This is a genomic window from Pelosinus sp. sgz500959 (genome assembly GCF_042610375.1).
Lineage (GTDB): Bacteria > Bacillota > Negativicutes > DSM-13327 > DSM-13327 > CTSoil-075.
Window position 1 is genome coordinate 1 of record NZ_JBGJZL010000001.1, and the last position, 57,671, is coordinate 57,671.

52 protein-coding genes and 1 pseudogene (1 of these 53 running past the window's edge) are annotated in these 57,671 nt (G+C 39.7%); 3 read left to right on the top strand and 50 right to left on the bottom strand.

Annotation, left to right across the window (positions count from 1 at the left end; translation table 11 throughout):
- From eno to ACAN52_RS00225, 45 genes and pseudogenes are all read right to left on the bottom strand, one after another.
- Positions 1 to 242: pseudogene (gene eno, locus ACAN52_RS00005) on the bottom strand (phosphopyruvate hydratase); the annotation flags it as partial.
- A 21-nt stretch (positions 243 to 263) separates the two neighbouring features.
- On the bottom strand, positions 264 to 1,802 hold the full coding sequence (gpmI, locus tag ACAN52_RS00010; RefSeq protein ID WP_378950317.1) for a 2,3-bisphosphoglycerate-independent phosphoglycerate mutase: 1,539 nt from the start codon (positions 1,800 to 1,802) through the stop codon (positions 264 to 266).
- 11 nt (positions 1,803 to 1,813) lie between these two features.
- Complete coding sequence (gene tpiA, locus ACAN52_RS00015) at positions 1,814 to 2,563, bottom strand: triose-phosphate isomerase (RefSeq protein WP_378950320.1); 750 nt, start codon at positions 2,561 to 2,563, stop codon at positions 1,814 to 1,816.
- Between the two features lie 33 nt (positions 2,564 to 2,596).
- On the bottom strand, positions 2,597 to 3,784 hold the full coding sequence (locus ACAN52_RS00020; RefSeq protein ID WP_378950323.1) for a phosphoglycerate kinase: 1,188 nt from the start codon (positions 3,782 to 3,784) through the stop codon (positions 2,597 to 2,599).
- Between the two features lie 62 nt (positions 3,785 to 3,846).
- Positions 3,847 to 4,860, bottom strand: a complete 1,014-nt coding sequence (gene gap / locus ACAN52_RS00025; protein WP_378950326.1) for a type I glyceraldehyde-3-phosphate dehydrogenase — start codon at positions 4,858 to 4,860, stop codon at positions 3,847 to 3,849.
- Between the two features lie 54 nt (positions 4,861 to 4,914).
- Complete coding sequence (locus ACAN52_RS00030) at positions 4,915 to 5,940, bottom strand: sugar-binding transcriptional regulator (protein ID WP_378950329.1); 1,026 nt, start codon at positions 5,938 to 5,940, stop codon at positions 4,915 to 4,917.
- Positions 5,941 to 6,110: 170 nt separating this feature from the next.
- Positions 6,111 to 7,865 carry a pyruvate kinase gene (pyk, locus tag ACAN52_RS00035; RefSeq protein WP_378950332.1) on the bottom strand — a complete coding sequence of 585 codons (1,755 nt, stop codon included), beginning with the start codon at positions 7,863 to 7,865 and terminating at the stop codon, positions 6,111 to 6,113.
- 36 nt (positions 7,866 to 7,901) lie between these two features.
- Positions 7,902 to 9,821, bottom strand: a complete 1,920-nt coding sequence (phnD, locus tag ACAN52_RS00040) for a phosphate/phosphite/phosphonate ABC transporter substrate-binding protein (RefSeq protein ID WP_378950335.1) — start codon at positions 9,819 to 9,821, stop codon at positions 7,902 to 7,904.
- Between the two features lie 142 nt (positions 9,822 to 9,963).
- The gene (locus ACAN52_RS00045) at positions 9,964 to 11,166 is read right to left on the bottom strand and encodes an anaerobic glycerol-3-phosphate dehydrogenase subunit C (RefSeq protein ID WP_378950338.1); all 1,203 of its coding nucleotides are present in this window, start codon (positions 11,164 to 11,166) and stop codon (positions 9,964 to 9,966) included.
- A 15-nt stretch (positions 11,167 to 11,181) separates the two neighbouring features.
- A complete protein-coding gene (glpB, locus tag ACAN52_RS00050) occupies positions 11,182 to 12,429 on the bottom strand; it encodes an anaerobic glycerol-3-phosphate dehydrogenase subunit GlpB (RefSeq protein ID WP_378950341.1) in 1,248 nt (415 codons plus the stop codon).
- On the bottom strand, positions 12,416 to 14,032 hold the full coding sequence (gene glpA / locus ACAN52_RS00055; RefSeq protein WP_378950344.1) for an anaerobic glycerol-3-phosphate dehydrogenase subunit GlpA: 1,617 nt from the start codon (positions 14,030 to 14,032) through the stop codon (positions 12,416 to 12,418). Before glpA ends, glpB begins: the two co-directional genes overlap by 14 nt.
- Before the next feature lie 163 nt (positions 14,033 to 14,195).
- Positions 14,196 to 15,689 carry a glycerol kinase GlpK gene (gene glpK, locus ACAN52_RS00060; RefSeq protein WP_378950347.1) on the bottom strand — a complete coding sequence of 498 codons (1,494 nt, stop codon included), beginning with the start codon at positions 15,687 to 15,689 and terminating at the stop codon, positions 14,196 to 14,198.
- A gap of 204 nt (positions 15,690 to 15,893) precedes the next feature.
- Positions 15,894 to 16,634: an MIP/aquaporin family protein gene (locus tag ACAN52_RS00065; protein ID WP_378950349.1), complete on the bottom strand. Its 741-nt coding sequence runs from the start codon at positions 16,632 to 16,634 to the stop codon at positions 15,894 to 15,896.
- 515 nt (positions 16,635 to 17,149) lie between these two features.
- Positions 17,150 to 17,737 (bottom strand): glycerol-3-phosphate responsive antiterminator, encoded by a 588-nt coding sequence (locus ACAN52_RS00070; RefSeq protein WP_378950351.1) that lies wholly within the window; start codon positions 17,735 to 17,737, stop codon positions 17,150 to 17,152.
- 38 nt (positions 17,738 to 17,775) lie between these two features.
- Positions 17,776 to 18,432, bottom strand: coding sequence for an MgtC/SapB family protein (locus ACAN52_RS00075; RefSeq protein ID WP_378950354.1), 657 nt, complete (start codon positions 18,430 to 18,432; stop codon positions 17,776 to 17,778).
- A 166-nt stretch (positions 18,433 to 18,598) separates the two neighbouring features.
- On the bottom strand, positions 18,599 to 19,999 hold the full coding sequence (gene rpoN / locus ACAN52_RS00080; protein WP_378950357.1) for an RNA polymerase factor sigma-54: 1,401 nt from the start codon (positions 19,997 to 19,999) through the stop codon (positions 18,599 to 18,601).
- 64 nt (positions 20,000 to 20,063) lie between these two features.
- Positions 20,064 to 21,074, bottom strand: coding sequence for a hydrogenase expression/formation protein HypE (gene hypE / locus ACAN52_RS00085; protein ID WP_378950360.1), 1,011 nt, complete (start codon positions 21,072 to 21,074; stop codon positions 20,064 to 20,066).
- Positions 21,071 to 22,171, bottom strand: a complete 1,101-nt coding sequence (hypD, locus tag ACAN52_RS00090) for a hydrogenase formation protein HypD (protein ID WP_378951770.1) — start codon at positions 22,169 to 22,171, stop codon at positions 21,071 to 21,073. The genes hypE and hypD overlap by 4 nt, the downstream gene beginning before the upstream one ends.
- Positions 22,152 to 22,382, bottom strand: coding sequence for a HypC/HybG/HupF family hydrogenase formation chaperone (locus tag ACAN52_RS00095; protein WP_378950363.1), 231 nt, complete (start codon positions 22,380 to 22,382; stop codon positions 22,152 to 22,154). The genes hypD and ACAN52_RS00095 overlap by 20 nt, the downstream gene beginning before the upstream one ends.
- An 11-nt stretch (positions 22,383 to 22,393) precedes the next feature.
- A complete protein-coding gene (hypF, locus tag ACAN52_RS00100; protein WP_378950366.1) occupies positions 22,394 to 24,652 on the bottom strand; it encodes a carbamoyltransferase HypF in 2,259 nt (752 codons plus the stop codon).
- 11 nt (positions 24,653 to 24,663) lie between these two features.
- The gene (scfB, locus tag ACAN52_RS00105) at positions 24,664 to 26,019 is read right to left on the bottom strand and encodes a thioether cross-link-forming SCIFF peptide maturase (RefSeq protein WP_378950368.1); all 1,356 of its coding nucleotides are present in this window, start codon (positions 26,017 to 26,019) and stop codon (positions 24,664 to 24,666) included.
- A 117-nt stretch (positions 26,020 to 26,136) separates the two neighbouring features.
- Positions 26,137 to 26,277, bottom strand: coding sequence for a six-cysteine ranthipeptide SCIFF (scfA, locus tag ACAN52_RS00110; protein WP_378950371.1), 141 nt, complete (start codon positions 26,275 to 26,277; stop codon positions 26,137 to 26,139).
- A 122-nt stretch (positions 26,278 to 26,399) separates the two neighbouring features.
- The gene (locus ACAN52_RS00115; protein ID WP_378950374.1) at positions 26,400 to 28,112 is read right to left on the bottom strand and encodes a methyl-accepting chemotaxis protein; all 1,713 of its coding nucleotides are present in this window, start codon (positions 28,110 to 28,112) and stop codon (positions 26,400 to 26,402) included.
- Positions 28,113 to 28,345: 233 nt separating this feature from the next.
- Complete coding sequence (locus ACAN52_RS00120; RefSeq protein WP_378950377.1) at positions 28,346 to 29,422, bottom strand: copper amine oxidase; 1,077 nt, start codon at positions 29,420 to 29,422, stop codon at positions 28,346 to 28,348.
- Between the two features lie 132 nt (positions 29,423 to 29,554).
- Complete coding sequence (locus tag ACAN52_RS00125; RefSeq protein WP_378950380.1) at positions 29,555 to 30,304, bottom strand: polysaccharide deacetylase family protein; 750 nt, start codon at positions 30,302 to 30,304, stop codon at positions 29,555 to 29,557.
- Positions 30,297 to 31,235: a DNA-binding protein WhiA gene (whiA, locus tag ACAN52_RS00130; RefSeq protein WP_378950383.1), complete on the bottom strand. Its 939-nt coding sequence runs from the start codon at positions 31,233 to 31,235 to the stop codon at positions 30,297 to 30,299. The genes ACAN52_RS00125 and whiA overlap by 8 nt, the downstream gene beginning before the upstream one ends.
- A 61-nt stretch (positions 31,236 to 31,296) precedes the next feature.
- Positions 31,297 to 32,652 (bottom strand): uridine diphosphate-N-acetylglucosamine-binding protein YvcK, encoded by a 1,356-nt coding sequence (yvcK, locus tag ACAN52_RS00135; protein ID WP_378950385.1) that lies wholly within the window; start codon positions 32,650 to 32,652, stop codon positions 31,297 to 31,299.
- A 75-nt stretch (positions 32,653 to 32,727) separates the two neighbouring features.
- On the bottom strand, positions 32,728 to 33,615 hold the full coding sequence (rapZ, locus tag ACAN52_RS00140) for an RNase adapter RapZ (protein WP_378951773.1): 888 nt from the start codon (positions 33,613 to 33,615) through the stop codon (positions 32,728 to 32,730).
- 19 nt (positions 33,616 to 33,634) lie between these two features.
- Positions 33,635 to 34,366: a phosphatase gene (locus ACAN52_RS00145; protein ID WP_378950388.1), complete on the bottom strand. Its 732-nt coding sequence runs from the start codon at positions 34,364 to 34,366 to the stop codon at positions 33,635 to 33,637.
- Between the two features lie 157 nt (positions 34,367 to 34,523).
- Positions 34,524 to 35,864 (bottom strand): nicotinate phosphoribosyltransferase, encoded by a 1,341-nt coding sequence (locus ACAN52_RS00150; protein ID WP_378950391.1) that lies wholly within the window; start codon positions 35,862 to 35,864, stop codon positions 34,524 to 34,526.
- Between the two features lie 15 nt (positions 35,865 to 35,879).
- Entirely contained in the window at positions 35,880 to 36,800 is a 921-nt protein-coding gene (locus tag ACAN52_RS00155; protein WP_378950394.1) for an NUDIX domain-containing protein, read from the bottom strand.
- 1 nt (position 36,801) lies between these two features.
- Complete coding sequence (gene nadD, locus ACAN52_RS00160) at positions 36,802 to 37,410, bottom strand: nicotinate (nicotinamide) nucleotide adenylyltransferase (RefSeq protein ID WP_378950397.1); 609 nt, start codon at positions 37,408 to 37,410, stop codon at positions 36,802 to 36,804.
- A gap of 314 nt (positions 37,411 to 37,724) precedes the next feature.
- Positions 37,725 to 39,113, bottom strand: coding sequence for an adenosylmethionine--8-amino-7-oxononanoate transaminase (gene bioA, locus ACAN52_RS00165; protein WP_378951775.1), 1,389 nt, complete (start codon positions 39,111 to 39,113; stop codon positions 37,725 to 37,727).
- Entirely contained in the window at positions 39,106 to 39,849 is a 744-nt protein-coding gene (gene bioD / locus ACAN52_RS00170) for a dethiobiotin synthase (protein WP_378950399.1), read from the bottom strand. Before bioD ends, bioA begins: the two co-directional genes overlap by 8 nt.
- An 11-nt stretch (positions 39,850 to 39,860) precedes the next feature.
- Positions 39,861 to 41,027, bottom strand: a complete 1,167-nt coding sequence (gene bioF, locus ACAN52_RS00175; RefSeq protein ID WP_378950402.1) for an 8-amino-7-oxononanoate synthase — start codon at positions 41,025 to 41,027, stop codon at positions 39,861 to 39,863.
- A gap of 16 nt (positions 41,028 to 41,043) precedes the next feature.
- Positions 41,044 to 41,805: a 6-carboxyhexanoate--CoA ligase gene (locus ACAN52_RS00180; protein WP_378950405.1), complete on the bottom strand. Its 762-nt coding sequence runs from the start codon at positions 41,803 to 41,805 to the stop codon at positions 41,044 to 41,046.
- Complete coding sequence (locus tag ACAN52_RS00185) at positions 41,789 to 42,283, bottom strand: hypothetical protein (protein WP_378950408.1); 495 nt, start codon at positions 42,281 to 42,283, stop codon at positions 41,789 to 41,791. Before ACAN52_RS00185 ends, ACAN52_RS00180 begins: the two co-directional genes overlap by 17 nt.
- A 3-nt stretch (positions 42,284 to 42,286) precedes the next feature.
- Positions 42,287 to 43,285, bottom strand: a complete 999-nt coding sequence (bioB, locus tag ACAN52_RS00190; protein WP_378950411.1) for a biotin synthase BioB — start codon at positions 43,283 to 43,285, stop codon at positions 42,287 to 42,289.
- 173 nt (positions 43,286 to 43,458) lie between these two features.
- Positions 43,459 to 44,307 (bottom strand): methyl-accepting chemotaxis protein, encoded by an 849-nt coding sequence (locus ACAN52_RS00195; protein WP_378950413.1) that lies wholly within the window; start codon positions 44,305 to 44,307, stop codon positions 43,459 to 43,461.
- Between the two features lie 144 nt (positions 44,308 to 44,451).
- Positions 44,452 to 45,465, bottom strand: a complete 1,014-nt coding sequence (gene namA / locus ACAN52_RS00200) for an NADPH dehydrogenase NamA (protein ID WP_378950416.1) — start codon at positions 45,463 to 45,465, stop codon at positions 44,452 to 44,454.
- A gap of 16 nt (positions 45,466 to 45,481) precedes the next feature.
- Positions 45,482 to 46,282 carry a Cof-type HAD-IIB family hydrolase gene (locus ACAN52_RS00205; RefSeq protein WP_378950419.1) on the bottom strand — a complete coding sequence of 267 codons (801 nt, stop codon included), beginning with the start codon at positions 46,280 to 46,282 and terminating at the stop codon, positions 45,482 to 45,484.
- A 25-nt stretch (positions 46,283 to 46,307) separates the two neighbouring features.
- Positions 46,308 to 46,652, bottom strand: a complete 345-nt coding sequence (locus tag ACAN52_RS00210; RefSeq protein WP_378950422.1) for a phage holin family protein — start codon at positions 46,650 to 46,652, stop codon at positions 46,308 to 46,310.
- A 90-nt stretch (positions 46,653 to 46,742) separates the two neighbouring features.
- Positions 46,743 to 47,219, bottom strand: a complete 477-nt coding sequence (locus ACAN52_RS00215; protein ID WP_378951778.1) for a methylated-DNA--[protein]-cysteine S-methyltransferase — start codon at positions 47,217 to 47,219, stop codon at positions 46,743 to 46,745.
- A gap of 124 nt (positions 47,220 to 47,343) precedes the next feature.
- Positions 47,344 to 48,282 carry a malate dehydrogenase gene (gene mdh / locus ACAN52_RS00220; protein WP_378950425.1) on the bottom strand — a complete coding sequence of 313 codons (939 nt, stop codon included), beginning with the start codon at positions 48,280 to 48,282 and terminating at the stop codon, positions 47,344 to 47,346.
- 410 nt (positions 48,283 to 48,692) lie between these two features.
- Positions 48,693 to 49,001: a zinc-ribbon domain containing protein gene (locus ACAN52_RS00225; RefSeq protein ID WP_378950428.1), complete on the bottom strand. Its 309-nt coding sequence runs from the start codon at positions 48,999 to 49,001 to the stop codon at positions 48,693 to 48,695.
- A 322-nt stretch (positions 49,002 to 49,323) separates the two neighbouring features.
- On the opposite strand from ACAN52_RS00225, the gene ACAN52_RS00230 reads away from it, so the two are divergent.
- Positions 49,324 to 49,863 carry a DUF3231 family protein gene (locus tag ACAN52_RS00230; RefSeq protein ID WP_378950431.1) on the top strand — a complete coding sequence of 180 codons (540 nt, stop codon included), beginning with the start codon at positions 49,324 to 49,326 and terminating at the stop codon, positions 49,861 to 49,863.
- 43 nt (positions 49,864 to 49,906) lie between these two features.
- Here the strand turns inward: ACAN52_RS00230 and rd are convergent, their stop codons facing one another.
- Complete coding sequence (gene rd / locus ACAN52_RS00235; RefSeq protein WP_378950434.1) at positions 49,907 to 50,065, bottom strand: rubredoxin; 159 nt, start codon at positions 50,063 to 50,065, stop codon at positions 49,907 to 49,909.
- Positions 50,066 to 50,422: 357 nt separating this feature from the next.
- On the opposite strand from rd, the gene ACAN52_RS00240 reads away from it, so the two are divergent.
- Positions 50,423 to 51,409 carry a sodium:calcium antiporter gene (locus ACAN52_RS00240; RefSeq protein ID WP_378950437.1) on the top strand — a complete coding sequence of 329 codons (987 nt, stop codon included), beginning with the start codon at positions 50,423 to 50,425 and terminating at the stop codon, positions 51,407 to 51,409.
- A gap of 39 nt (positions 51,410 to 51,448) precedes the next feature.
- On the opposite strand, the gene ACAN52_RS00245 is transcribed toward ACAN52_RS00240, so the two are convergent.
- The 3 genes from ACAN52_RS00245 to uvrC all read right to left on the bottom strand — a co-directional run bounded on the left by ACAN52_RS00245 (position 51,449) and on the right by uvrC (position 54,744).
- Entirely contained in the window at positions 51,449 to 52,213 is a 765-nt protein-coding gene (locus tag ACAN52_RS00245) for a TPM domain-containing protein (RefSeq protein WP_378950440.1), read from the bottom strand.
- A 110-nt stretch (positions 52,214 to 52,323) separates the two neighbouring features.
- On the bottom strand, positions 52,324 to 52,863 hold the full coding sequence (locus ACAN52_RS00250) for a LemA family protein (protein WP_378951780.1): 540 nt from the start codon (positions 52,861 to 52,863) through the stop codon (positions 52,324 to 52,326).
- Between the two features lie 81 nt (positions 52,864 to 52,944).
- Entirely contained in the window at positions 52,945 to 54,744 is a 1,800-nt protein-coding gene (gene uvrC, locus ACAN52_RS00255; RefSeq protein ID WP_378950443.1) for an excinuclease ABC subunit UvrC, read from the bottom strand.
- Between the two features lie 259 nt (positions 54,745 to 55,003).
- Between uvrC and ACAN52_RS00260 the strand changes: the two genes are divergently transcribed.
- Positions 55,004 to 56,389: an acetyl/propionyl/methylcrotonyl-CoA carboxylase subunit alpha gene (locus ACAN52_RS00260; RefSeq protein WP_378950446.1), complete on the top strand. Its 1,386-nt coding sequence runs from the start codon at positions 55,004 to 55,006 to the stop codon at positions 56,387 to 56,389.
- Positions 56,390 to 56,397: 8 nt separating this feature from the next.
- On the opposite strand, the gene uvrA is transcribed toward ACAN52_RS00260, so the two are convergent.
- Positions 56,398 to 57,671, bottom strand: partial view of an excinuclease ABC subunit UvrA gene (gene uvrA / locus ACAN52_RS00265; protein WP_378950449.1) — the 3' portion only. Its footprint extends 1,576 nt past the window's final position; 1,274 of the gene's 2,850 nt are visible here — the last part of the coding sequence; its start codon lies off the right edge, out of view — the gene reads right to left on this strand; the stop codon is at positions 56,398 to 56,400.

Sequence of the window (57,671 nt, forward strand, 5' to 3'; positions counted from 1 at the left end):
ATGCCTACAACTTCAGCAGCGATTACGTTGTTTACGTTTTCTACAGCTTTCAGTACGCCTTTTCCTAAATAACGGCTTTTGTCACCATCACGAAGTTCTACAGCTTCATGTTGACCTGTGGAAGCACCTGATGGAACAGCAGCGCGACCCATTGTACCATCTTCTAATATTACATCCACCTCAACTGTAGGGTTACCACGGGAATCCATAACTTCTCTTGCTAATACTTCTGTAATAATCATTGTAAAAAAACCTCCATATTTTTATTTAATTAAACTTTTACCAGTCACTTCGACTGGAATTTCAACGCCTGCTAAAGTTAGAATCGTTGGAACAATATCTGCTAAAATACCTTTTTCTAATGTACTATTTTTATGTTGTTCAGATACCAAAATAAAAGGTACATCATTGGTCGTATGAGCAGTAAAAGGTACTCCTGTAGCATGATCAAGCATCACATCAGCATTACCATGATCAGCCGTAATTAAGGTGATACCACCACGTTCACGCATGGCAGCCACAACTCGGCCTACACAAGTATCTACTGTTGCAACAGCTTTCATGGCTGCATCAAGTTTACCCGTATGCCCAACCATATCACTGTTCGCAAAATTGAGTACAATCAAATCAAATTTTCCTGTTTTAATGGCATCGACCAATTTGTCAGTGACTTCAATTGCACTCATTTCTGGCTGCAAATCATAAGTAGCCACTTTCGGGGAAGGAACAAGAATCCGTTCTTCACCTTGATATGGTTTTTCTTCGCCACCATTAAAGAAGAAAGTTACATGAGCATATTTTTCCGTTTCCGCAATTCTAAGCTGAGATAATCCAGCACCCTCAAAAATTTCACCTAAGGTGTTTTTTAAGGTTTGAGGTGTGTAGGCAACTGCTACTGGCAAATTCTCTTCATACTGAGTTAATGTTGCAAAATGCAAGGGAAAATAACCATTACAGCGCTCAAACCCAGTAAAATCTTGATCGACAAACACATGAGTCAATTCTCGTGCTCGGTCAGGTCTAAAGTTAAAGAAAATAACACCATCATTAGCTTTAACGCCACAATCGCCGCATCCACCAATGACCGTCGGTAAAACAAATTCATCTGTTTTACCAAGGGCGTAAGACTGTTCAATTGCTTCAATTGCCGAAGATGCATTTTCGCCTTGACGACATACCATAGCATTATATGCTTTTTCGACTCGTTCCCAACGTTTATCACGGTCCATAGCATAGTAGCGTCCAGCAATCGTTGAAATGCTACCAACACCAATTTCAGCTATTTTTGCTTCTAACTCTGCAATATAACCTGCCGCGCTGGAAGGTGGTACATCACGACCATCTAAGAAGGCATGAACATAAACTTTCGTCAAACCATGACGTTTTGCTAACTCTAAAAGGGCATATACGTGATCGTTATGACTATGCACACCACCATCTGATAATAGACCCATTAAGTGCAAAGCTCCATCATTTGCTTTGGCTTGTTCTACCACATTAACTAATACTGGATTGGTGAAAAAATCCCCTTCGCGAATTGCTTTTGTAATACGCGTCAGTTCTTGATATACAACACGTCCAGCACCTATATTTAAATGTCCTACTTCTGAATTCCCCATCTGACCATCTGGCAAACCTACAGCTTCACCAGAGCAAGCAAGTGTTGTCGTTGGATACAATTCGGACAGTAACTTCATATGAGGAGTCTCAGATCGCGCAATTGCATTGTATGAATCTTGTTCATCACCAATGCCCCAACCGTCGAGAATAACTAGTGCAATCGGTGCTTGTAACTTACCCACAAAGTCACCTCCTAAAAATTAACGATTTTACTAAAACCAATAGCATCAAGACTTGCGCCACCAACAAGTGCGCCATCAATATCGCTTTTACCCATTAGTTCAGCAATATTATCAGCTTTTACACTACCGCCGTATTGTATACGAGTTTTATCGGCAGTTTCTTGATTAAACATAGCAGCAATTGTATTACGGATAAAAGTGCAGACATCATTAGCTTGATCAGAAGTCGCAGTACGACCTGTACCAATTGCCCAAATTGGTTCATAAGCGATCACGACAGTAGCCACTTGCTCATTAGTCAAACCAGCAAGACCAGCTTTGACTTGTTCGCCAACAAGAGTTTCTGTAGTACCTGCTTCACGTTCTTCCAAGGACTCACCAACACACATAATTGGCACTAAATTAGCTTCTAACGCTGCTTTAACTTTTTTATTAACAGTCTCATCTGTTTCTGCAAAATACTGACGACGTTCGGAGTGACCGATAATCACGTACTCGCAACATACATCTTTCAGCATTTCAGCAGTAATTTCGCCAGTGAAAGCACCTTTCTTTTCCCAGTGCATATTTTGCGCACCAAGATGAATGTTAGTACCACCTAAAGCATTAGCTACTGCAGTTAGAGTTGTAAATGTAGGACAAACTACGATGTCTACATCTTTGTTATCTACAGTTAATTTAGCAAGTTCTTCAACCAAAGCAACACCTTGGCTAGCTATATTATGTAATTTCCAGTTACCAGCAATAATTGGTCTACGCATGTTTTATCGTCCTCCACCATTTTATATTTTGACTTACTTATCAGCAAGAGCAGCAATACCTGGAAGAACTTTACCTTCCAAGAATTCTAAGGAAGCGCCACCACCAGTAGAAATATGTGTAATCTGATTAGCAAGACCCACTTTTTCAAGAGCTGCAATGGAATCTCCGCCACCAACAATGCTAATTGCGCTAGAAGCAGCAACAGCCTTGGCAACAGTTTCTGTTCCATGAGCAAAAGCATCAATTTCAAATACACCCATTGGTCCATTCCATACAACGGTTTTAGCATCTTCTAAAGCTTTTGCATAAGTTGCTGCCGTATTAGGTCCGATATCAAGAGCCATCCATTCACTATCAATGGCATCAACAGCTACTGCTTTATTTTGAGCATCAGCAGCAAATTTATCAGCAATCACAACATCCGTTGGTAAGAGTAAATTAACGCCACGATCACGTGCTGTTACAATTAGGCTCTTAGCCAATTCTACTTTGTCTGCTTCCAATAGAGATTTACCAATATTGTAACCTTGAGCTGCTAAGAATGTATTAGCCATACCGCCACCAATAATGAGGGTATCCACTTTTTTAAGCAGGTTTTCAATAACACCGATTTTATCGGAAACTTTAGCACCACCAATAATCGCTACAAAAGGAGGAGTCGGATTAGCCACAGTCTGACCAACAAAAATGATTTCCTTTTCCATCAATAAGCCCGCTACTGCTGGTAAAAATTTAGTAATTCCTTCTACAGAAGCATGAGCACGGTGGGATACACCAAAAGCATCATTGACTGCAACATCAGCTAAGCTTGCTAATTGTTTGGAGAATTCAGGATCATTTTTTTCTTCAGCTTTATGAAAACGAAGATTTTCTAGTAATAAAATTTGACCTGGTTTCAAATTTTTTGCCATTTCTTCTACTTCAGGACCTACGCAGTCTGGAGCAACCAAGACTTCGCGACCAATTAAAGTAGAAAGCCTTACACCGATAGGCGCAACGGAGAATTCAGGCACGACTGCACCTTTAGGGCGTCCGAAGTGACAAGCAATGATGACAGCAGCATTTTGTGACAATAAATGTTCTAAAGTTGGCAACGTAGCGCGAATACGAGTATCCTCAGTAATATTGCCGGCTTTATCCATGGGAACATTATAGTCAACGCGAATAAAAACTTTCTTTCCAGCTACATCAATGTCTTTAATCGATTTTTTATTCAACATGTTTCTTTCTCCTTAAAAATATTGCCCGGCCCAAAAAGGCCGGGCCGTAAAATCTTTAAAAATTATGCAAGTTCAGCAAAATACTTAATTGTACGAACCATTTGGCTTGTGTAGCTATTTTCATTGTCATACCAAGAAACAGTTTGAACTTGTGTCAAGCCGTTACCGATAGGAGCTACCATTGTTTGTGTAGCATCGAATAATGAACCATATTTGATACCGATGATATCACTGGATACCAATTCTTCTTCAGTGTAACCGAAAGATTCATCAGCTGCCGCTTTCATAGCTGCATTAACTTGTTCTTTTGTAACTGTACCTTCAACAACTGAGATTAAAATAGTAGTGGAACCTGTTGGTGTAGGAACACGTTGTGCTGAACCAATGAGTTTACCATTTAATTCAGGAATAACAAGTCCGATTGCTTTAGCAGCACCAGTAGAGTTAGGAACGATATTGACAGCTGCAGCGCGGGATCTACGAAGATCACCATTTCTTTGAGGGCCGTCAAGAGTCATTTGGTCACCAGTATAAGCATGAATTGTGGACATAATACCACTTTGAATAGGAGCTAAATTATGAAGTGCTTGCGCCATAGGAGCTAAGCAGTTTGTAGTGCAAGAAGCTGCGGAGATAACTGTATCGCTCGCTTTTAATATTTCATGGTTTACATTATAAACAACTGTAGGAAGGTCCGTTCCTGCTGGAGCAGAGATAACAACTTTTTTAGCGCCTGCTTTGATATGTGCGGAAGCTTTTTCTTTGGAAGTATAGAAACCTGTGCATTCAAGAACAACGTCTACATCAAGTTCACCCCAAGGTAATTCTTCTGCTTTAGCAGATTTGTAGATTTTGATTTCTTTACCACTAACAGTGATAGAATCTTCACCTGCACTTACAGTATCGCCTAAAGCATATCTGCCTTGAGCTGAATCATACTTCAATAAGTGTGCAAGCATTTTAGGACTTGTTAAATCATTGATTGCAACAACATCATATCCTTCTGCCCCGAACATTTGCCGAAATGCAAGACGTCCAATACGTCCAAAACCATTGATCGCTACTTTTACTGCCATTTTTTAAAATACCTCCTACGATATAGTAATTTTCTTTTGGCACTTTGCCAGAATTTATATGATACTCTGAATAGCTTTGGCAGCGGCTTCATCTGTAACAAGTACATCTTGCCCACCAGCACTAATCACAGCTATAATAGCTTCAGCCTTTTTTCGACCGCCAGCTACAGCAATAACCAGACCAATATCCGCCAAATTATCCAGTTGTAACCCTACACTACTTGTAATATAAATATTTTTGCCTGTTAGTGTGCAATAGTGCCCTAATGCTTCACCAACTGCCCCACTGTTAATCAGCTTTGAGACAAATTCATCATCAAAACCTCGCCGAACAGCCATTTCTCTAGCCTGCCCAATACCATGTATGAGGATATTAGACTTCTTGATCATGTCGGCTATCGTAAGAACATTATTGTTACTTGCTAACATACTGGCTACCATTTCTTCACTTACGCCTTCAGGTAAATGTAACATTCGATACTTACCACCAAGTCGATTCGCCATAGTGGCAGCAATGCTATTAGCCTGAGATTCTACCTGCCCACCAAGACCACCACGAACGGGCACAACGGTAACGCTTGGTCGGCTAAAATTAACAGCTTCAGCTACATTAGCCATAACTGTCCCACCACTTACAGCGACGATCATATGATCATCTGTCAAGTGCTGCGCAAGTAAATTAGCCGTTGCCCGCCCTAGTTCACGGCGCACCATGTTATTAACCTCACTATCGCCTGGGACAATAATCACTTGCTTAATGCCTAACTTTTCCGATAGCTCAGTTTCTAGCATAGTTAAACCATGTAAGGCTTTTATGTATTCAGCTAATTCTCGCTGCATCACTTTTCCCTCAGGCGTTAAGGTCATACCCATGGGAGAAAAATCAAGCAAACCAGTATTCTTCAAAAATTCTACCTGAGCGCGTACAGCTCTTTCACCTTTTTCTAACATGGATGAAAGGGCCCTGCGTCCAACAGGCTCAGAATATTGAATATGTCGCAAGATCTCATATCGTTCTTCAATTAATGAAATCAATTCAGGAGAAATTTTACGATGAAGTTGAGCAATTTTTTTCCACATGGCTTTTCCTCTGGGACTTTAAGCGTCCCCCTGGTACAAATATTGTCCCATCTTTGTTAAAAAAATATCAAACACTACTTTATACTATTTAAACTTCGGCATAAAGTAGATAAATCCTGCTACTATGTGGGAAAAATTTGCACAATATTAAAATTATTTATTGAAAGTACTTAACGGGCATTAATTTCCCCATTATATACTAAACCACGAGTTGCATCCACAGTGACAGTCCCACCATTTTTCAAAACAGCTGTTGCACCATCTACACCAACGATGACAGGAATGCCATAACTAATACCAACAACTGCTGCATGAGAAGTAAGTCCACCTTCTTCAGCAATGATCGCTGATGCTTTTGCAGCATATTTAGCTGTTTGTTCATCAACACATGCAATAACCAATACGTCACCAGGTTTGAAATTTTCTTCTACATCTTTTATGGAACGCGCTACACAAACTTTACCAGTAACGGCTTTCTGTCCAATACCAACACCACGTACAAGTACATCACCTACAACATGCACTCGAATCATATTGGTAGTCCCTGTACCAGTTGCATGAACACCAGCAGTCAGAACAACTAGGTCACCTTCTTTTACAATACCTGAAGCAATAGCACTTGTAATTGCGTTTTCAACCATTTCATCACTGTTTTTCGAAGGAGCACGTAATACAGGTTGTACACCCCACATAAGAAGCATTTTGCGAAGAACTCTTTCATGAGGAGTCACAGCTACAATGTGAGCGTGCGGACGATATTTGGATACCATTCGAGCAGCATAACCAGATTGAGTATCGGTAATAATGGATGCAGCATTCAGTTCATGGGCAACTTGTACTGTCGCATGACTGATTGCTTCAGTTGTTGTACGTTGACTTGCAGCACCTTTACCGTGTAGCATTTCGCTGTACTTAAGAGCTTGTTCAGTACGCATGGAAATTTTAGCCATGATTTCTACTGCTTCGACTGGATAATCACCATTCGCAGTTTCACCACTTAGCATAACAGCGTCAGTACCATCAAAAATTGCATTAGCAATGTCGCCAGCTTCAGCACGAGTTGGACGTGGATTAGTAATCATGGATTCTAACATTTGAGTAGCAGTAATAACAGGTTTACCCATTTTATTACATTTTTCAATTATCATTTTTTGTACAAGAGGTACTTCTTCAGTTGGAATTTCTACACCAAGATCACCACGAGCAACCATGATACCATCAGAAACTTTGATGATTTCATCGATATTTTTTACGCCTTCAGCATTCTCAATTTTAGAAATAATATGAATATCAGATCCTGCTTCTTCTAATAATTTTCTAATTGATAATACATCAGCAGCTCTTTGAATAAATGAAGCAGCCACAAAATCCATCTGATTTTCTGCACCGAATAAAACGTCTTTTATATCTTGTTCAGATAAAGGCGGCAAGTTTACAGATACGCCTGGTGCAGCAACACGCTTACGATTGCCAATAACACCTGTGTTTTGCACTGTTGTATGAATATCATCACCATCAATAAAATCAACATTCAAACATACTAAACCATCAGCAAGTAATATTTGATTTCCTGGTGCTACTTCTTGAGGTAAAAATTCATGATTAACAGAACAAATTTCTTTTGTTCCTTCTACATCTCTTGAAGTAATAATAAATTTTTGACCTTGTTCAATGGTTACTTTACCTTCAACGAAGTTACCAAGACGCATTTCTGGTCCTTTGGTATCAAGTAAAATAGCAACTGGTTTATTGACTTTTTTAGCAGCAGCGCGAACTTTTTCGATACGAACGCTATGCTCAGCATGATTACCATGGGAGAAATTAAACCGAGCTACATTCATACCAGCTTCAATCATTTTTTCCATAACGCCCGGTTTTTCTGTTGTAGGTCCCATCGTACAAACTATTTTAGTCTTTTTTATCATATTATTCTCTACACACTCACTTTCCTATATTTTTTCTTATTTTGCAACTTTAGCTGCTTGTCTAATTATATCATAAACTTGATCATTTGCTGAGATAAAACCATTTAAACCTGTTTTTTTCATCAAAATATTACAATCAGACCTCTTATCCGTCATATCTACAAAGGACTTTATAAGATTATTTAATAAAGTTTCATCAAACCCGGGCCTTGCAGCAATGGCATCCTTAGGTATCGGCTCTGTTTGCGCTAAAATTTCTAAATCTTGAATATTTAAACCTCGTCCGCGAGCTGCTTCGACAGCTTCAGAATAGGTTGCACCTCCATCAACTGTACCATCCAGCACAGCATCGATCACTCGATCATGACTGCCTAAGAATATATTTTCTGAGAAAAAAGTTTCAGGTTGTTTACCTTGTTCCAATAATATCGCTTTAGGATATACATATCCTGAAGCTGACTGCTTGTCAACAAAGGCAAAACGTTTCCCTTGCAAGTGATCAATGGATTTGTATGCTTTATCTTTTCGAGAAATTATATAACCATGATAAGATGAATTATGATTCACCACCGTAGTTACCATAGGGATAATATCGCCTTTGCTTTTTGCTGAAACATAGGCAAAAGGAGAGAACCAACCGATATCGATTGTACCGTTCAGAAGCGATCTCCCTAGGGAATCATAGTCAGAAACAATGATAATTTTAGCTTGACGACCAACTTGTTGGGCAATTTTTTCTAAAATAGGTGCATAGTTTTCTTTTATATTCTGAGGGGCTGTAAATGGATTAAAGCCAAAGACAATTTCATTACCAGTTTTAAATAAGACTGCAACTTCTTGTATTTTATCAACAGTTGCTGTCATTTCTTTTGTAAATCGATAAACATCTTCAATGTTTCTTTCTTGCTGAGCAATACTTTGTAAGGAATCTTGCGTACCTGATGCAATTTCAACCGTAGCAACTCCAATGCTCTCGACAGCCTGAGCCATTTGATCTGTCGTCAATTGTTGATCTTCCGACAAATTACATAATCTTGCTACAGTAACCTCAATTTCTCTAACGTTACCAACAATTTCACCCATGCTGTCAGCAGAAATACGCGCTAGCTGTTCAATACCATCAATTTTTCCTTTGCCCTCTTGCATACTCACTGTTACATTTTTAATTTTATCGATAATTTCTTTAACAGTTTCTTCAACTTCGCGAGTAACTGCAGCACTTTCACCAGCTAATTTACGTACTTCTTCGGCCACCACAGCGAACCCGCGCCCTTGTTCCCCTGCACGTGCGGCCTCAATCGCTGCATTTAGAGCCAGTAAATTAGTTTGGCTGGCAATTGCTTGAATTTTTCCAACAAAATCACCAATTTTTTTTGAAGCTAAATTGAGTTCTTCTAAATTATTGACTGAAGCTTGTACAACAGAAGCAACTTCTAGCATGCTGTTACTTGCTTCTGTTATTTGTTGTTGATTTTCCGTCGCCAGTTTAGAGGAGTGCTGACATTGCTCCAAGGCTTGCTTCGAAGCATCAGCTACAACTGCTGCATTGGAAGCAATTTCTTCAACCCCAGCCGAAGCTTCCTCTGCACTGCTAGCAGTCGTCTCACTCTCACTCGCAATCTCTTTTGACTGTAATGTTAATTTTTTTAGGGCAGTATTATTGTGACCAACAATCCATGCCAATTGCTGGGAGATAAATGACAACTGCCCTGCAATATCATACATATCGATATTCGATACGAATTTATGTTGATTTAATTTGGAATTGACAGGACTTTTCTCTATTTCTCTAGCCGAACTCCCAATTCTGTTTAAACTAACCGCTGAAAGGATAGCAACACCAACAAGTAAGATAAGAGTTACTACACTCCCCATAGTTTGATTCAATAAGGATGATATTATACTAATGACGATTATAGTTGACAGGTGAATGGTTATGATTTTTTTCAATATCACTGATGTTCCTCCTTATTCATGCTCACAAATTCACTTGGACTGCCAAATTCAGCTTTCCCCGTGCTTTTTTATCAGCAATGATTATAGGGTGGAAATCAATCACCTGACAAAATATAACGCACTAGAATCCGATCATCGTTTCTTACTTAGCTTTTTCATACGATTTACGAACTAATGTCATTGGATGCAAGGTTTTTACTTTAGCACCATGCCCAATTTGTAAACGACAAGTCCCGCATTCGCAAACTGCTGTATCTAGGCCACTTGCTTTAATTTTTTCAAATAAAGGTGTACCAATTTTCATGGCAATATCATACTTATCATCTTTAAAACCATAGTTTCCTGAAATACCACAGCATCCTGCATCGGCATTTTCAACTTCAAGTCCTGGGATCATTTCTAGTAAGTCAAGACCAGGTAATCCCATACCTTGTGCACGTAAATGACAAGGGGAATGATAAATATACTTTTCTTTCAAAGTACCAAAATTAGTATTCAATCGGCCTTTTTCATCAAGTTCAAGCAAAAATTCAGCAGCATCATATAAATGCTTGGCATATTCATGAGCGCCTTCAATATGGAATAATTCTTGATATTCCTGTTTGAGCATTAATCCACAGCTTGTGCAACAAGTAATAACTGGATATCCCTTATCCGTCCATTTCTTGAGAATGTTGATATTAATGCGTGCATTTGCTTCAGCTTCATCTAAGAAGCCATTAACAACAAGGGGAGAACCGCAACATACTAAATCTTCTTCAACAATCACTTCGAATTTATTGGCTTGCATAACAGCGACAAAATCCATTCCTACTTGTGGATCATTATAGTTAATGAAACAGCCAGGATAAAATACGACTTTATCAGTATAGCTTTTTTGTTTTAGTGCTTTAAATTGTTTGATAAATGATGTGGATGCATAAGGTGGCAGTGGCGCTTTATCAGATATGCCAATGCTCTTCATAATACCACGACTCATGGACATACCTAAATTAGCGAAAAACGCTCCGCCAGGAATAGCAGATGCCATCTTCGCAGCTTGTTCACCATGGGATAAAATCCAATCTCTCTTACTTTGTTTACGCACTTTATAATGTTTTGCTCGTGCTAACATATTCAAAGTAGAAATAGGCACCCCTGATGGACATGACATATCACAATTTTTACAATTTGAACAATATTCAAGAGATGGTTCTACATCGTCATGAGACAATCTCATTCTTTCTAATGCTGGACCAACCATTTTAGGACCACGAAATTTAGGGGTCGCAGCGGTCACTGGGCAATGGGCAACACATACGGTACACGCTGTACAACTGTCTGGATTATTATGATGTTTCTTCATTATATTATTCTCCCTTTACACTGACATAGCTGCTTGATAACCTGACGCTAAAGCTACACCATTACCTGATTTCTCAAAGCAGAAATCATAGCCGCGCAGATTACGTCCGGCAACAAAGACATTGGTTAATACCACTTTGCCAACCTCATCAAGAGGACGCATTTTTTCATCAACACTAATCCCAATTAGGGCAAAAGGTTGAGGTTCATTAGAGAACAAAGACATATTTGCCCAAAGCTCATGATCGGATGGAGCTGCAATTGGCAAATTGAAAATAGGTTCAATGACATTTTCAGGTTCTGCAACTAGACCGCCACCATAAAAACCACCATTTGCTAAAATAAAAGATTTTGCATAATAAGTGCGTTCGCGATCAATACCAGCAGTAATGACTGCGGTGCACTGACCATCTTTAACGATAGACCGAGCAACTGTCGCCTGTTCCACAATACGCACGCCATTCTTTTTGAGATAACGGAGCATCATCGTCCGAAGGCGCAGACCAGTGATAGATGGTGGTACAGAAGCACATTCAACAAACGTACATTTGAGAGATTTTTGTAAATTATCTAGGATACGATAATCAGGGCTCGTACCAAGAACAGGAGGAATCACAACAACACTTCCTGGTTTAATAACTGCACGCATTTTCTGAGTACATTCAGCAAGACCTTGCTCAGTATCAAGTAAGCGAGCTACATCAAGAGCAGTCACATCACGTCCATCAGCAAGTCCTGGATCAATCATAACAACTTCATAGGTCTTTTCTGTAAAACCAGGAAGTTTTTTTAGGTTTTTACTGATTAAATGTGGATAAAAGTCTTTGAGAGCTTCAAAACCAAGTACCACTACATGATTAGCTTCTTTAAGTTTAGTTGTATCCATGGTTTTTGGAACTAAACAAGTAGGTTTCAGAGTACCTGCCGCTGTTGGAATCCATTGCATTTCATTTAAATTACCAAGGTATGGATAACCTTCTTGTGCACATATTTCTTTAAAAAATTCAATTGATTTCTCAATTGCTGGACGTCCGATTTTTTTATACGGATGTTCAGTATCAACTTGCAGCAATCCTGCGCTTGGAGTTGCTGCTGGCTCTCCACCATTTACATACCCCATCACATCAACAATGCCACCGCCAATTGTAAGCGTTCCTGCTCCTAAAGATAACAAGGTGACTTTCTTATTATTTTTTACGGAAACGGCTGCAGCCATAAGGCCTGACAACCCTCCACCAATCACAATTACATCATTTTCCCTCATTATTAATCGCTCCATTTATGTTTAACGTTCCTTCGTAAATTCCTCGAGTTAATTCCATTTCACGCATTACATTGCCCCACAAAATAGGACGAATGCCTTTCCAGCGAGCTTGTAAGAATTCTTTAAATAAAGCATTTGTATCTTTACCCCATGCTAAACCATCAGCATCTACGGCACCTACACTGCGGAATGTACAGAAAGCACCTTGACAAGTCCCCATCCCCATACGAGTTTTACGACGAACATCACTAATCATATGACTCGTTTCATCTGCTGCTGCTTCTTCGATTTCAGCGAGTGTAACATTTTCACATTCGCAGACAAGTTGACGTTTTTCAGGTTTTTCTTGCATACGGGCAACAACTTTTTCAAGACCCGCTGACCCAAGTCTGGATGCCGCTAAATCAGCACCATAGGAAGGGAAATATTTACGTGCTTTAGTCATCAATTCTGGCGATGCATCATCAACTAAAGGCTCAATAGCAGTCCGACAAGGTGTTTTTACATTTAAATAATTACATACCAAATCTGTTACTTTTTCACCCATTAAGCGATAGGTAGTGAATTTACCACCAACAACACTGACAAAACCTTTTAAGCCATCATGAGCATGATCAAGAGTAACAAAACCACGAGATGCACCACGACCTTTGGCATTTGGATCAGCACTATAGAGAGGACGAGTACCTGCAAAAGCACGGAGCATACGATAGTTTCTCAAATCTTCAAATAAAGCTTCACCGATATTTAAAAGTTCTACCACTTCTTTTGCATTCGGAATCGTATCATCAGGATTTTTTACTGATGCGGAAGTCGTTCCTAAAATTGTAATGGATCCATGAGGTACAAAAATATCACCATCTGATGCAGGGCGCAACCTGTTGATGATTCGACTAGTAATACGATGATTGAAAGCAATTAGCGTCCCTCTATCAGGCTGAACATTTACCGAAATCCCTGCGAGTGCAGCAATTTCACCAGCCCAAGAACCAGCAGCACTTACGACAAAGTCACAGGCAATATTACTAATTTCCCCTGTCAATGTATTACGAACCTTGATACCTACGACTTGATTATTGCTATGTTCAATACCAACAACTGTCGTATATGTCATGACCCGACCACCGTATTTGCGAGCGGATGCTACATTCTGCCATACCATACGGAAACCATCAATGGCAGCATCTGGCACTCTGTATACGGACTGAATTTTAGAACTCAGATTAGGTTCCAAACGACGAGCTTCTGCTACTGAAATTGGAATCGCTGGAATACCTACTTTTGCACACGCTTCTAACCACTTAGGTTCAAATGATTCATCATCTAAAGGAGTGCGGACAAAGAAACCTTCTGTTTGCTCGACACAATGCTTACCAATCTTGCGAAGAATGGTATTTTCTTCAATACACTCTTGCCCAGCTTCCGCATCTTTTACTGCATAACGTCCACCACTATGAAGTAGTCCATGATAACGTGAACTCGTACCATACGCCAAGTCCTGTTGTTCAAGAAGAATTGCATCGACTCCTCGCATGCATAAATCTCGTAGAATACCAACTCCTGTGGCACCGCCACCAATTACAACAACTGTCGCCTTTTCCATCTCAATACCCCTTCTATAAAATTAAATACGCTAGGATGCCTCTCATCCTTTAGATTGCCATATAACCCTATAGGTAGACAGACAATCCCCTTGTACTCGTTTAACCGAACACAAAGGGATCTCTTATCTCAACCCTTACGTTATATAATTGATACTTTTATAATTAGTCTTCCCAATCCATTGAACGTTTAACCGCTTTTTGCCAACCTTTATAAAGTTTAGCGCTTTTTTCAGCGTCCATAGCAGGTTCAAAACGATTATCTAGTTGCCATGTGCTAACAAGATCTTCCTTAGTTTTCCACACGCCAACAGCCAAACCTGCAAGATAAGCTGCACCAAGAGCAGTTGTTTCAGTGATTTTTGGACGATCAACAGGAACGCCTAAAATATCAGCTTGGAATTGCATTAACAAGTTGTTAGCAACAGCACCGCCGTCAACTTTCAAAGCTTGTAATTTAATGTTAGAATCAGCTTCCATTGCGCTTAGTACATCTTTTGTTTGATAAGCCATGGAATCTAAAGTCGCACGAACAAGGTGAGACTTAGTTGTACCACGAGTCAAACCAAAGATAGCACCCCGAGCTTTCATATCCCAGTATGGAGCGCCAAGACCAACAAAGGCTGGTACTACATAAACACCGTCAGCATCTGCAACTTTTTTAGCAATATACTCAGAATCAGGAGCAGCTTCAATCAAGCGAAGACCATCACGTAACCATTGTACCGCAGATCCGGCAACAAAGATACTACCTTCAAGAGCATAATCTACTTTTCCATCAATTCCCCAAGCAATTGTAGTGAGCAAACCATTTTTGGATTCATACACTTCATCACCAGTGTTCATTAACATGAAGCAACCAGTACCATAAGTGTTTTTCGCCATACCCGGTTTGAAGCAAGTTTGACCAAATAAAGCAGCTTGTTGGTCACCAGCAGCACCAGAAATAGGCACAGATGCACCAAAGATAGCAATATCAGTTGAACCATATACTTCGCTGGAAGATTTAACTTCAGGAAGAATGCATGCTGGTACATTCAAATATTCAAGAAGTTTTTCATCCCATTTGAGTTCGCGAATGTTATACATTAATGTACGGGAAGCATTGGAATAATCAGTTACATGAACTTTTCCGCCAGTCAATTTCCAAATCAACCAAGTATCAATGGTACCGAATAAAAGTTCACATTTATCAGCTTTAGCACGAGCGCCTTCTACTGTATCCAAAATCCATTTAGCTTTTGTACCAGAGAAATAAGCATCAACTACTAAACCAGTTTTTTGTCTGAATTCAGCTTCTAAGCCTTTAGCTTTCAAATCGTTACAAATATCCATTGTTTGACGTGACTGCCAAACGATTGCATTATAAATTGGTCTGCCAGTTGTCTTATCCCAAACGACTGTAGTTTCCCGTTGATTTGTAATACCAATAGCAGAAATATCATGAGGGCTAATGCCCGCTTCTTTCACAACTTGTTTCATGACTTCAATTTGGGTACTCCAAATTTCATCTGCATCATGCTCAACCCAACCAGTTTTAGGGAAAATTTGTGTAAATTCTTTTTGTGCTACTGCAACAATATTGGAATCTTGATCAAAAATAATTGCCCGATTACTAGTTGTACCTGCATCAAGTGCCATTACATATTTTTTAGTCATTTTTAAAAGTCACTCCTTCTATTTTTATGTTTATTTAACATACTCTTTTTAGGGAATCAAGAAAGCATAACACCTTCTTGATTCCAAGCGAGAAGGACTCAGGCTTTTGCCTGCATCTAAGGAGTTGGGAAAAGCCAAGTCCTTTTCTCATAAGGTCGACAATAACAACACAACTGACTTATAATAATGGATCTTTACTTTGTATTAAACGATTCCAGCACCTTTGCAAACTGCGAAAGCAACGATTGCACCAATCATTGGAGCAACTACAGGAATCCAAGAATAACCCCAATCGGAATCACCTTTGCCAGCGATTGGCAGAATTGCATGTGCAATACGAGGACCAAGGTCACGAGCAGGGTTTAATGCATAACCAGTAGGACCGCCAACACATAAACCTAGAGCCCAAATTAACATTGAAACCATGTAAGGACCAACGCCAACACCAAAGCCAGTAGTTCCAGTAACACCTTTACTGAAAATAGTAAAGATACCAATCAACAATAATGCCGTTGCAATGACTTCACAAATGATGTTAGCCATTGTATTACGAATTGCAGGACCAGTTGAGAATACTGCAAGTTTCAAACCTTTATCTTCAGTAACTTCCCAATGCGGAAGGTATAATAACCAAGTAAGAACACCACCAGCAATACCACCAGCCATTTCAGCGCCCATGGTAGCGATAGCTCCACCCCAACTACCATAAGTATTGAAAGCCATTTGTTTGAATAATGTAACTGCTGGATTAAGATCGGCTTGAGGAGCACCTGTAGCAACAGCAGCAAAGATACCCATTAATACTGCTAAAGCCCAACCTGTAGTAATAACAATCCAACCGCCGCCATTACCTTTAGAATCCTTCAAAAGGCAGTTTGCAACAACGCTGCAACCAAAAGTTAAAAGAATCATAGTACCAAAAAATTCACCAAATAAATTTGTCATAAGTCCAAATCCCCCTTTAATATACGTTAGAAACTATCTATCGATCACCTGAGGATAAAAAATATTTTCTGTTTTCTCCCTTATTCACCACCTTTTACCATTAAATATTTAGATAAAAAAGAGAACCCCATTCACACCCCTATGCATATATCTATATCAGTAGAGGAATAAACGGACTTCTCTTTATCTCTAGTCCCAGATTATGCAGTTCCAATTTAAATCTAACTACTTCTTTATCTATTTGATTCGACATCTTTTTATAATCTCCTGCTAAATATACTGAAAATTATAACTTTTTGTCACTGTTTATTTTGTAGTTTTTTGTCATATAATATCAGTATTCTACACGTTGATTGAAAATTCCTGCACTAGTAACTTATTTTTTTTACTAAATGCTTTTTATTCATGTTAACCATTCTCTTGTTCTATACTCATAGTATTCTGCACACGCATTTAAAACTCCTGCTTGAATTTACTGAATTTATAAAAATTTATTATCTTTTTCTGCAAATGTATTATTTATTAATCATAATAGGGTCCCATAGTTCTTGTCGACTGGAACTAATCGCTGAAATCCCTCTTTCAATAGCATGATCGACATCCTCACGTGTGCGTATTAAACCACCAGCTAAAATAGGCAAACCAGTTTCACGAATCAGTTCCTGCACAACATTGGTCGGAACAGTTCCTGGTAATATTTCAATGGCATCAGGCTTAAAATTTCGCACCAAACTAAGCCCTGTACGCAATGAATCAGAGTCCATTAAGAATAGGCGTTGTATCACAATCATACCTTCATCTCTGGCAAATCGACACAAATGAGATTTGGTCGTAATGATCGCACTAATCCCCATTCGTGCAAGAAAGCGAATACCAGCTTTGTCTTTACCGATTCCATCAAATAGATCCAGATGCAGTATAATACGTTTTTTGTGTTCTTTTGCTTGAGCAATCAAGGTAGGTAAACTATTAATATCCCCAAAGAGAAGTACTACACTTGGTACGATTGTGTGCGTCAATGCCGCTTTGAATACTTCCATCGAACGTGCCGCTGGAATAATAGGGCCATTTGTCAAAATTTTAAGAACGTCTAACGAAGCCATTTTTCCACCTCATTTTTTTATTTAATAATCACCCATGATCAAGTCATTAATTTTACAGAAGTAGTTCCCTTGACGTTCAAAATACCTGTTATTACATGGTTCATATCTTTACCTAAGGGCATATGAACTCTAATAACGATCTCTAACATCTCTTTTTTTTCAGTAATTTTAATGTCCCTGATATGTATATCTTGACTACCAAGGTATGACCCAATTTCCCCAATTTGTCCTGGTATATCGCTTGTCATAATGAGCAAACTGATTAAAGATTTATAATCTTTATCTTCTATACGGGATAAAATAGCCAAAGTGAGAAATACCAAACCCGTAGTCATCAGCGCGCCCATATAGTAACCACTACCTACAGCCAGACCAACGCCAGATACAACCCATAGACTGGCTGCTGTCGTTAATCCTCTAATTGTCGGACCGTCCTTTATAATACTACCTGCGCCCAAAAAACCAATGCCGCTTACAACTTGCGCAGCTAATCGAGTCGGATCAGCATTAGTAAAACCTTGCACTGAAGTATATATTTTAATCGATAATATCATAATTAGACAAGATCCAACGGATACTAAAATATGAGTTCTGAGTCCAGCTGATTTATGTTGAGCTTCCCGTTCGTAACCAATACAACCGCCCAAAATCGCTGATAATAATAACCGAAGAGCCATTTCCCATTCTACAGTCACCTGCGAGCCTCCTTATTACAACATGGGGGCAATCTATTTTCAGTATATTTAGAGTATAACATACATCTTTTTATATACAAAATCATTGTATGAGATTCATTCCTTAAAAAACTCGTAAAAAAGATCTACCTAGTAAAGGACATCTTTTTTACGAGTGCATTTTTTCTTAATATCTCTTGCGTTTTGTTGAAGATACAATACCTAGTTCTTCTCGATATTTAGTTACGGTTCGGCGGGATATCTTAATACCATGAGGTCCAAGAATATCTGCTAGCGCTTGATCGCTATAGGGTTCTGAGGAATTCTCTTCAGCAATTAATTCTTTAATTTTTTGTTTGACCTTCGTTGTAGACACATCTTGTCCACCTGTACTATTTTGCACCGCTGTTGAAAAAAAGCTTCGTAAACTTACAAGTCCATGAGGAGTATCTACGTACTTATTAGCAATAGCGCGACTAACTGTCGACTCATGAACAGAGACTTGTTCGGCCACTTGCTTCATAATTAAAGGCTGTAAAAATTTAGGCCCACGATCAAAAAATTCTTGTTGGAGCTGCACAATGGCTTCCATTACATTGTATAAAGTACGACGACGCTGCTCAATACTTTTCATCAGCCAAACTGCAGAATTGAGACGCCCTTCAATAAATTGTCGTGATTCTTGATCGCCCCCCATGGCAACTTGGCGATAGTAAGGATTAATCGTTAATTTTGGTATATTGGTGTCATTTACAAGAATGATATATTTTCCATTCACACGCTCAACAGTAATATCAGGTGTAATATAACTAGACTCATCTTTACCAAATGCTCTCCCAGGTTTTGGATCAAGAGTACGAATAACATCGACTGCTTGTTGCACATCATGGGCACTACATTTTAATTTTTCTCCAATCGCTTTATATTTACCAGCTGCTACCGTAGGTAAATAATCGGCAATAATAGCGGAGACTAAAGGATCTTCAATTCCTTTGTGTACAAGCTGTAATGTGAGACATTCCTGGAGGGTGCGCGCTCCCACACCAAGAGGATCAAAGGTTTGAACCAATTCAAGAACTTCGGCAACACGTTCTTCCGTTGTACCTAAAACAGTCGCAGCTTCAGCGACTGTACTGCATAAATATCCATTATCATCAATACAACCAATGAGATAACTACCGATTGTCTTGCTCATCTCATCGCGTACTGTTAAGTGCAACTGGAGTTCCAAATGTTCATGTAACGAAACATTATTTTTTATAAACACCTCAAATGGCTGTTTCTCATCGGCTATTGTATGCTCAGATTTCTTTTCCATACCATTATTAAAATAATCAGCCCAATTAAAATAATCATCTAACTGTTCACTATCTTTACCTTGCTCAGTTTGATGAACTGATTCTGCTTGCTCAGGATCATCACTACTTTTTTCCGCAATTTCCAATACAGGATTTTCTAAAATTTCTTCTGCGATCACATCAGATAATTCTAATGCTGACATCTGTAAAATAGCAATTGCTTGCCGCAATTCAGGCGTCATCATCAATTTTTGGTTCAATTCTAATTTAAGACCATGATCGAGATTCATCCTTATAAACCTCCTCTATAAGTTAAATAAAACATTCTAAATGATAATCTACAATGAATGTAACTCAACAAATCCGTGGTAATTGATCTCCAACGAGCATATCAAGAAGCCGTACTCCACCAATCTGGGTGCGCAAACCAACTTTCCCTGGCGATTTTTCAATAACCTCACCAATCACACGCGCCTGGCGTCCATAGATGTTTTGATGCATCACTCTTAAAACTTCCTGTGTATATTCTTTATCAACAAAAACAATCATTTTACCTTCATTCGCCATATATAAAGGATCAAATCCCAAAATATCACAAGCAGCCTGAACTGCCGGCGATACTGGAATCCGGCTTTCATCAAGCAGGATCCCCACTTGGGATTGACTAGCAATCTCATTTAAAGTGGTAGCCAGTCCGCCACGTGTTGGATCACGAAGAACCTTAATTTGCGGGACTGCTGCCAATAATTCTGCAACTAAACCATTCAGTGGAGCACAATCACTTATAACACTATGAGGAAACTCTAATCCATGGCGTTCACTCATCACTGCCAAGGAGTGTTCCCCTAAATAACCATTTAAAATAATATCTTGATGAGGACGAGCGTTTTGTCCTGAAATTTGAATACCATCTATAATTTGCCCAATACCCGCTGTATTAATATAAATACCATCAACTGCCCCTTTTTCCACAACCTTAGTATCACCTGTTACAATATGAACACCAGCTTCATCTGCTGCTTTTTGCATCGAAGTAACAATACGCCGTAAGCTCTCCATTGGAAAACCTTCTTCTAGGACAAATCCAGCACTTAAATAGAGAGGAACTGCCCCATTCATCGCTACATCATTGACAGTACCACATACAGCTAATTTTCCAATATCACCACCTGGAAAAAATAAAGGTTTAACAACATAAGAATCTGTAGAAAAAGCTAATCTTGCATGATTAATAGTCAACTGAGCACCATCATGCATCTGACCAAGAATATCATTGGCAAAAGCAGGCCACATCACATTTCTTATTAAGTCATGACTGAGTTTTCCGCCACTGCCATGGGCCATTTGAATCAATTCATGATTCATCCTTGCCACCTCCCAGAGCCATATTTATACCAAGCTGCACATGTCCCTTCAACAGATACCATACACGATCCAACTGGATGCTCAGGACTGCACGTTTTACCAAATAGCGGACACGCTGTCGGTAATAAGTTCCCCTGCAAAACTTGTCCACATTGGCAACCAGCGTGTTCTTTCGTTTTTTCAATCACAACTGGTATATTGGACTGGGCATCAAAGGCACGATATTCTTCCCGAAGAGCTAACCCTGAACCAGCAAGATGGCCAATTCCCCGCCATGCAGTGTCCGCATCTTCATAAACTTTATATAAAGTTTGACAAGCCACTTCATTGCCTGCATCTGGCACAATGCGACTATACTGATTTTCAAGTTTCGCAACACCTGCATGGATCTGTCTGACCAGCAAATAGATAGATTGCAAAATATCCAATGGTTCAAAACCTGCAACCACTGCTGGAGTATTAAATTGGTCAACTAAAAACTCATAAGGTTTCAGACCAATCATCGCACTCACATGACCAGGCAATAATAAACCATCTACATGACGATTCTCAGTACCAAGTAAAGCTCGCAAAGCTGGAGGTACTAATTTGTGTGCTGATAATACATAAAAATTGGTAATACCAGCCTCTTTAGCCATGAGGATTGTTGCCGCAGCAAGGGGAGCTGTTGTTTCAAAACCAACAGCAAGAAAGATTACTTTCTTATTAGGATTTTTTTTCGCTATATCTAAACTTTCCAGAGGAGAATATAAAATGCGAATATCGGCTCCTGCTGCTTTTTCAGCTGCTAAGGTTGAGGACGAACCAGGAACTTTGAGCATATCGCCAAAAGTCGTAATAATGATTTCTGGATTTTTGCTATAGGCAATCGCCGTGTCTAAATATTCATTTGGTGTTACACACACTGGACATCCAGGCCCACTGACTAATTCAACATTTTGAGGTAATAATTGACGAATACCAGCCTTAAAAATAGCCACTGTATGAGTTCCACAAACTTCCATCAAACGAATGGATTGCTGACCTGATAGCCGATTAATTTCTTTAGTAAAAAAATCAGCAGCCTGTTTTATTTGCTCATTTGTCATCATCAGTATACTGTTCAAGTTCCTTGAACAACTCCAATGTTTTGTTTGCTTCCTCTTCATCAATCGCCTGAATAGCAAATCCAGCATGAACGAGAACAAATTGACCGATTTTGGTTTCTGGCAGCAACATTAAGCTAATTTTTCTGGTTACGCCACTGATATCCACGGTGGCTAATAAATCTTGTATTTCAATGATTTTTCCAGGTACAGCCAAACACATTTATCTCACCTCTACCTCTCTATGATACGTGTTCCAGCAACAACGGCTTGCCCCAAGGCCAGACCTCCATCATTTGTCGGAACACGTTGATTACTATATACATCAAACCCACTCTGTTGCAACATTCCGACTACTTTTTCGAATAAAATACGATTCTGCCAGACCCCACCACTCAACGCTACTTTCCTGATCCCCGTATCTTGATGAATCAATCGAATCATCTCCACGATCCCTTGAGAAACTGTTACATGAAAAGACGCCGCCAAAAAATTCACATTTTCGCCTCTGCGCATTGCCTCTGCCATGGAAGCAAAAGTCGGCATGAAATCTAGAATGCGAGGATTATCTACTGAAATGGTATAGGGCAATAACTGACCATGATTTTTTTGCGCCGCAAATTCTAACTCGACAGCAGCCTGTCCTTCATAATGAATCACAGTACCTAAACCAAGTAGCGTCGCTGCGATATCAAACAAACGTCCTGCACTTGATGATAATGGTGCATTAATGCCTTTTTGTGTTGCATCAATCATAATTTGCCAACCTACTGGTAAATTACGCGATAGGTTCAAATTAAAATCGGCAAAATCTAATCCATATAGATTATATAACACCCAAGCCCCTAAACGCCATGGTTCTTTTATCGCTTTTGCACCACCCGGCAGAGGAATATATTTACAATGACCGACTCGGATAAAGTCGCTGCAATCAGCGATAAGAAACTCACCACCCCATAGTTTGCCATCGCTACCGTATCCAGTACCATCAAAAGCTACACCGATCACTTGCTCATTGAATCCATGCTCAGCTAGCACCGAAGCAATATGTGCATGATGATGCTGGACACCAATTTTCGGAATATCAAGAGTCAAGGCATATTTCGTAGCAGCATATTCAGGATGTAAATCATGAGCTACGACGATAGGATCAATTGTAAATAACTTTTTATAATGAGCAATCGAAGCTAAATAAGACGTATAAGTCCCCAAATCTTCTAAATCACCAATATGTGGACTCATAAAAGCAAAATGTCCTTGGGTAAGACAAAATGCATTCTTTACTTCACCACCAACAGCCAAAATCGACGATATTTCCCGGGAAAGTTTAAGAGGAGAAGGAGCAAAACCTCGACTACGCCGCAGTATATATTGCTTTTCTTTAATCACTCTAACCACTGAATCGTCACTAGGCCGATGAATATCCCGATTATGTACTAAAGAATAATCAGCAATTTCTGCAAGCATCTCTTGGGCATTATGATCATCATAAATAATTGGTTCATCACTGATATTGGCACTCGTCATAACCCATATATCATTTGGTTCTAACAATAGATAATGAACTGGAGCATAAGGTAACATGATGCCGAGATAAGCGTTGCCTGGGGCAACACTCTTTGCTAACTGACAATGATTTTTTTTAGCTAAGAGTACAATCGGATGAGCGCTACCTTGCAACAACTGTTCTTCAGCAACTGATACTGTACAGAGCTGATCAATTGTTTCCATACTGCCACACATAACCGCAAAAGGTTTATATTCTCTGATTTTGCGACTGCGCAAACGACTCACAGCCTGTTCATTACGGCCATCACAAGCCAGATGGTAACCACCAATTCCTTTAATTGCTACAATATGTCCAGCAGCAATCATTTTTTTTGTTTCCTCAAAGACGTTATCAAAGGTCACTTCTCCCGCCTTATTGATCAAACAATAGTGTGGTCCGCAGATAGGACAGGCATTAGGTTGAGCATGAAAACGTCGATTACTTGGATCATCATATTCAGATTGGCAACTGGGACACATGGGAAATTGCGACATCGTCGTAGCCTCTCGGTCATAAGGCACATCCTTGATTATACTATAACGCGGTCCACAATGGGTACAATTTGTAAAAGCATACCCATACCTTCGATCTTGATTATTTCTTATTTCCATCTGACAGTTAAGGCAGGTCGCTACATCAGGTGCCACCCATGCTCGATTCTTCCCATGCTCCCGACTCTGTTTAATACTAAAAGTCTGCTCTCCTTTCAGCGGTGATTGGCTCACAATCAGATCATCAATGACCGCTAAGGGTGGAGCAGAATTTTTTAGCTCATATAAAAAGACGGCAACTTCTTCATCGCCGCCTTCAATTTCAAGTTCGACGCCTTGAGAATTATTAAATACCCAACCTCCTAGTTCTAGACGCTTAGCCAGATTATAAACAAAGGGGCGGAATCCCACCCCTTGTACAATCCCTTTTATATGAATGGTAAGACGTTGCATACAATCGTCTCCTATTTTCCACTTTCAAGCATCAATATCGCTTGGATCATAATAGCACATTCCAATCGTTTTTTCTGCAATTGACAGCCAATTTTGTATGGCTCATTAATATTGCTATTAAACAAATCAGCGTTCGCATGGCAACCGCCGCCACAATAGTAACGCGCCCAGCAATCACGACACTCGTCTTTATTTAGGACATGAGTTTGACGAAATTGATTAGGTAACTCAGTATTCTTCACCCCATCTACCACGTTACCGAGCAAAAATTCTTCTCGCCCAACAAACTGATGACAAGGATATAAATCGCCCTCAGGAGTTACGGCAAAATATTCATGACCTGCACCGCAACCACTCAAGCGCTTCGCAACACATGGACCATTATTAAGATCTAAATTAAAATGGAAGAAATCAAAACCTTTTCCATTCCGTTTGCGTTCCAGATAAACCTGAGCCAGTTTATCATATTCGGCAAATAATGCAGGTAGATGTTCCTCTGTTAATGCATACTGACTGTCTTTACTCACCACTGGTTCAACAGATAGTTGAGTGCAACCTTGATCTGCCATATCCAGTACATCAGCGGCAAAATCTAAGTTTTTAGCCGTAAAAGTACCACGCAAATAATAGTTTTGATCATTACGCGAAGCAATGGCTTTCGTCACGTTTTCTCGAACCATATCATAGCTACCACGACCATTGGCAAAAGGACGCATGTTATCATGAACCTGGCGTCGTCCATCTAAGCTCAATACCAAGCTAATATTATTTTCATTAAGATACGCCGTCATCTCATCATTGAGTAATACTCCATTTGTAGTCAAGGTCAACTTGAATTTTTTGCCCGTTTCAGTTTCCCGGCGACGTACATAGGAAACTGCATGACGCACAGTATCCATATTCATCAAAGGTTCCCCACCAAAAAAGTCAATCTCACTATTGATGCGCGGTCCACTATTTTGAATAATAAACTCAATCGCTTGCTCAGCAACCTCTTTTGTCATTAGACCACGACTATGACCAAAATCTCCAGTACCAGCAAAACAATACCCACAGCGTAAATTACAATCGTGGGCTACATGTAGGCAGACTGATTTAACTAACGGTTTTTGACTAAAAGTCAGGGGAACCTCTAACATGGGAGTAAATAATTTTTTATCGTCAATTAATTGATGGAGTTCTGACAATACTTCCCGTAATTCAGCCTCAGTATACTGATTAGCAAATGTTGAAAGTACCACCTCATCATTACTACCATCAAAAATATCCATCACATGATAAACCATTTTATCAACAATATGAATGGCACCACTATTTACATCAAGCACAATGTACAGACCATTGGAGTAAAACTTATATATATTCATTATCTTCACCTTTAAATAAAATATTTTAAGAACATAGAATCAGCATGAGTTATAGATGATTCCGTAAAAAATCAAGCCCCTTGCCGAAACACTACGGCAAGGGGCTTTCCTTGCGGTCTACTTTTGGCAGACCTGATTGCCAACTGTGCATGATGTCTTACATGCTGATTGACAGGAAGTTTGACATTCGCCGCAACCACCAGTATGTATTGTTTCTTGTAGAGAAGCTTTATTAACAGTAATAATATGCTTTGCCATGATGAAATTCCTCCTTGCCTCAAACTTTATTTCTTGCTCAATCTATTTTATACGTTTTTCCGATAGTAATCAATATATAACATGACTATTATTTTTTTGTCCAACTTAATTTTTTTACCGACTTAGACTTTAAAGTTAAAGATAGAATTTTGCAATTCTTCAGCAAGTTTTGCTAAGGCATGACTGGCTGATTCCATTTCTCCAATGGCTGCAGATTGTTCTTCTGTTGCTGCCGATACAACATTAGTCTCTGACGCACTTGATTGAGTGACTGTATTTATATCTCCCATCATTGCAACAACCTCTTGATTATGACCCTTCATTTGTCCTGCTGAACGATCAACCTCTTGAATTTGCAGGGAAATTTGATTGATAAATCCTACAATTTCCTTGAATGATTCCCCTGCGCTATTGACAACTTCTGTACCAATCTTCACCTCTTGGGTTCCCTTATCCATAGCAACAACAGCATTTTCTGTATCCATACGAGTTTCCTCAATCAAGTTAGCAATTTGTTTTGCAGCGACTTCAGATTGTTCCGCTAGTTTTCTTACTTCTTCAGCTACGACGGCAAAACCACGCCCTTGTTCTCCCGCTCGCGCCGCTTCAATAGCAGCATTTAATGCCAAAAGATTAGTTTGGCTAGCAATACCAGCGATTGTAGAAACAATTTGCCCAATATCTTTTGAACGTTCCCCTAACTTCTTAACAACATACGCTGAGCTCACTACTGCACTTTCAATATTGTTAATTTGATTAACAGCCTTATTGACGCGGTCAACGCCAAGCGCTGCAACCTCTGTTGTATTTACGGCAACATTACTGACTGTATTGATATTCGTAGTCACTTGTTCAATACCATGGGACATCTTATTCATAATCATCATTGCATGCTCTGTTGCCTTTACTTGTCTAGCAGAACCATCTGCAATTTCAGCAATGGAATTGGCCATTTGATTGGCAATGACAGCTGACTGCCCAGCTGTCGCTGTCAATTCTTTCGAAGCGGCAGCGACTTGCTCACTTGATTGACTCATCTGAAAAATAAGCTGGCGCAGTTCTGCACGCATTTTTATAATCATTTTGGAAAGTTGACCCATTTCATCTCGGGATGTAAAAGTACTCGGCTTATCGGTTACATCACCACTTGCCACTTCTTCTAATGCAATGACCATTCTGCTGAGAGGAAAAGAGATTGCCTTACTGAGCATTAATCCTAAGATACCAGATAGTAGGATTGCAAAAACAGTTACACCAATGATGACTTTAAGGGCAAATGAAGCCCGTTCATCACCTTGATCATTTAAAATTTGACCCGATTTTATATTATGAGTAGCCAGCTCAATGCGAAGACTCTGTAATTTTGAGAAAATGGGTTTACTCTGTTCAAAAAGTTCAAAAGCTTCCTTGGGTTTCCCATTTACAACCAATTTAATGATTTCTCCCCGTGCTTTTCGGTAAGCTGGAACTTCTTTTTCAAGTTGCTCCCATTGAGTTTTCTCAAAACTGTCCAAGCTTCTTGCTTGATATTTTTCCTGCAGGGCATTAATGGCTTTCGTATTCCCATCAATTTCTTTAATAATATCCTGCTGTTTCGCAGGATCACTCGTTAAGATGAGAGCCATCAGTTTCATTTCAGTATCCTTACTATGCAAACGAACCTCTTCCATTAAGTGAATTGGTAATAAATTATCATCATACATACTTGACGCAATTTGGGAAATTTCTCGTGAATAATAACCTCCTACAACACCTACGATCAGATTAAAAAACAATACAATAGCCAAAATACATAAAATTTTAGTCGATACTTTCTGATTATGAAGAATTCCCACAGCTACACCTTCTCTCAAAATCATAATATTATGTTATTTCTATGCGAAGAATGAAAAAACCTGTCGATTTTTATAAAATTATTATTATTCTATCTTTTTGAATAAACGAGAACAAGGATTTATCAAACAAAATAGCTGTTTTTAAGGACTTGGCCTACACCAACTCCTCAAAAACAGCTATAAATCTCAAGCATTCTTACTTAAAATCGAGAAAAGATAAACTTTCTATTTTCCTATTTGCTTGGTTTAATAATGAATTTTATCGGTAGATTTGAAGCTCCCGGTGGGCTAAAAGTCAACCATAGTGATTTTCCGCCTTCATATGTGCCAATATAAGCACTTTCACCAATCACCTTCGAACCAAAAGACATTTGATCAGCAGGTGTTGCAATGGTTGCTACTTCTTGATGGCGATATTTAGTCCCGAGCCATCCAGCATATTCACCACCTCTAGGATTTAGATAATAAGACATTTCTCCCTTTGCCATTGACGGCACATAAATTTTATACAAAATACCATAATTCCCATAATTCGTAGTTTTAGTACCATCTGTAGCATCAATACCTTTTACATAAGTGTCAATGGCATTGTCAGCTAGGGTGAATGCAACAACTCCATCTTGCGTTGCATCGTACACTTTGTCAGGAATCACTAAGCGATCTTTACCATCAAATGTACCTCGTAAACGATACTGAGCAACATCTGCAGGCAATACTTTAGCGCTGGCAGCAAAATTGTAAACATCAGCATCCACTGGCATCATCATCACTTTTACCTTAACAGGCTGATCTGTCGTAAAATCATACATACCATTCACTAACATATTCGGCTCTACTACAGCGTGATCAAGGCTAGGGATCAAACTAATTGACTCTTTTGTTGGTACGTCCAAAAGATAAGCATCTTTGCCTTCAATATAATCGAGTTGCACTTTTTTCCCAACTTCTAAAAAATCATAGCTAGGACCACCTAAACCATACTTATAGACAGTTACATGGGCAGGCTTATCTGTTATATTTTCTAGCAATACAACAATTTTCTTAGGAGTACTTGTACCATTCACATGATGGAAAAATAATCGATTATCTCCATTAACAGTGTCTTGATACATAATACCATCATCTGGTACAGTCTCTGGACTATCTGACAATAGGAGTTTTCCCCCGTATGAGGATATAGTGGCTTTCCACTCTGGTAAATTCGCACCATTCAATATCACGGTTGGTTGTTGTACCGCTCCTGCTGACACTGTGCTTTGAAATAATATAGCCATACTAATCAGCCATATGCCAATCTTGTTTTTATTCATTATGTTACCCCCTTTTTGGACATAGAATCATTATATCAATCCATTGATGTTATGTAAAATTACAAAGGTCGTCTCTTTTAGGGGTGATTTCTCAAAATCACCCCTAAAAGAGACTTATTCAATATAATTCGGCTATATCCCTAGTTTGCTATATAGATGTGCTCTGAATAGACGCAAGCAAAATTCCCCCAACCCATATTTAGGATGAGGAATATTAATTCTTTTAAGAGCATAGACATCAGCGCCCTCACGATTAAGACCTGCAATCCCTGAACAAGCTCCCCGATATCGAGCCTCATTCAGTAATTGCTCCGTGATGGGTGAAAATTCTCCGTAGGGATAAGCTAAAAATTGTATAGGTCTACGGATATGTTCTTCTAATGCTACTTTAGATTCAACAATCTCGCGACGTTGCTGCTCAGGGCTAAGACTACTTAATCCAATGTGAGATACAGTATGAGAGCCAATTTCCGTATGCCGTTCTTGCATTTCACTAATTTGTTGCCAAGATAAATATTCTGTCGTTCCGACCAAACCAGAGACAACAAACACTGTACTACGCATATGATATTTTTCCATAATCGGTAGCGCAGTCAAAAAATTATCTTCATATCCATCATCAAAAGTAATCACAATCGGATGACTAGGTAATGTTCCTTTCCCCTCATATGCATTAAATAATTCCTCTAAAGAAATCGCAGTGTACCCCTTAGAAGCTAAATAATTCATTTGTTCTTCAAATTGATCAGCAGTTACACTATAAATATCATCAGCATCGCTCACCTGATGATAGGCTAAAATAGGTACGCCAGTTGTTGGCCAAGCAAACCAACCTATGATACATACTACTACACAGACACCAAGTGCCACGACTTTATTCATCTTCTAATTCTCCAGCAATTTGTTCTAATTTCCGTAAACGATGATTCATACCTGATTTCCCTACACGGCCTCCCATAACATCAACAAGTTCCTTCAACGTAGCCTCAGGGTAGGCTAATCTTATTTCAGCCGCTTGCTGCAACGAGTACGGTAATTGATTAAATACTTTATGTTCAATAATGCGTTTAATGCAAGTCACTTGACGGACTGCCGCATTCACTGTTTTCTGTAAATTAGCAGTCTCGCAATTAACGAGTCGATTGACTTGATTACGCATATCCTTGACTACGCGCACATTTTCAAAAACTAATAAGGCATTATGAGCACCAATCAGTCGTAAAAAAGTAACGATCGCATCACCATCTTTTAGATAAACAATATAATCATTCTTACGTTCAATCATCCTAACAGGCAAGGAGAAATATTTCATCAACCGTACTAGAGTTTTACCAAAATCCAGATTACCTGTCACTAGCTCTAAATGATAATCTCCTTCTGGTCGATTGACGGAGCCACCACCTAAAAAAGCCCCACGCAAATAGGCCCGCCTGCAACAAGCCTTACGCAAAATTCCACTATCACTGCTGACATTAATATTATCACCACGCATAATACCTAAGACTGATAATAATTCGGTCACGACAGGAGATGGTACAACCTTGACCATATAAGAATTATTTTTTTTCAAACGGCGACCACGGGTAACAACGACTTCGGTTTTCAAATGAAAGCCGCTCTTAATCAGCGTCAGGGTTTTCCTTGCTACAGCAGCATTTTCAGTCGTAAATTTTATTCCCAGATTGCTATTACCGCCAATTAACATGGTACCGCCCATACGCATCAAAGAAGCCAGTTCTGCTACTTTGCAGCATCCTTGTTCATCCACAATCCTAGCCAATTCATTTCGAACCTCCGCAGAATAAGAAGCCATTATCATCCCTCCAGTCAAGCCATGATGAGTTTTTCAATCAACTCACTTTATAACTCATTGCTCATTTTTTTAAATTTTTTATACTTTCACCGATCAAATAATAATCCAGCAGTCGCATGCGTTCGGAATTTGTTTTTAGTTTATAAATCATGGATACAATGGTTCTAGATAACTTGAGCGGATCATGTCGTACCCAATTCGTTTCGCTAATTACATCTGCCTTAAATACTTTGATACCCATCGCTTCAATGGCATCCACATCGACTTCGACTGGATAAGCTCCTTGCGATGCATATTTTTCTTGTAAATTCATTGTCACATGATGAGTATTAACAACAACATAGTCAATAATCCCAGGACCAACATGGTCTACGATCGCCTGAATATGATCCGAGGCACTATACCCATCAGTCTCGCCTGGTTGAGTCATCACATTACAGATATAAATTTTGACAGCTTGACTTTGACGCAATGTCTCAGCTACACCCTGTACTAATAGATTCGGTAAAATACTGGTATATAAACTGCCAGGTCCTAAAATAACAGCATCAGCATCACGGATGGCTTCAAGGGCACTCTCTACTGGCATGGTATCTTCAGGTTGCAAATAAACTCTATCAATTCGTTTCTGCGTCAATGGGATATTCGATTCCCCTTCTACAACACTACCATCTGTCATCCTCGCCCAAAGTCGTACTTTTTGAATGGAAGCAGGCAAAACTCGTCCTCTTACAGCTAAGACTTTACTTGATTCTTTTAAAGCTTTCTCTACATCACCCAAGACCTCAGTCATGGCTGCAATAAACAAATTTCCAAAATTATGTCCAGCCAGATCACCATTTCCACCAAAACGATGTTGGAATAATTTTTCCATTAATGGCTCAGTATCAGCCAATGCTACCAAACAATTTCGTAAATCCCCAGGAGGAATCATGTCAAAGTCTTCGCGCAGGCGCCCAGAAGAACCACCGTCATCCGCCACGGTTACAATGGCTGTGATGTTACCAGTTACACTCTTAATTCCTCGCAGCAATACGGATAAACCTGTCCCCCCACCAATAACAGTGACTGCCGGTCCTCGATTCAGCTTACGCTTTTGAAAAATAAGCTCAATTAATCGATCCGAACCTTCAGGAATCAGTACGCTAATCACCGAAGCAATAATTTGGCGAGTTGCTAGTGTCATCACTACAAGTCCGCTCGCAATAACAGAAACTCCTACAATGGTCGTCACAGCATAATAATACTTACCTGTAGTCAGATAGACCATTCTAAAAATAGCCTCTTCTAAATTCCCCGCATATTTGTAATTAAAGACAATCGCAATCCCCATACTTGCAACAATAACACCCAAAGAAAATAATAATAACCAACGTTTTACCTTAATACCAGGGTACATCCATTTCAAAAAATGCATGCAATTACACCTCGACCCTTTGCGTGTCGCCATAGCGACATAATTTCATTTGAATCACGTCCTGCATAATCCTTATCATTCTGGATGAACTTCGATAACATTTTTCTTAACATCTCGGTGATCAAGATTTACTTTATAACCTTTGTATTTTAGGCTTTCATGAATTTTACTTGCAACAAATACGGATCGATGCATTCCCCCCGTACATCCAATGGCAATAATCAACTGACTTTTTCCTTCTGTAATATAATTTGGTACTAAAAAATCAACAAACTCTGTAATTTTCGCCATAAATTGTTGTGTAATTGGCCATTTCCAAATATATTCTCCCACCTCAGCTACCATTCCACTCTTACGCCGCAATGATTCTACATAAAAAGGATTCGGTAAAAAACGTACATCAAAAACCATATCTGCATCTAACGGAATTCCATATTTAAAGCCAAAAGACACTACAGTGATGTTCATCCGCTGACACTCATGATCGCTGGCAAATAAACTTGTAATTTTTTCTCGCAAACCAGATGTTGTTAATTCTGAAGTATCGACAATTTTAGTAGCCCGCCCGCGCACTTGATCGACCCGCTCTCGTTCACGAGCAATCCCTTCGCTAATGCGTCCATGAGGTGCCATAGGATGTCGCCGCCGTGTTTCTTTATAACGCCGAATTAAGGTTTCATCAGAGGCTTCTAGAAAAAGCATTTCATAACGATGACCATTTTTTTCGAGTTCCTCTAATGTTTGCATTAATGTATCAAAAAACTCTCGCCCACGAATATCGACCACTAAAGCAATTTTATTCACGCGTCCAGCTGATTGGGAGCACAGTTCTGCAAATTTAGGAATCAGCATGGGCGGTAAATTATCTACACAAAAATAACCTAGATCTTCCAGGGTCCGCACAACTTGAGTCTTACCTGCACCAGACATGCCGGTAATGATCACCAAACGGACATCTTCCATCATCATATCCTCCATTTTCTTATACCTTCTGTCTTTTACGATTTGAACGTCTTGCCAAATGACTTTCAACGCTTGCGATCGACGTATTTAAAATTGCACTAGGATCAATCTCATATTTTTCTAGCAGGGCAATCGCCTCACTAAAATTGCCGATTGATAGTGCAAAATGACTATCAGTACCGACGATGATTTTAGCCTTATACTCTTTGGCTAAGGCAAGAATTTTTTCACAATAAGGTCGACTGCCGGCTCTTGATAATTTTAAAGAGCTATTGTTGATTTCAATGGCCACATCATACTCGACTGCCGCCTTTACCACAGCTTCAGCATCAATTAAATATTCTGGATTACCAGGATGAACAATAACATCCACCCATGGGTTTTTAATGGCATTGACCAACATTTCTGTATTTTCTTCGACAGAACCACATGGCGAGCAAATAGTATGTAAGCCAGCCAACACAATGTCAAGAGGAGCTAACCGATCTGCTGGCAAATCAAGGGTGCCTGCTCGATCGATTATATTGGCCTCTACACCTTTGAGTATTCTTACACCAAATAACTCTTCAGGCAGAATCCGCAGGTTGCCAAAATGATAGATATGAGGACCACCAGGCATAGCTGGACCATGATCCGTAATCGCAATCATTTCTAAGCCTTTATCGGCTGCTGCCCTTGCATTTTCTAGTACTGTACTATAAGCGTGCCCGCTAGATATTGTATGAATATGTAAATCAGCAAGAAATTTCATGATATCGTCTCCCCCATTATTAACCATTACTTGTTTATTAATTATATGGTACTTTTGCTAAAAAAGCAAAAAGGATACACAGTGATATGTATCCTTTCTGAGTCTTATACGTATTCATTTAAATCGTAAAACCTTTTTATCCGCAATCAAGTTACCTTTATAAAATAGTTTCAAGATTTGGATTATCGCAAACACCGCGACCAATTTTAGATAAACTATGCCATTTATCATAGATTTTAACGCGTACAATATCTGCAGTAAAATCATTATTTGTTTCTTTAGAGTTTTCAATGAGAGAGGACCCAACACCATAAATATCCACTGGAACATCATTACGTTCAAACTCAGTAATTTTGGCAATATTAAAGCCACCAGTCACAGCAATTAATACACTTTTGCACCAATCTTTTGCCATGGCCAAATGTTCACTTGGTACATTCCATTCTTCATATGCCGAGTCTAAAGCCAACCGCAAACTCCGAATCAATCGCGGACAAACGCCGCCATCCGTCGCAAGGGTTGCTGTCGGTTTGTTCAAAGATACATCAATCATATTGGCAGAAGTATCAGGACGCACGGCATAGAGTTTATAATAGCCTGCTTCTTCTTCTTTCCCTGCATTCATAAGTTCTAGATATTTTGCAAACATGCGTCCCATGATTTTTTTAGACTCACCTAGACAATCATTTTTATAATCGATTAACGCAATTCGCGCCACTTCTTTTGGCATAATACGGCAAAATTGCATCATTGTTTCAGTTGTATCACCAAGGAAAGAGCAAATCGTTGCATGGGCGATTGTTCCAACACCTTCAGCTCCCCACCAGGAACCTTGTTCATCTGTAGAGACAAAACGATAATTTTTCTTACCAAACTGAGCGTTATGAGCTTGTACAGCTACAGAGTATGCATAACCATGAAGGGCTTGAAGCTTATAATGAGTGAAACGTGCAGGAAAAAATAAAATTTCTTTGGACTGGCTTGCTACAAGGGTATTATAGACATTTGTAGCAATACGAGTTGGTTCTGCAATCACACCTAATAATACGGTTTCTAATTTAGCAAAATCTCGATACCGTCCTCTGATTTTCATGACAGGCTCGACGTTGAGTGCATCTCCATTATAATGTACGAAAGTACCATCACGAACAGCTTCCACTTCCAACTTATCATACGTATTGACAAAACAATCATTTTCATAATAGCCAGTACATTCTTTCAAGATCGCAAGAGCTTCATCAACTCCAGCAACAACACTAATAGGTCTGCGACGTGTAAAAATCTGCATTTCTACCTCTAGATCGCCATTATGAACCTTAGAGCAATCAACGCCCTCAACATCACTTTCCCCTTGAAATGTATACCCTTCTTGAGCTAACTGCTCAAGCATAATGACATTATTACAAAAATATTTATCGGAATACCAGCCATTACGGATTTTTTCTGCCTCTATTTTAAAAACATCATGAGCAAGTCTTTCTTGGTTATAGATCGTCACAATTGCCACTTCCTTTTACAGATTTTTATTAAACCAGTCCGTATTGAATTTATAGAGAATCGATGGCCGATGACCAACTTTTTCTGTCCGTTTTTTGTTGGTTGGCACAACTAGTCGATCTACATCAATCATTTTTTTACGAAAATTGGGGGTTAGTAATTTTTTACCTAGCAAAATTTCATATACATCTTGAATTTCTGCGATTGTAAAAAACTCTGGCATTAGATTAAAAGCAATATTCGTATATTCCACCTTATTTTGCAAGCGTTCAAGACTATACTGAATAATCTTCGCATGATCAAATGCGATATTATGAGATTCTACTACTTCTCGTTCCGTACAGACAACTGTTCCTTCAATCATATCTTTGACGCATATAATGGCCGAACATTCGATTTCTTCCTCCCCTTCCTTATGGACAAGAGTTAAAGAATAGTCTCTTTCTTTGCCATATACAGAACCTTTTCCATCTTCTAAGGTCGTTGCTATACGAGAACATTGTACTGTAAACCATTTCGCATCTTCTGCATCATCACCAGCCTGAATATTCAGTTTCTCACTGTCAACCAAAGCCATGTAGGAAACGCTCATGGTACGATTTTGCCGTGAAGAGATTGCGCGCGGATCACGATCTTTAGATCCCCAAGTATAGAGTTGCTCTACATACACATTATCGATATTGGTTTCTTCTTTTAATTCTCTGTATGTAGCTGTATCAAGATCCTCATTATTTTCAACTACGCCACCTGGAATGGCCCACTGTCCTTTATAAGGTTCACTTTTACGTTTAATCATAAGAAGCTGCAATTTTTTCTCTGGCAATTTGCGAAGATTTTCCTGATTTTCGTTACGTATTGTATATAATAAAACATCAGTCGCGACTTTCATATTGTGATGTTTATCAAATTCTTCCGATGTTATTCTACTCTCAACCACTTCAATCTTCTCCTTTGTACACATTATTTTCGATGATGTAGTGGTAGACACTTTCAGGTAGCAAGTAGCGGGGATCACTCCCATATTGAAATTCTTCTCTAATATAGGAAGAGCTAATCTCATTGACAAGTCCTTTATAAACTAAAGTAAAATTTCTTTCATATTTTCTTAAAAGGGGCATTTCTGCAATGACACGATGCATTACAATATTGCCCCGTTCAATCACAATAAATTGAGTTGACTTCACCAGTTCATTAGCATATGTCCATTGAGGCAATTGGCTTAACAAATCAGCTCCCATGAGAAAAAATAATTGATCATTTGGATATTTTTCTCGAAGGTATCTCATAGTTTCATATGTATAATGACGACCGGCAACGGCCTTCATTTCATAATCATCAAGCTCAAATCTAGTATTTTCCATTACTGCTAATTTTAACATCTCAAGACGATGATGATCTTCAGTCTGAATTTCTTTATCCCTACGTTTATTGGATGAGGGTAAAAAAATTATTTTATCCAGTCCTTCTCTCACTGCAATTGTATTTGCTGACCACAAATGTCCATTGGTTACAGGGTTAAAAGACGAACCATAAATGCCGATCCTCATTTCTTCACCCTCACTTATTATACTTTATATATTATGTACTTATTATACTTTATGTAATAAGTATATGCAAGTTTTTTTAATATAAAGAAAACTCGACTTTGGTCAAGCCTCAGCGTAGACCAAAATCTTAGTTGCCCTTACTTGTAATCAAGAGAGCGTTATGCTTTTTGATTACGTAAAAAAACATAAGCCTTAGTCCTTCTTACTTAAAATCAAGAAAGTTCCTACTTTCTGATTCCATAACAAAAGTCAGTCGTTCTATTACATCACGACTGACTTTTATTTTGCCCTTATATGATTATAAACTTACCATTCTAAATCAATACGGCTGCCACTTCTTCATCATCATATTGGTCTTGCTTTGTTTCTGTAACGTCTTGTATGGATCGATAGATAATATCAATCATATGCTCAATTTCTACTACCGTGCTAATCAATGGCGGCATAAAAACGACCACACTACCAATAGGACGAATGATAAGGCCATATTCTCTCGTTTTTTTGCAAACTTTTGCTCCCACTGCCATGTTCCAGGAAAAGGGTATTTTTTTCTCTGGATTTTCCGCAAGTTCAATCCCAATCATTAACCCCTGCTGACGAACTTCACCAACATGTTTCAGTTGTTTAAAAGCAGTAAGCTTAGTAGTCGCTGCTGCAATTTTTTCCTGAAGACTTTCAATCACTTGCTCCTCACGAAAAATCTCTAGATTAGCAAGACCAGCAGCACAACACAGAGGATTTCCAGTGTAAGAATGTCCATGAAAAAAAGTCCGTTGCTGGGTATAATCACCTAAAAAGGCATTGTAAATTTCATCGGTCATAAAAGTGGCCGCCAATGGCAGATAACCTCCTGTAATACCTTTTGCTACCATCATAAAATCTGGAGATACATCTTCATGATCACAAGCAAACATCTTACCTGTACGCCCAAAGCCAGTCGCCACTTCATCGACTAAGAAAAGCACATTATATTTTGCTGTTAACTCTCGCAGTTTTTTCAAATATCCCTTGGGTTGAGTCAGCATACCGGCTGCTGCCTGTACCAATGGTTCTACAATCATGGCAGCAATTTCTTCATGATGCTCGGCTAAAATTTTCTCTACTTGATCAATACAGAGCATACCACACTGCTCTGGATCAGAAGACAGTTGACAGTGATAACAAGAAGGACAAGGGGCTTGAATGCTTTCAAATAACAATGATGAAAAAATTCGATGAAAAAGATCAATTCCACCCACACTCACAGTCCCCACTGTATCACCATGATAGGCATTGGCAAGAGTCACAAATTTTTGTTTCTTACTCTTACCTTTTAACTGCCAATACTGATAAGCCATTTTAATGGCAATTTCTACAGCAGTCGAACCATCATCGGAGTAAAATAATTTAGTTAACCCTTTAGGCACAACTGCCATTAACTCTTCTGCTAGCTGAGTTGCTGGTACATTGACTAGACCTAGCATGGTAGTATGAGCAACCTTGCCTAACTGGTCAACAATTGCTTGATCAATTTTCGGATGACGATGACCGTGGATATTCACCCACAAAGAAGATACACCATCATAATATTGATGCCCTTCACTATCAATCAGTTTTATCCCCTCAGCGGCCTCAATCACCATTTGAGGTTGAGCTACCCATTCTTGCATCTGAGTAAAAGGATGCCAGACATATTGTTTATCTTTCGCTTCGATTTCATTCATCATTCGATCCCCTTTCTATAATGCTGATGATTTTATCCATCTGTAAATATTCTTCAGCAAGCCTAGCAAGCTCGCTTCCCTCAATATTCCCTTCGCCAATCTTAGATGAATAAGGAAATTTCCCCAAAATGGGTACTTGAGTTAAACGAGTGATATATACTTCATTGGATTTTTCTAAAATACCAACTTCATTTTCATTCCAGCCATTGATAATAATCCCTGCTACCTTTAGCCCACGCTGCCGAGCATATTCTACGGTTAGCACGGTGTGATTAATTGTGCCTAAATTAGGCCTTGTCACAACAATCACAGGTAAGGACAGTTCCACCATTAAATCAACCAGCAGATAATCTTGCCATAACGGCGCTGTAATGCCCCCTACCCCTTCCACTAATAAAGGCTGATATTTTTTAGCAAGATCTTGATATATCTTAATAATTGCAGGCATATTAACTTCAATATTGCTAACTGTTGCAGCCACTGCTGGTGTTAAGGCAGGGGCGAGGCACAGTGGATTCACGAGACTGCGCTCACTTTCTGCAATTCCAGCAGCCTTCATAATAAAGGTCGCATCTTCAGCCACCAAATTGCCAAATTGATCAGTAACTCCACCTGACGCTAAGGGTTTCATAACTCCAACATGAATTTTGCGAGTACGCAATGCTGCAGCAATTGCTCCAGTAATCACGGTTTTACCAACATCTGTATCTGTTGCTGTAATAAATAACCCCGACATGCAATCACTCCTTATATTAAATTCATTTTTTTACTGACTGCAATGATGATGTTAACTGCGCGTTTTAGATCATCATACTGATGAGCAGCTGATACTGTAAGACGCAAACGACTTGCCCCCGGCATCACTGTTGGCGGTCGAATGGCTGAAACAATGAGTCCTGCCTTCTTTAATTCCTCTGCCATCTTCACTGCAATTCCTGCCTCCCCAACCATGATAGGCAATATGGGAGTTACTCGACCATCAACCTGTAAACCAGCATCGACAAGAGCTGTCCGTACATAATCAGCATTCATTAATAATTGATCAACAAGCCCTGGATTTTTTTCTAATTCTTCAAGAGCTGCATAGGCAGCACCAATGGTAGCTGGCGATAAGGCTGTAGAAAAAATAAAACTACGGGCCTTATTTATTAGATAATGAATCAAGGCTTGGCTGCCAGCAACATAACCGCCTTCCGCTGCGAGAGACTTGCTTAACGTTCCCACTTGAATCTGTACACGATCTTTGAGACCAAAATAATCCACAGTTCCGCGTCCACCTCTACCGAGCACCCCTACTGCGTGGGCATCATCAACCATGACCATCGCTTGATATTGTTCAGCAAGCGTTACGATCTGATCAAGAGGAGCAATATCACCATCCATACTAAAAACCCCATCCGTAACAATAAGCCGCCGACCTGAGCAAGTTGTATTTTCTAAAACCTCTGCCAGATGATTCATATCAGCATGACGATATACAACAGTCTGACCTTTTGATAAACGACACCCATCAATAATACTGGCATGATTAAGTTCATCACTAAATACCACATCGCCCTTATTAAGGATTGCACTGATTGTTCCCACATTTGCCATGTACCCAGTATTAAATACCACAGCGGCCTCAGTACCTTTAAATGCTGCGATTTTTTTCTCAATTTTTTCATATAAAGGATGACTCCCCGTTGTCAGCCTAGCTCCTCCTGATCCTGTACCATACTGCTCTACAGCGGACATAGCGGCTTTTTTAACGGCTAAAGAATGGGTCAATCCGAGATAATTATTAGTAGCTAGCAGCAAATACTTCTGTCCCTCGGCCTCCACGTGAACAGCATCTAAAGGTCGATAATTGACCGGAGCGCGATATAAGTTCAGTTCTTTCACGGTAGTAATGTAATCTGTCCAATCCTCCACTTGTAACCATCCTCCACTACAGCTCTTCAGGTACTTTTACAATTACCGGCTGATTCGCCAAATAATCTACAATACTCTCTAGATCCCCTTCAGGCTTCACAAAAAATACTCGCCCACCTAGTAAACTGCCAAGAGGTTTACAGTGTGGTATACGAATATAACCAGCTGCAGAAGCGACATAACCTGTTGTATATTCAGGATCATCAGACCAACATAGTTCAGCGATGAGGTTTGGTGCCGTCACAACTTTACTCGCCAGCACTAACGCTTCTTGCACATGAGTGTTATTCATTCCCTTATCTTCAAGTATCTCATGAAATGCCTCTTCATGATCAATATCCATCCTTGACACGCGAACACCTCGCATACCAGTATCATCAAGACGTTGACCAGTCACAGCGCAAACCAGCATCGCTCCTCGCATACTATCTGTCAGCGCGAGCAGTGCCGCCATACCATTTTGAACTGCTCGCAACGTAACACCCGATTCAAGGAGACTCTCTTCTGCGATTTGTCGTCCCATGACTACGTCTCTTCCTATTCGAGTATAGACTGGCAACAAAGGAACTTCTTGCACTCTCTCACCTTCAATATTTTCGACAACAATATTAATAAAGTCGGCCTTTCCTCGTGTGTGGGAAAAAGCGCGTGCTAACATGGCATTAGTCGTTTCTTCAATTCTGTCTTGCGAAACAATCCGCTCGGCTCCAGAAATATGACGACCACCAACTTCATGAGCTCCCCCTTGAGCTGAGCGCATCCTAACGCTGTATAACATGGATAACCTTTTCGGTCTGGGTTTTCACCCTTTTGAGTAACATAGTCAGTGGCCAAGCTGCAATTGCCGTATAGATCATTCCAGGTATCGCTGCGATTAGAAGGGGAATCACAGCTTTACCAACAATACCACCCAAAGATATCCGTGCTACACTTGAACCTAACGGACCTGCGACTGCTAAGACCGGCCAAGAAGTACCCAATATTCCAATCACCACACCTACGACTACACGAAAAACCATGGCAATAAATACATTGAGTAAGGTTTGCGTACCAAGTATTAATCCAATTAAGCTGGATAAAACACCTGCAGTCAGATACTTAGTAAAACCAAAGACTGCACAAATCGCCACTGCTAAGGGTGCTGATAATTGAAACTCTGTACCAGGAATAAATCCTGGGAGCTTAATGGCACCAGTGACCGTAATCAAAGCCGTCAACAAAGCAGTTTCCGTCAGCATCCGTGTTTTATTTTCCATGAATTATCCCTCCCTCGCTGAAAGAGCCACTCGTCCCATATCCTTAACCATTTGTAAATCCATCCCACTATCACGCCCACCAGTCGTCAAATATCCACCAATGAGCATTCCACTCAGACCGCTCATCAAACCTATCGACTGCAAATCTCGCAAATTAACTTCCCGCCCACCAGCAGTACGAATGCCCATCTTAGGCATAATAAATCTAAACAATGCAAAAATCCTCAATATTTCTAATGGCCTTAGAGGAGGTTGATTAGCCATCGCTGTTCCTTTGATAGGATTTAAAATATTGATCGGTACGGAATGAACACCTAGTTCTCTAAGTTCAAAAGCCATTTCCAGGCGTTGCTGCATACTTTCTCCCATACCAATAATTCCGCCCGAACACACTTCAAGACCAGCTGCATGAGCCGCCTTGATGGTATTAGCCCGGTCATTATAGGTATGGGTCGTACAGATATCCCCATAATAGCTTTGGCTGGTCTCCACATTATGATGATAACGACTCACACCAGCAGCCTTAAGGGCCCGTGCATTTTCCGCTGATAACGTACCAAGTGAAGCACATACCTTAAGATTAGTTTCTGCTTGAATTCTCCTCAGAGCTTCTAAAATTTTACCAAAATCTTTATCCTGCTCAGCGCCACGGCCACTTGTTACAATACTAAATCGGTGAGAACCATTAGCTTCTGCTTGTTTGGCTGCAGCAACTAGTTCATCGCTCGTCAACAAAGGATATACAGAGATTTGCGCCTTATGATGCATAGACTGAGCGCAAAAACTGCAATCTTCCGTACACTTGCCCGAACGGCCATTGACAATCACACATAGATCCACTTCATCCCCAACAAACTTCTGCCTAATTTTATCGGCCATTGCTAATAAAAAAGGTAAATCTTGATCTGGTATCTGGGATAAAGCTGCCGCTTCTTCCATTGTAATGGATTGACCCGCTAGTACTCGTTGCCCGATCTCTGTGATTAACTGTATCTGTTTCATTTCTAAACCCCTCTTCGTTAACTTAATATATTAATTAGGTTAACACAACTTTCAAAAAAAAACCACTATCTTTTTCCCTATACAATGCAGTGCTTTTAGCTATCTTTTAAACCTCTCCTTTACTCTAGTTGAAAAAGGGAGGCAGTTTGATTTCTCAAACTCCCCCCCTTACATTATTTATAACGTGCTACATAACTCTGCAACTGCCTTGCATTGCTATTGATTCTCTCCAAATTAGCTGATATTTCTTGGGTTGTTGCGGCTTGCTCTTCACTAATGGCACCCGTTACTTCGATTGATTTGTTGATCTCAACGACAGCCTGGCCGACTTCACGTAAAGTACTTTGTATTTGCTTAACGGCTTCTTGGGATTGCTCTGCAAGTTTTCTTACCTCTTCTGCAACGACAGCAAAGCCTCGACCATGCTCACCAGCACGCGCCGCCTCAATGGCAGCATTTAGGCCTAAGAGATTTGTCTGTGCAGCAATATTTTTGATAAACTCCAAAATTTGCGCCGTATGTTGATTTTTTTCGATTAAATTATGAGCAACCTTTATAGCCTGCTGACCAGCACTTGCAAGTTCGCTGGCACTATGAGCTACTTGGTCAACACTTTCTGCTACCTGTTTTGTGGAAGCAGCAAGGGCCTCTACATTATCAACCAAATCAAGACTATGTTTTAAATCGATTCCTGAACTCAATGTCCCAATAATTTCTTTATTTACGCCATAAATGGGTGTAAAGATTGTCTTGATCGTTCTTCCATATACTTCAGGAGGAATATCAGCGTAGGTATCTTTTCCTAAACGTATACATTCTTGAATCGTAGCAATGCCTTTAATCGGTGTACCATTGGGTAAATCGAGTTCAAAGTCTCTCGCACGATAATAACCTAAATATTCTGTTAAATCAGTCAAACCAACAGCCATATCTTCACGAACAATTTTATTAAGATACGGAAGGACTAATTTAAAGGCATTTAGAATTTCCTCATTTGTTTGCCCCTTACTCTCATGCTGCATATCTAAATTCCTCCTCTATGATTTATAGTAACGTTACTATGACTAATTCAACATTCTTCAATTATATCCTTTAAAAAGACCAGTTTCATAGAAAAAACCAACTTCTACAGGATTACTTTTTTGCAGAAGTTGGTTTTCATTACTTTACCACTTACCTCTTATGTAAGAAGTTGGCCAATCAATTTCCTCTTGCAATAAATGAGCTGCCTGTAATGTCCAATAGGGATTGCGCAATAAAACTCGACCCGTATAAATAAGATCAATACCAGCTTTCACTAATTGCAAGGCTTGGGTAGGTTCCGTCACCAACCCTCCGCCAAGAACAGGGAGACCTGTCTTTTGCTTAATAACCAATGCCATTGGAATTTGATAACCAGGAAAGACTCTTGGCATCACTGAAATAACTGCCCCTGAACTGACATTGACTAAATCAATCCCATAGTCTTTGACTAAATTAAGCATATCAGCCACGTCTTCTGGTTTATTCCCCTCTGCATGATATTCTTCGGCTGATACACGAACAATAATTGGCATTTCACTTGGCACTACGGCACGCACGGAGATTAAAACTTCCTTGAGCAGACGCACTCTATTCTCAAAACTACCCCCGTATTCATCAGTACGCAGATTAGCTAAGGGAGATAAAAATTGATTGATTAGATAGCCATGGGCGGCATGCAATTCAATCGCATCAAAACCAGCAGCAACAGCTCGCTTTGCGGCCTTAGCAAATTTCTGAACAATGTCTTTAATTTCTTCTGCTACCAAAGACGTAGGCATACCACATTCTTCATTAAAAGCGATCGCTGATGGTGCTACTGGAACACTATTGGTTGCTTCACTTTTTCGGCCGGCATGACCCAATTGAATCGCAATCTTACTACCTTGAGCATGGACATCATTTACAATACGTTTCAAACCAGCAACATGGGCATCATCCCAAATTCCTAAATCTCGATTGGAAATACGTCCACGCGGCTCAATACTTGTCGCTTCTACAATAATAAGGCCGACTTGACCAACAGCGCGCGTCGCGTAATGCAAAACATGCCAATCAGTCACCATACCATCATCAGTTGCACAATACATACACATGGGCGGCATGACTACACGATTTTTTAAAACTAACTGTTTCAATGAAAACGGTGTAAATAACATACTCATTCCCCTCCGTCTATTTTGCTAATACATATTTTTCAATGGCTTCGGCTACACCGTGATGATTATTATCAGCAGTAACAGCCTGAGCAATGCTTTTTACCCTCGCAGAAGCATTCCCCATTGCCACACCAAAACCCGCATATTCAATCATAGGATAATCATTATTAGAATCCCCTATGGCCATAATTTCATCTTGACGAATCATCAGCTTTTCTGCAAGGACAGCCAAAGCATGTCCTTTGTTGACTTGCGGATGAGTAATTTCCAAAAAGCGCGATTTAGAAGTTGCCAAAAAAACAGTGTCCCCAAGTTCTTTATTGAGAACCTGTTGAATTTCTTCTAGTTCGTGAGGTTCGGCTACCGATAACATTTTGGTCGGTTCATGTTTCATCGTATAGAATGCATCCCCTACAACGATTGCTTGAATTCCTGACAATTTCTCATAACCCTTAGCTTTTTCACAACGTTCAATCACATAAAATTCATCATCCATATAAGATTGTAAATACCAACCACGCTCACGAAATATTTCTACAATTTTTCCTGCGATTGTTGCCCCAAGAGATTGATGAAACAATACTTCTTTGGAATGGGGATGTCGAACCATACCACCATTGTAGCTAATCACTGGAACTTGTATATTCAGTTGTTGTGCAAAAGGCACCACAGAAGCAAACATTCTACCAGTAGCGATTGTTACAATCACTCCTTGCTCTTGTGCTTTGCGAATCGCCTCACACGTCCGAGATGAAACTTTTAATGTATTATCAAGCAGCGTATCATCCATATCGATTGCCACGAGTTTAATTGCCATAAATAAGCCCCCACTTTAAAATTACTTAACGATCTTGAATGACTTTTGATAAAGTACAACTGCAAATCGTCATCAAAAATACACCTAATATAGGTGCAGTCATATTATAAATTTGAAAACCTGGTAAAGTCTTTATCACAATAAAAGGTGTTACAATATTCATAATGAAAGTTGCTCCACCTAAATGTAGCCAATTTAGCGGTCGTGATGCGAGCATCATGATGGGCCGCACTGTCGCATTTACAAGCCCTACAATAAGAACGCCAAGCAACATACCACCTAACGTATCAACAAAAATCCCTGGCAACTCTGCAATCACTAAAAATAACAGCAACGCATTAATAATAATACGCAGCAAAAAACCACACATCAAACCAGCCTCCTTATTGAGATCACTGATTACTATTATATCCTGCCAGAGAAATTATTGACACTATTTTTTTATCTAATCAGCAAGTCTTTACAAGCTACCACTCTCGAGTAGTAACAAGGCTTGTTTTAATTCGATTCCTCCACCAAAACCAGTCAAACTACCACTGGCACCGATGACACGATGGCAAGGTATGACGATGGGCACACGATTACGATTAAGTGCTCCACCAGTGGCTCGGGCTCCCTTAGGCACCCCAATCGCCTGCGCTACATCACCATATGTCGTCCTTTGTCCATAAGGAATTTTTGCTGTAAACTTCAAAACTTTGATTTGAAAAGACGTGTAACCACGCCAATCAATGGGTACACCAAAATCAACGGCAAAGCCACGCCAGTACATACTTAATTCTCTTTTAAGTTCTTCCGACCAAAGCTCCACTTCTGAACTTATAGTACTCTCTGGCACAATTGGTCGATCTTGGATAGGAAAATCAAGTTCCCATAATCCTATATCTGTCCAAGTTGCCATCATATAACCCCACTCAGTCTCTAGTACATTATACATTTTCTCCAATGAAGATCACTCCTTATAAAAAAGAAAAAACACCAAGTGCCATCTTCTACAATGGTTTGGTGTTTTCCTTTTTTAAATTATATGTATCTCTTGATTATCAACCTAAGAGATGATTTTATACTAATTTCATATCGACTAATACTTTGTTCATGCTACGAACTGCATCAGCACTTTTATTAAATTTAGCTTGTTCTTCGTCATTTAATTTGTATTCAACAATTTTTTCCCAACCAGTTTTGCCGATTACAACTGGAACACCGATACAAATATCTTCTTGGCCATACTCGCCTTCTAAAGATACGCAGCAAGGATAAACTTTCTTTTCATCGCGAACAATGGACTCAACTAATAATGCAACAGCTGCACCAGGAGCATACCAAGCTGAAGTACCAAGCATACCTGTCAATGTAGCACCACCAACCATTGTATCAGCTGCTACTTTTGCTAAAGTTTCTGCATCTAATAAATCAGCAGCAGGAACTCCCATATATGTTGCAAAACGAGTTAAAGGAATCATTGTAGTATCGCCATGACCACCAATTACAACACCATGCAGATCAGTTGCAGGGCAACCAATTGCTTGACTCAAATAGCATTTGAAACGGGAGCTATCCAAAATACCGCCCATACCGATCACACGGTTTTTAGGAATGCCGCTTGCTTTAAGTGCAAGATAAGTCATAGTATCCATTGGATTACTAACAAGAACAAAAATAGCCTCAGGGGAGTATTTGAGAATATTATCAACTACACCTTTAACGATACCTGCATTTGTACCAATTAAATCTTCCCGAGTCATGCCTGGTTTACGAGGAATGCCTGAAGTGATCACGACCACATCAGAACCAGCAGTTTTGCTATAATCATTTGTACTACCAATCACTCTAGTATCAAACCCAAGCAACGCAGAAGTTTGCATCATATCTAAGGATTTACCTTCGGAGATGCCTTCTTTAATATCCAACAATACCAATTCACTTGCTAATTCTCTTTGGGCAATTACATTTGCGCAAGTTGCGCCTACATTACCAGCACCAATGACAGTAATTTTCATTCTGACAGAATCCTCCTAAATTTTACATATTATTGTATTCCTAGTAACAATTGATCTTCGTTACAATTATAACTCTCTTTTATTACTTTTGTATAGATGTTAAGTGAAATATAATACATACTTTTTAAAAAAACATTCATATTATCACTATATATCTCACTATTCATTCTAAAAAAGAATAGGTATTAGGCAATCAAGTTATATTATTCTCAATAAAATCCTTTTAACGGACTATATATAGGTTTTCTAAAAAAATAAAATTTATACGTAAAGAAAACTTGACTTCGGTCAAGCCTCAGCGTAGACCAAAGTCTTAGTTACTCTTACTTGTAATCAAGAAAGTGTATACTCTCTAATTACGCAACAAAGCCCTTCTACCAAAGTAGAAGGGCTTCTATCGTTACTATGAATTAACGACCGCTGTTTTTGCTGAAGCAATCGCGGCAATATACTGGACGATCGCTGCTTGGACGGAAAGGTACTTGTGTTTCAACGCCACAAGCTGCACAAGTTACATCATGCATTTCGCGTTGTGGACGAGCGCCACCTTGACTGAAACCGCCGCCGCCATTGTTTCTTTGTTTGCGAGCTGCACGGCATTGTGGGCAACGACCAGGCTCATTAGTGAACCCTTTTTCGTTATAGAAATCTTGCTCGGAAGCTGAGAATACGAAATCTACGCCACACTCGCGGCATGTTAAAGTTTTGTCTTGAACCATTATAATAGTCCCCCTCAAATTTTTTGCCCAAATGGTTTAGGGTTCAGTCCTGTCCTTGCCAAAAAAAGCTACTTGAGAAGGATTGATAATTGAATCTCACTAGACCTATTTACTTGGGCTATACCACTAGTATACTATTTTTCAGGGAAAAGTAAAGGGTTTTATTTATAAAATAAGTATTTTCTGTAAATTCACAATCACTTTTTTATACATAAGGATGCATGAAAATAACTAGAACTGTATATGCTATCTATTATCAGAGTTCGTGAAAACAAACTCGATTTATCAAACTATAATATGGGTCTACAGGAGGTAAAAAACGATGACGATGTTAGAAAAAGTAAGTTCTGAAACCCGTAGTATTTTGAACATGTTTTTTGACAAAGAACCCCTTAGTTATTTAGAAGCAGCTGGTTTGTATGGCGTCATTGCTCAAGGTCGTTACAACATTGCTTCTCTTGAGGTTATTTATAATCATGCCCAAGATGGTGAGCTAAAAGCTTTAATTAAGGAAGCGATCGAAAAACAAACTAAAGGTTTAATTGAGCATTCTGAAAAACTATTAAGCGATAGTGGGGGAACTTTACCTAGTTTGTCTTTTGCCAAACGTACACTGCATAAAAAACAATTAGACATCCCTCCAGATGCTCACATGAGTGACGGAGAAATTGCCATTGCTGTTGGTACCATGGCTAAAGCTGCACAAATGGCTTTATTAGCAACATTACACCAATCTTATCAACTCGAAGTTGCCTTAATGTACAGAGAAATGCTTGATGCAGGTTTAGACTGGGATTATCGTCTACTACAACTTATGCTTAACCGTGGTTGGTTACCTAGACTCGCTAAAATCAGTCACTAAAAATCAAAAGCCTTCCATCATCTGGAAGGCTTTTCTTATGTTATTATTGTTTTTCGAATTGATCTTTGGCAACTCCACACAATGGGCAAACCCAATCTTCAGGAATATCTTCGAATTTAGTTCCAGGAGCAATACCACTATCTGGATCCCCAGCCTCTTCATCATAAACATAACCACAGACGACACAAATCCATTTTTCCATTAATAATTCCTCCTTTTATTTGTAAATTCAGCTAATCTGTTTACATTTTACCATATCCATAAAAATTAGCAACTATATATAATGAACTAAAGTTTCTTAAAGCATAGACTATCTTATATTTCATTCTCATCAAAGCAACAATGTCATGCATTTTTACTAAGTTCATATACAAATTAAACCTACGAAATTTTTCAGTCGTTGTTTGACAATAATTTCATTTCTTGTTATATTCTTATTGCCAAAGGAAAATGATTTTACCGACTCTTCTTATAAGATCTCTGGTGATAAACACCACAGATCTTATTATTTTAAAAGTAAGTATGATTTTTTCTATTTTTTAATCATGGAGGTAAGGATATGCTATTAACCTGTATAACACTGCTCCTCGCTATTATTGTGATCTATTATAGTTGCGAGCTCTTTGTAAATGGAATTGAATGGGTTGGCCATAAATTCAACATTTCTCAATGTGCCATTGGAACAGTACTGGCAGCGTTTGGTACAGCCCTCCCTGAGAGTGTTGTCACTTTAGTTGCTGTGGCATTTAATGGAACAAGTGAGCAAAAAGACATCGGTGTCGGTGCTGCGATGGGCGGTCCCCTTGTTCTTGGCACCATCGCCTATGCAGTTGTAGGACTTTGTATTATTGTCTTTCGCAAGCGCCGTGAACTCGGTACAGAAATCGATATTGATAGCACCAAATTATGTAAAGATCAATTATGGTTTTTATCCATCTTTGTCTTTAAAGTCTTATTGGGTTTTCTAGCATTTACAGGTAAGCCATTCACTGCCTTGCTCTTCTTAGCCGCTTATGCTCTCTATTTCAAAAAAGAAATGGGTGTAGAATGTATCATTCCTCAAGAAGATTTGGAACCTTTAAAATTTCAACCTCATCAATCTGATCCCACAATCTCTTGGGTCATGGGACAAACCATCTTCTCACTCATCCTCATATCAGCAAGTTCACATTTATTCGTTAAAAACCTAGAGCTCATTAGTACACTATGGCATGTCCCTCCTCTCGTTATTTCCTTGTTACTAAGTCCCCTCGCAACTGAGCTTCCAGAAATCTTAAATGCAGTCATTTGGGTACGCCAAGGAAAAGAAACCTTGGCTTTGGGCAATATCAGCGGTTCCATGATGATACAAGCCACAGTGCCGAGTGCCCTTGGTATCTATTTCACCCCTTGGCTCTTTGATCGTCATTTACTCATGGCAGGTATTGTGACTCTGATCTCTATTATTTATTTATTATTTACCCTCAAACGCAACAAACTATCTCCCCACCGTTTAGTTTATGCAGGACTCTTTTACCTTATTTTTGCTCTTACGTTTTTTATTTAATGGTAAACAAAAAGACGACATGATATGTCGTCTTTTTGTTTACCATTTTCGATCTGATCCGCCGCCACCGCCCGATCCTCCGCCAAAGCCGCCTCCGCCTGAACCACCACCACGACCTCCACGAGAGATGAGTGATAAGAGCAAATAAGTAATCGTCCCACCAAAGAAAATCCAGTCTATGATGAAGAGCAATAACAAACCTGCAACAATTACAATCTGCAGCCACCAAGGTGCATTATCCCACCAAGATTGAGAATGGGAAGCTTGAGGGTGGGCCACTGGTTTAGCATCTGTTTTAAATTCTAACTTATATTCTTTTGCCACTTCACCAACAATGGTAAGATAGCCATTCAATATGCCTTTTTCATAATCACCTTGCTGAAAATAGGGTAACATGTAGTCATCTTGAATACGCCCCGTCTTAGCATCAGGCAAGGCCCCTTCTAGGCCATAACCCACTTCAATTCGCGACTGACGATCATTGACTGCCACCAATAACACGACGCCGTTATTAAGGGTTTTATCCCCGATCCCCCACTGCCTGAGTAATCCCAATCCATAGTCAGCAGGCGGTGTGCCTTCTAGAGAAGAAAGAGTGACCACCACAATTTGAGCTTTCGTTTTAGCTGCCAATTGAGTGCCCAAATTATTAATCTTTGCTTTTGTCTCAGCACTCAATACCCCTGCATAATCTTGAACGTAAATACTCGTTGTTGGGGGTGGAGGAATTTGCGCCCCAGCCCACACCACAGAAACAGAAAACATATACAATCCCAGCAGCAGCCAGGCTAACCATTTTTTCATGGCGGCATACCTCACTATGCAAGATTATCCAATATCAATTCCCCTAGATAAGAAGAACTAAGATTCAGACGGAGCTCATACTCCACCTGAATCAAGTCTTTTTCATCCGATTAAAACTTCACCTGAGGAACTTGTTGCGCTCCTTCAGCTGCTTTAAAATATTCTTTAGGACCAAAACCAAGAATACGAGAATATATCACAGTAGGGAAGGACTGAATGTTCGCGTTAAAATGTTGCACAGCATCATTATAATCTTTTCTTGCTACAGCAATCCGATTTTCAGTTCCACTAAGTTCATCCATCAGAGCACGAAAGTTCTTATCAGCTTTAAGATCTGGATAATTTTCAGCCACAACTAGTAGTCTAGACAGAGCATTATTCACATCACCATTTGCTTGTGCTTTCGCAGCAGGCCCTTGAGCTCCAGCCAGCTTAGCCCGCGCATCTGATACAGCCTGTATAGCTGTTAATTCATGAGCTGCAAACCCTTTCACCGTATTGGTCAAATTAGGTAAGAGATCAGCTCGCCGTTGAAGCTGGTTATCAACCTGCGCCCATTTACCATTTACATTTTCATTCAGTTGCACCAAACCATTATAACCACTCACACCCATTACGAGCAGAAGTACTACGACAACCCCAGCAATCATCCATCCTTTCAAGAAAAACACCTCCATTTTTATTTCATAGAGAAACTACATTTCACTTCTAATTATATCATATACACGATTCTATCTTCTTATTTCTCGAAAAAAATCATACACAGCCTGAGCTGCAGGCAAAGTCATACTGGGTACTGCCGCCAATTCTTCCACTGTAGCTGCTTTCATTTTTGCCAGGCTACTGAAAGCGTCCCATAGGGCTTTACGACGTGTGGCACCAATTCCAGGCACATGATCAAGAACGGAGGCCATATTCCGCTTGGAGCGTAATTTTCGATGGTAGGTAATGGCAAAGCGATGAGCCTCATCACGAATCCGTTGAATCAGATAAAGGGCCTGAGAATGACGAGGCAAGATTAAAGGATCACTGTCCCCTTCTTTAAAAATATGTTCAAATTCTTTCGCCAAGCCAATCACTGGCACACTAAGACCTGCTCCACGAATGATTTCCAGGGCTGAGCTTAGTTGTCCTTTGCCCCCATCAATAATAATTAAATTAGGTGTAGGCTGCGCCGCATCCCCATAACGACGCCCCACAACTTCTTGCATGGATTTGAAATCATCAGGTTTACCTTCTACAGTCTGCAACTTATAGCGACGATAATCTTCTTTTTTCGGCATGCCGCCTTCAAACACTACCATGGAAGCAACGGTTTCTGCGCCTTGAATATGAGAAATATCAAAACACTCCATCCGTTCTGGTATTTCTTCCAGACCTAAATATTTCCCAAGTTCAGCGACAGCCCCTAAGGTTTGCGCTGAATGAGCTTTAATCTTCATTTCCTGTTCACTTAGCACAATGGCTGCATTCTCATTGGCCATGTCTACAATACTTTTTTTAGTACCACGTTTCGGCGTTTCAACAGCGACACGGCCTCCCTTTAATTGACTTAACCAATCTGATAATAGATGTTGCTCTTCAATCACCAAAGGTAATAACACTTCTTTGGGAACAAACGTCGCTTGATTATAGTATTGTTTAATAAATGCTGTTAATACCATCTCATCTTCTTCATGCTCACTGCCTGACAATAAAAAATGATCCCGCCCTACCATTTTACCACTGCGAATAAAAAAGACCTGAGCGCAAGTCCCCAAGGCTGATCGGGCGAGTCCAATGGCATCTTGATCCCCTGCCCCTGTCACAATGTTTTGTTTTTCTGTCACTTTTTTGACTGCCGTTAATTGATCCCGTAGCTTTGCGGCTAGCTCAAAAGATAGCTCTTCTGCGGCTGCCTCCATCCTACGTTCTAAACTCCGCACCACGGCATCGCTACGGCCTTCAAGCAGCAAGCAGACCTCTTTGATCATCCCGCCATAAGTAGCGGCATCGACAAAACCTGCGCAAGGAGCAAAGCAACGTTTTATATGATATTCAAGGCAAGGACGACGAGCTGTTAAAGTACGGCACGTACGCAAAGGAAATAATTTGCGCACAAGCTGAATGACTTCATGAACTGCCCCTGCATTTGTATAGGGACCAAAATAACGCGCCCCATCTTTTTGTACACGACGCGTCGCATACAATCGTGGAAACTCCTCATTGCTCGTCACTTTAATATAAGGATAGGTTTTATCATCCCGCAAGCTAATGTTATATTTAGGGCGATGTTTTTTTATTAAATTGCATTCGAGTATTAAGGCTTCGATTTCAGATCCAGTCACAATATATTCTAAATCAGCAATGCGAGCCACCATGGCTTGTACTTTTGGGGAATGATTGCGACTGGACTGAAAGTAGGAACGAACTCGATTATGTAGGATAACAGCTTTACCAACGTAAATAATCTTACCCTGCTCATCTTTCATTAAATAGACGCCAGGTTTTTCTGGTAAATGAAGTAATTTGTCGGCTAATCCACTATTCATGGAATACACTCCCCTTTTGAGAAAAAAATCACATTGCCAAATTAGAAAAAGTATGGGATAATTATAACATACTTTTCATGACCTAGTACTAAAATTCAGAATTATACCATTTTGTTACACTTCATGTAATGTTTTTTTAGGTTCAATGTATACATTCGGTAAACGCATTGTAGAGTTAAATCTTCTATAATATAATGAATGGTATTAATGAAAAAATTTAAACTAAAAATTTCTTTTTATAAATAGGAGGTCTCTAACGATGTTCAAAAGATTATTAATCGCCAATCGTGGCGAGATTGCGATTCGAATCATCCGATCATGTCGCGAACTGGGTGTTGAAGCAGTCGCAGTTTACTCAGACGTTGATGCCAATGCTTTACATGTGCAGTTAGCTGACCACGCTTACCGAATTGGTCCAGCCGATGCCGCTCAAAGCTATTTAAATATGGATGCAATCATTATGGCGGCGAAAGCTGCTAAAGCCGATGCTATCCATCCTGGATATGGCTTTCTATCTGAAAGTGCTGAGTTTGCTGAAAAAGTCACCAACGCTGGCTTAATCTTTGTCGGCCCTAGTGCTGAAATTATTCGTCAAGTCGGCAATAAAGATGCCGCGCGCGCTGCGATGCAGGCAGCAGGACTGCCAATGACGGTAGGAAGCGACCCGATTACCAGTGCTGATAATGCCTGTGAGATGGCAGAAAAAATTGGTTATCCTGTTATTCTAAAACCAGTTTCAGGTGGCGGCGGCAAATCAATGTATGTTGCCAATAATAAAGCTGAATTACTCAATGCCTTAAATAAAGTTGATGTTGAGCGCATCTCTTTCTATTTAGAAACTTATATTTCCGAAGCACGACATATTGAAGTGCAAATTATGGCTGATAATTATGGGAACGTACTGCATGTCGGTGAGCGTGAATGTTCACTTCAACGCCGTAATCAAAAAATCTTAGAAGAATCACCATCCAGTGCTCTAACTCCTGAAATGCGTGAAAGAGTCGGCGCTATGGCAATTCGTGCAGCAAAAAGCATTTTTTACACCAGTGTAGGAACAGTTGAGTTTTTGCTTGATGTAAAAACAGGTAATTTTTATTTTATGGAAATCAATCCTCGTATCCAAGTAGAGCACACTGTAACAGAAATGGTCACTCATATCGATTTAGTCCGTAGACAAATTCGTATTGCAGCAGGTGAGCCACTGAATAAAAAACAATCGGATATTGAATTTAGTGGACATGCCATTGAGTGCCGCATTAATGCAGAAGACCCTGATATGTGCTTCCGCCCATCGCCAGGTTATATTGAGTCCTATCACCAACCAGGTGGTCCAAGGGTTCGAGTAGACAGTGGCGTATGTGCTGGTGAAACTGTACAAGAATATTATGATCCGATGATTGCCAAAGTTATTGCTTATGGCCGGACTCGTGGAGACGCCATCATGATTATGCGCCGCGCCTTAGCCGAGTTCCGAATTTCGGGCATTAAAACTAATATCAGTTTTCACCAACAAATACTCAATAATCCTCATTTCTGTAGTGGTAATATTGACACCCAATTCATTCATAAGCGTATGACTCCCGTCATAAAAGATGAATGTGAAATTGATAAAGAAGATAAAAAACTTTATATCTCCCATGAGTAGGCAAATGCCTACTCTTTTTCTTTTTCTTCTCGGATTCCTCTTTCTAAAATGGGTACTAAGAATTGCCCTGTATAAGAAGCAGGCGTATTGGCAACATCTTCGGGAGTCCCTTGAACGACAATGGTTCCACCGCGGTAACCACCTTCAGGTCCTAAATCAATGACATAATCTGCCGTCTTAATCACATCTAGATTATGCTCAATAACGACTACCGTATCGCCGCCATCAACAAGTCGCTGCAAAACAACAAGTAAACGATGAATATCAGCAGTATGCAAACCAGTTGTCGGCTCATCTAAAATATAGAGAGTTTTTCCTGTACTGCGCCGAGCAAGTTCCGTAGCCAACTTAATCCGCTGAGCTTCTCCCCCTGATAAAGTGGTTGCTGGCTGCCCTAATTTAATATAACCAAGGCCTACATCCTGCAAGATCTGTAGTTTACGTTGTACTTTAGGAATGTTTTGAAAAAACGTCAAAGCATCGTCAATCACCATATCAAGAACACCCGCAATACTTTGTCCCTTATATCGTACTTCTAATGTCTCTCGATTATACCGAGCACCCTTACATACTTCACATGGTACATAAACATCTGGTAAAAAATGCATTTCAATTTTAATGATACCATCACCGCGGCATGCTTCGCATCGTCCGCCTTTTACATTAAAGCTAAAACGACCGGGCTTATAACCCCGCATTTTTGCTTCGTTCGTCTGACTGAATACTTCGCGAATGACATCAAATAAACCAGTATAAGTGGCAGGATTAGAACGTGGCGTACGTCCAATGGGTGACTGATCAATATCAATAATTTTATCAATATATTCAGCGCCACGAATGTCATCATGAGCACCTGGGCGTGTCCGTGCGGTGCGATAAACTCGGCTTGCTAATCCTTTGTATAAAATTTCATTAACAAGTGTACTCTTACCTGAGCCAGAAACACCCGTCACTGCTGTAAATACACCTAAAGGAAAAGCGACCGTAATATTTTTTAAGTTATTTTCTCTGGCACCGACCACTTCTAGCCACTTACCATTCGACTCCCGACGACTTGCAGGGATGGGTATATACTGAACTCCACTTAAGTATTGACCTGTAATGGACTCAGGACATGCTTTAATCTCCTCAACCGTACCTTGGACTACCACTCGCCCTCCATGTTCACCGGCTCGTGGGCCAATATCAATGATATGATCTGCCGTATACATAGTATCTTCATCATGTTCAACAACTAATAGTGTATTGCCTACATCCCGCAAATGCTTAAGCGTATCAAGCA

What these genes read in the sequence shown, in the direction of transcription:
- ACAN52_RS00210 (WP_378950422.1), bottom strand. Translation starts at nt 46,652, where the DNA reads ATGTGTGGTTTTTTGCTGCGTATTATTATTAATGCGTTGCTGTTATTT.
- ACAN52_RS00070 (WP_378950351.1), bottom strand. Translation starts at nt 17,737, where the DNA reads ATGGCTTCGTTAGACGTTCTTAAAATTTTGACAAATGGCCCTATTATT.
- ACAN52_RS00065 (WP_378950349.1), bottom strand. Translation starts at nt 16,634, where the DNA reads ATGACAAATTTATTTGGTGAATTTTTTGGTACTATGATTCTTTTAACT.
- scfB (WP_378950368.1), bottom strand. Translation starts at nt 26,019, where the DNA reads ATGAATATATATAAGTTTTACTCCAATGGTCTGTACATTGTGCTTGAT.
- mdh (WP_378950425.1), bottom strand. Translation starts at nt 48,282, where the DNA reads ATGAAAATTACTGTCATTGGTGCTGGTAATGTAGGCGCAACTTGCGCA.
- namA (WP_378950416.1), bottom strand. Translation starts at nt 45,465, where the DNA reads ATGTTATTTACACCGTTTTCATTGAAACAGTTAGTTTTAAAAAATCGT.
- whiA (WP_378950383.1), bottom strand. Translation starts at nt 31,235, where the DNA reads ATGGCTTCTTATTCTGCGGAGGTTCGAAATGAATTGGCTAGGATTGTG.
- glpK (WP_378950347.1), bottom strand. Translation starts at nt 15,689, where the DNA reads ATGACTAAAAAATATGTAATGGCACTTGATGCAGGTACAACTAGTAAT.
- ACAN52_RS00260 (WP_378950446.1), top strand. Translation starts at nt 55,004, where the DNA reads ATGTTCAAAAGATTATTAATCGCCAATCGTGGCGAGATTGCGATTCGA.
- ACAN52_RS00180 (WP_378950405.1), bottom strand. Translation starts at nt 41,805, where the DNA reads ATGTTATACAGCGTTAGGATGCGCTCAGCTCAAGGGGGAGCTCATGAA.
- pyk (WP_378950332.1), bottom strand. Translation starts at nt 7,865, where the DNA reads ATGATAAAAAAGACTAAAATAGTTTGTACGATGGGACCTACAACAGAA.
- hypE (WP_378950360.1), bottom strand. Translation starts at nt 21,074, where the DNA reads ATGAATCATGAATTGATTCAAATGGCCCATGGCAGTGGCGGAAAACTC.
- ACAN52_RS00145 (WP_378950388.1), bottom strand. Translation starts at nt 34,366, where the DNA reads ATGAAATTTCTTGCTGATTTACATATTCATACAATATCTAGCGGGCAC.
- ACAN52_RS00030 (WP_378950329.1), bottom strand. Translation starts at nt 5,940, where the DNA reads ATGTGGAAAAAAATTGCTCAACTTCATCGTAAAATTTCTCCTGAATTG.
- rapZ (WP_378951773.1), bottom strand. Translation starts at nt 33,615, where the DNA reads ATGGAAGATGTCCGTTTGGTGATCATTACCGGCATGTCTGGTGCAGGT.
- glpA (WP_378950344.1), bottom strand. Translation starts at nt 14,032, where the DNA reads ATGGAAAAGGCGACAGTTGTTGTAATTGGTGGCGGTGCCACAGGAGTT.
- hypF (WP_378950366.1), bottom strand. Translation starts at nt 24,652, where the DNA reads ATGCAACGTCTTACCATTCATATAAAAGGGATTGTACAAGGGGTGGGA.
- ACAN52_RS00245 (WP_378950440.1), bottom strand. Translation starts at nt 52,213, where the DNA reads ATGAAAAAATGGTTAGCCTGGCTGCTGCTGGGATTGTATATGTTTTCT.
- ACAN52_RS00205 (WP_378950419.1), bottom strand. Translation starts at nt 46,282, where the DNA reads ATGGCAATTAAACTCGTGGCAATCGATATGGATGATACGCTGCTTGAT.
- ACAN52_RS00250 (WP_378951780.1), bottom strand. Translation starts at nt 52,863, where the DNA reads ATGATTGCTGGGGTTGTCGTAGTACTTCTGCTCGTAATGGGTGTGAGT.
- bioD (WP_378950399.1), bottom strand. Translation starts at nt 39,849, where the DNA reads ATGTCGGGGTTATTTATTACAGCAACAGATACAGATGTTGGTAAAACC.
- ACAN52_RS00125 (WP_378950380.1), bottom strand. Translation starts at nt 30,304, where the DNA reads ATGAATAAAGTCGTGGCACTTGGTGTCTGTGTAGTAGTATGTATCATA.
- ACAN52_RS00045 (WP_378950338.1), bottom strand. Translation starts at nt 11,166, where the DNA reads ATGAAGAAACATCATAATAATCCAGACAGTTGTACAGCGTGTACCGTA.
- ACAN52_RS00195 (WP_378950413.1), bottom strand. Translation starts at nt 44,307, where the DNA reads ATGCAGCATGAGAGTAAGGGGCAAACAAATGAGGAAATTCTAAATGCC.
- nadD (WP_378950397.1), bottom strand. Translation starts at nt 37,410, where the DNA reads ATGAGGATCGGCATTTATGGTTCGTCTTTTAACCCTGTAACCAATGGA.
- uvrC (WP_378950443.1), bottom strand. Translation starts at nt 54,744, where the DNA reads ATGAATAGTGGATTAGCCGACAAATTACTTCATTTACCAGAAAAACCT.
- yvcK (WP_378950385.1), bottom strand. Translation starts at nt 32,652, where the DNA reads ATGCATTTTTTGAAATGGATGTACCCTGGTATTAAGGTAAAACGTTGG.
- bioA (WP_378951775.1), bottom strand. Translation starts at nt 39,113, where the DNA reads ATGAATGAAATCGAAGCGAAAGATAAACAATATGTCTGGCATCCTTTT.
- rpoN (WP_378950357.1), bottom strand. Translation starts at nt 19,999, where the DNA reads ATGAATCTCGATCATGGTCTTAAATTAGAATTGAACCAAAAATTGATG.
- gap (WP_378950326.1), bottom strand. Translation starts at nt 4,860, where the DNA reads ATGGCAGTAAAAGTAGCGATCAATGGTTTTGGACGTATTGGACGTCTT.
- ACAN52_RS00185 (WP_378950408.1), bottom strand. Translation starts at nt 42,283, where the DNA reads ATGGAAAATAAAACACGGATGCTGACGGAAACTGCTTTGTTGACGGCT.
- ACAN52_RS00225 (WP_378950428.1), bottom strand. Translation starts at nt 49,001, where the DNA reads ATGGTTCAAGACAAAACTTTAACATGCCGCGAGTGTGGCGTAGATTTC.
- ACAN52_RS00240 (WP_378950437.1), top strand. Translation starts at nt 50,423, where the DNA reads ATGCTATTAACCTGTATAACACTGCTCCTCGCTATTATTGTGATCTAT.
- ACAN52_RS00095 (WP_378950363.1), bottom strand. Translation starts at nt 22,382, where the DNA reads ATGTGTTTGGCTGTACCTGGAAAAATCATTGAAATACAAGATTTATTA.
- ACAN52_RS00215 (WP_378951778.1), bottom strand. Translation starts at nt 47,219, where the DNA reads ATGTATAATGTACTAGAGACTGAGTGGGGTTATATGATGGCAACTTGG.
- scfA (WP_378950371.1), bottom strand. Translation starts at nt 26,277, where the DNA reads ATGGCAAAGCATATTATTACTGTTAATAAAGCTTCTCTACAAGAAACA.
- rd (WP_378950434.1), bottom strand. Translation starts at nt 50,065, where the DNA reads ATGGAAAAATGGATTTGTGTCGTCTGTGGTTATGTTTATGATGAAGAG.
- bioB (WP_378950411.1), bottom strand. Translation starts at nt 43,285, where the DNA reads ATGAAACAGATACAGTTAATCACAGAGATCGGGCAACGAGTACTAGCG.
- tpiA (WP_378950320.1), bottom strand. Translation starts at nt 2,563, where the DNA reads ATGCGTAGACCAATTATTGCTGGTAACTGGAAATTACATAATATAGCT.
- glpB (WP_378950341.1), bottom strand. Translation starts at nt 12,429, where the DNA reads ATGAGGGAAAATGATGTAATTGTGATTGGTGGAGGGTTGTCAGGCCTT.
- ACAN52_RS00230 (WP_378950431.1), top strand. Translation starts at nt 49,324, where the DNA reads ATGACGATGTTAGAAAAAGTAAGTTCTGAAACCCGTAGTATTTTGAAC.
- ACAN52_RS00120 (WP_378950377.1), bottom strand. Translation starts at nt 29,422, where the DNA reads ATGAATAAAAACAAGATTGGCATATGGCTGATTAGTATGGCTATATTA.
- ACAN52_RS00020 (WP_378950323.1), bottom strand. Translation starts at nt 3,784, where the DNA reads ATGTTGAATAAAAAATCGATTAAAGACATTGATGTAGCTGGAAAGAAA.